The 57671-nt window shown below is 52.8% G+C and carries 57 protein-coding genes (2 of these 57 cut by a window edge); 30 read left to right on the top strand and 27 right to left on the bottom strand.

Features of this window, described 5'->3' with window-relative positions:
- The 11 genes from KTG12_RS08110 to KTG12_RS08060 all read left to right on the top strand — a co-directional run.
- Positions 1-501: the 3' portion of a DUF3575 domain-containing protein gene (locus KTG12_RS08110; protein ID WP_005823195.1), read on the top strand. The gene continues 111 nt to the left of window position 1, outside the view; the window shows 501 of its 612 coding nt (coding positions 112-612); its start codon lies beyond the left edge, outside the window; the stop codon is at positions 499-501.
- A gap of 55 nt (positions 502-556) precedes the next feature.
- The gene (locus KTG12_RS08105; RefSeq protein WP_138273015.1) at positions 557-2059 is read left to right on the top strand and encodes a hypothetical protein; all 1503 of its coding nucleotides are present in this window, start codon (positions 557-559) and stop codon (positions 2057-2059) included.
- A gap of 55 nt (positions 2060-2114) precedes the next feature.
- Positions 2115-3548: a hypothetical protein gene (locus KTG12_RS08100; protein ID WP_009040576.1), complete on the top strand. Its 1434-nt coding sequence runs from the start codon at positions 2115-2117 to the stop codon at positions 3546-3548.
- Between the two features lie 194 nt (positions 3549-3742).
- Complete coding sequence (locus KTG12_RS08095; RefSeq protein WP_009040575.1) at positions 3743-4657, top strand: FimB/Mfa2 family fimbrial subunit; 915 nt, start codon at positions 3743-3745, stop codon at positions 4655-4657.
- Positions 4657-6069: a DUF5042 domain-containing protein gene (locus tag KTG12_RS08090; protein WP_138273017.1), complete on the top strand. Its 1413-nt coding sequence runs from the start codon at positions 4657-4659 to the stop codon at positions 6067-6069. The genes KTG12_RS08095 and KTG12_RS08090 overlap by 1 nt, the downstream gene beginning before the upstream one ends.
- Positions 6070-6105: 36 nt before the next feature.
- Positions 6106-9354 carry a fimbrial protein gene (locus KTG12_RS08085; protein WP_155144352.1) on the top strand — a complete coding sequence of 1083 codons (3249 nt, stop codon included), beginning with the start codon at positions 6106-6108 and terminating at the stop codon, positions 9352-9354.
- Between the two features lie 211 nt (positions 9355-9565).
- On the top strand, positions 9566-10399 hold the full coding sequence (locus KTG12_RS08080) for an RteC domain-containing protein (RefSeq protein ID WP_008640868.1): 834 nt from the start codon (positions 9566-9568) through the stop codon (positions 10397-10399).
- 234 nt (positions 10400-10633) lie between these two features.
- Complete coding sequence (locus KTG12_RS08075) at positions 10634-11044, top strand: helix-turn-helix domain-containing protein (protein ID WP_008640869.1); 411 nt, start codon at positions 10634-10636, stop codon at positions 11042-11044.
- Positions 11007-13133 (top strand): bifunctional DNA primase/helicase, encoded by a 2127-nt coding sequence (locus tag KTG12_RS08070; RefSeq protein ID WP_032573024.1) that lies wholly within the window; start codon positions 11007-11009, stop codon positions 13131-13133. The genes KTG12_RS08075 and KTG12_RS08070 overlap by 38 nt, the downstream gene beginning before the upstream one ends.
- Positions 13108-13467: a helix-turn-helix domain-containing protein gene (locus KTG12_RS08065; protein WP_008640871.1), complete on the top strand. Its 360-nt coding sequence runs from the start codon at positions 13108-13110 to the stop codon at positions 13465-13467. The genes KTG12_RS08070 and KTG12_RS08065 overlap by 26 nt, the downstream gene beginning before the upstream one ends.
- A 414-nt stretch (positions 13468-13881) precedes the next feature.
- Entirely contained in the window at positions 13882-14367 is a 486-nt protein-coding gene (locus KTG12_RS08060; RefSeq protein ID WP_009040572.1) for a dihydrofolate reductase family protein, read from the top strand.
- A 136-nt stretch (positions 14368-14503) separates the two neighbouring features.
- Here the strand turns inward: KTG12_RS08060 and KTG12_RS08055 are convergent, their stop codons facing one another.
- From KTG12_RS08055 to mobA, 17 genes are all read right to left on the bottom strand, one after another.
- Positions 14504-15634, bottom strand: coding sequence for a YhcG family protein (locus tag KTG12_RS08055; protein WP_009040571.1), 1131 nt, complete (start codon positions 15632-15634; stop codon positions 14504-14506).
- A gap of 239 nt (positions 15635-15873) precedes the next feature.
- Positions 15874-17976 (bottom strand): type IA DNA topoisomerase, encoded by a 2103-nt coding sequence (locus KTG12_RS08050; protein ID WP_138273020.1) that lies wholly within the window; start codon positions 17974-17976, stop codon positions 15874-15876.
- An 89-nt stretch (positions 17977-18065) separates the two neighbouring features.
- Positions 18066-19586 (bottom strand): DUF4099 domain-containing protein, encoded by a 1521-nt coding sequence (locus KTG12_RS08045; protein WP_138273021.1) that lies wholly within the window; start codon positions 19584-19586, stop codon positions 18066-18068.
- Positions 19587-19931: 345 nt separating this feature from the next.
- Positions 19932-21119, bottom strand: coding sequence for a clostripain-related cysteine peptidase (locus KTG12_RS08040; RefSeq protein ID WP_009291509.1), 1188 nt, complete (start codon positions 21117-21119; stop codon positions 19932-19934).
- Positions 21120-21236: 117 nt separating this feature from the next.
- Positions 21237-21428 carry a hypothetical protein gene (locus KTG12_RS08035; protein WP_008760199.1) on the bottom strand — a complete coding sequence of 64 codons (192 nt, stop codon included), beginning with the start codon at positions 21426-21428 and terminating at the stop codon, positions 21237-21239.
- Positions 21425-21652 carry a hypothetical protein gene (locus tag KTG12_RS08030; protein WP_008766541.1) on the bottom strand — a complete coding sequence of 76 codons (228 nt, stop codon included), beginning with the start codon at positions 21650-21652 and terminating at the stop codon, positions 21425-21427. The genes KTG12_RS08035 and KTG12_RS08030 overlap by 4 nt, the downstream gene beginning before the upstream one ends.
- 125 nt (positions 21653-21777) lie before the next feature.
- Positions 21778-22470 (bottom strand): SIMPL domain-containing protein, encoded by a 693-nt coding sequence (locus KTG12_RS08025; RefSeq protein ID WP_008640895.1) that lies wholly within the window; start codon positions 22468-22470, stop codon positions 21778-21780.
- Positions 22471-22646: 176 nt separating this feature from the next.
- Positions 22647-22934: an HU family DNA-binding protein gene (locus KTG12_RS08020; RefSeq protein WP_008760198.1), complete on the bottom strand. Its 288-nt coding sequence runs from the start codon at positions 22932-22934 to the stop codon at positions 22647-22649.
- Between the two features lie 125 nt (positions 22935-23059).
- Positions 23060-23482, bottom strand: a complete 423-nt coding sequence (gene mscL / locus KTG12_RS08015; protein ID WP_008760197.1) for a large-conductance mechanosensitive channel protein MscL — start codon at positions 23480-23482, stop codon at positions 23060-23062.
- Positions 23483-23564: 82 nt separating this feature from the next.
- Entirely contained in the window at positions 23565-24257 is a 693-nt protein-coding gene (locus tag KTG12_RS08010) for an MIP family channel protein (protein ID WP_008766545.1), read from the bottom strand.
- A gap of 85 nt (positions 24258-24342) precedes the next feature.
- Positions 24343-25503 carry an OmpA family protein gene (locus tag KTG12_RS08005; RefSeq protein WP_009291508.1) on the bottom strand — a complete coding sequence of 387 codons (1161 nt, stop codon included), beginning with the start codon at positions 25501-25503 and terminating at the stop codon, positions 24343-24345.
- Between the two features lie 564 nt (positions 25504-26067).
- Positions 26068-27306 carry an OmpA family protein gene (locus KTG12_RS08000; RefSeq protein ID WP_025813753.1) on the bottom strand — a complete coding sequence of 413 codons (1239 nt, stop codon included), beginning with the start codon at positions 27304-27306 and terminating at the stop codon, positions 26068-26070.
- Between the two features lie 22 nt (positions 27307-27328).
- Positions 27329-29629: a collagen-like protein gene (locus KTG12_RS07995; RefSeq protein WP_138273022.1), complete on the bottom strand. Its 2301-nt coding sequence runs from the start codon at positions 29627-29629 to the stop codon at positions 27329-27331.
- Positions 29630-30088: 459 nt separating this feature from the next.
- Complete coding sequence (locus KTG12_RS21720; protein WP_014299618.1) at positions 30089-30448, bottom strand: hypothetical protein; 360 nt, start codon at positions 30446-30448, stop codon at positions 30089-30091.
- Between the two features lie 340 nt (positions 30449-30788).
- Positions 30789-32795, bottom strand: a complete 2007-nt coding sequence (gene mobC / locus KTG12_RS07985) for a conjugal transfer protein MobC (RefSeq protein ID WP_009040563.1) — start codon at positions 32793-32795, stop codon at positions 30789-30791.
- A 22-nt stretch (positions 32796-32817) separates the two neighbouring features.
- Entirely contained in the window at positions 32818-34113 is a 1296-nt protein-coding gene (gene mobB / locus KTG12_RS07980; protein WP_009291505.1) for a conjugal transfer protein MobB, read from the bottom strand.
- The gene (gene mobA / locus KTG12_RS07975; RefSeq protein WP_009291504.1) at positions 34110-34538 is read right to left on the bottom strand and encodes a conjugal transfer protein MobA; all 429 of its coding nucleotides are present in this window, start codon (positions 34536-34538) and stop codon (positions 34110-34112) included. Before mobA ends, mobB begins: the two co-directional genes overlap by 4 nt.
- A 775-nt stretch (positions 34539-35313) precedes the next feature.
- On the opposite strand from mobA, the gene KTG12_RS07970 reads away from it, so the two are divergent.
- The 18 genes from KTG12_RS07970 to KTG12_RS07885 all read left to right on the top strand — a co-directional run bounded on the left by KTG12_RS07970 (position 35314) and on the right by KTG12_RS07885 (position 48731).
- Entirely contained in the window at positions 35314-36093 is a 780-nt protein-coding gene (locus KTG12_RS07970; protein ID WP_173022571.1) for a ParA family protein, read from the top strand.
- Positions 36074-36478: a DUF3408 domain-containing protein gene (locus KTG12_RS07965; RefSeq protein WP_009291502.1), complete on the top strand. Its 405-nt coding sequence runs from the start codon at positions 36074-36076 to the stop codon at positions 36476-36478. The genes KTG12_RS07970 and KTG12_RS07965 overlap by 20 nt, the downstream gene beginning before the upstream one ends.
- A gap of 19 nt (positions 36479-36497) precedes the next feature.
- Positions 36498-37085 (top strand): DUF4122 family protein, encoded by a 588-nt coding sequence (locus KTG12_RS07960; RefSeq protein ID WP_009291501.1) that lies wholly within the window; start codon positions 36498-36500, stop codon positions 37083-37085.
- An 18-nt stretch (positions 37086-37103) separates the two neighbouring features.
- The gene (locus tag KTG12_RS07955) at positions 37104-37403 is read left to right on the top strand and encodes a DUF4134 domain-containing protein (RefSeq protein WP_005647510.1); all 300 of its coding nucleotides are present in this window, start codon (positions 37104-37106) and stop codon (positions 37401-37403) included.
- Positions 37404-37413: 10 nt separating this feature from the next.
- A complete protein-coding gene (locus tag KTG12_RS07950) occupies positions 37414-37737 on the top strand; it encodes a DUF4133 domain-containing protein (RefSeq protein WP_005647508.1) in 324 nt (107 codons plus the stop codon).
- Entirely contained in the window at positions 37734-40235 is a 2502-nt protein-coding gene (locus KTG12_RS07945) for a TraG family conjugative transposon ATPase (RefSeq protein ID WP_014299613.1), read from the top strand. The genes KTG12_RS07950 and KTG12_RS07945 overlap by 4 nt, the downstream gene beginning before the upstream one ends.
- 216 nt (positions 40236-40451) lie before the next feature.
- On the top strand, positions 40452-40814 hold the full coding sequence (locus tag KTG12_RS07940) for a DUF3876 domain-containing protein (RefSeq protein ID WP_009291498.1): 363 nt from the start codon (positions 40452-40454) through the stop codon (positions 40812-40814).
- A 4-nt stretch (positions 40815-40818) separates the two neighbouring features.
- Positions 40819-41448: a DUF4141 domain-containing protein gene (locus tag KTG12_RS07935; protein WP_009291497.1), complete on the top strand. Its 630-nt coding sequence runs from the start codon at positions 40819-40821 to the stop codon at positions 41446-41448.
- 49 nt (positions 41449-41497) lie between these two features.
- Positions 41498-42502: a conjugative transposon protein TraJ gene (gene traJ, locus KTG12_RS07930; RefSeq protein WP_009041280.1), complete on the top strand. Its 1005-nt coding sequence runs from the start codon at positions 41498-41500 to the stop codon at positions 42500-42502.
- 49 nt (positions 42503-42551) lie between these two features.
- On the top strand, positions 42552-43175 hold the full coding sequence (gene traK / locus KTG12_RS07925; RefSeq protein WP_005647497.1) for a conjugative transposon protein TraK: 624 nt from the start codon (positions 42552-42554) through the stop codon (positions 43173-43175).
- Between the two features lie 5 nt (positions 43176-43180).
- Positions 43181-43465, top strand: coding sequence for a TraL conjugative transposon family protein (locus tag KTG12_RS07920; protein ID WP_009041279.1), 285 nt, complete (start codon positions 43181-43183; stop codon positions 43463-43465).
- Positions 43466-43636 carry a hypothetical protein gene (locus KTG12_RS07915; RefSeq protein WP_162470352.1) on the top strand — a complete coding sequence of 57 codons (171 nt, stop codon included), beginning with the start codon at positions 43466-43468 and terminating at the stop codon, positions 43634-43636.
- Positions 43637-43645: 9 nt separating this feature from the next.
- Positions 43646-45007, top strand: coding sequence for a conjugative transposon protein TraM (gene traM, locus KTG12_RS07910; protein ID WP_155144528.1), 1362 nt, complete (start codon positions 43646-43648; stop codon positions 45005-45007).
- Between the two features lie 37 nt (positions 45008-45044).
- On the top strand, positions 45045-45983 hold the full coding sequence (gene traN, locus KTG12_RS07905) for a conjugative transposon protein TraN (RefSeq protein ID WP_009041277.1): 939 nt from the start codon (positions 45045-45047) through the stop codon (positions 45981-45983).
- A 3-nt stretch (positions 45984-45986) separates the two neighbouring features.
- Positions 45987-46568: a conjugal transfer protein TraO gene (locus KTG12_RS07900; protein WP_009041276.1), complete on the top strand. Its 582-nt coding sequence runs from the start codon at positions 45987-45989 to the stop codon at positions 46566-46568.
- 22 nt (positions 46569-46590) lie between these two features.
- Complete coding sequence (locus tag KTG12_RS07895) at positions 46591-47052, top strand: DUF3872 domain-containing protein (RefSeq protein WP_009291495.1); 462 nt, start codon at positions 46591-46593, stop codon at positions 47050-47052.
- Positions 47027-47848 (top strand): hypothetical protein, encoded by an 822-nt coding sequence (locus tag KTG12_RS07890; RefSeq protein WP_025813744.1) that lies wholly within the window; start codon positions 47027-47029, stop codon positions 47846-47848. The genes KTG12_RS07895 and KTG12_RS07890 overlap by 26 nt, the downstream gene beginning before the upstream one ends.
- Positions 47849-47882: 34 nt before the next feature.
- Entirely contained in the window at positions 47883-48731 is an 849-nt protein-coding gene (locus tag KTG12_RS07885) for a hypothetical protein (RefSeq protein WP_009041238.1), read from the top strand.
- Positions 48732-48880: 149 nt separating this feature from the next.
- On the opposite strand, the gene KTG12_RS07880 is transcribed toward KTG12_RS07885, so the two are convergent.
- The 10 genes from KTG12_RS07880 to KTG12_RS07835 form a co-directional block, all read right to left on the bottom strand.
- Positions 48881-49324 (bottom strand): JAB domain-containing protein, encoded by a 444-nt coding sequence (locus tag KTG12_RS07880; RefSeq protein ID WP_009041239.1) that lies wholly within the window; start codon positions 49322-49324, stop codon positions 48881-48883.
- Positions 49325-49701: 377 nt separating this feature from the next.
- Entirely contained in the window at positions 49702-49923 is a 222-nt protein-coding gene (locus KTG12_RS07875) for a hypothetical protein (RefSeq protein ID WP_009041240.1), read from the bottom strand.
- The gene (locus KTG12_RS07870; protein WP_009041241.1) at positions 49920-50522 is read right to left on the bottom strand and encodes a hypothetical protein; all 603 of its coding nucleotides are present in this window, start codon (positions 50520-50522) and stop codon (positions 49920-49922) included. The genes KTG12_RS07875 and KTG12_RS07870 overlap by 4 nt, the downstream gene beginning before the upstream one ends.
- Before the next feature lie 109 nt (positions 50523-50631).
- Positions 50632-52344 carry a ParB/RepB/Spo0J family partition protein gene (locus KTG12_RS07865; protein WP_138273024.1) on the bottom strand — a complete coding sequence of 571 codons (1713 nt, stop codon included), beginning with the start codon at positions 52342-52344 and terminating at the stop codon, positions 50632-50634.
- A 143-nt stretch (positions 52345-52487) separates the two neighbouring features.
- Positions 52488-53024, bottom strand: a complete 537-nt coding sequence (locus tag KTG12_RS07860) for an SLOG family protein (RefSeq protein WP_155144476.1) — start codon at positions 53022-53024, stop codon at positions 52488-52490.
- Positions 53025-53046: 22 nt separating this feature from the next.
- Positions 53047-53241 carry a hypothetical protein gene (locus KTG12_RS07855; protein WP_008640960.1) on the bottom strand — a complete coding sequence of 65 codons (195 nt, stop codon included), beginning with the start codon at positions 53239-53241 and terminating at the stop codon, positions 53047-53049.
- 3 nt (positions 53242-53244) lie between these two features.
- A complete protein-coding gene (locus KTG12_RS07850; protein WP_009041245.1) occupies positions 53245-53454 on the bottom strand; it encodes a hypothetical protein in 210 nt (69 codons plus the stop codon).
- Positions 53455-53496: 42 nt separating this feature from the next.
- On the bottom strand, positions 53497-54147 hold the full coding sequence (locus KTG12_RS07845) for a hypothetical protein (protein WP_014299605.1): 651 nt from the start codon (positions 54145-54147) through the stop codon (positions 53497-53499).
- Positions 54148-54218: 71 nt separating this feature from the next.
- Positions 54219-55193, bottom strand: a complete 975-nt coding sequence (locus tag KTG12_RS07840; RefSeq protein ID WP_009041247.1) for an ArdC family protein — start codon at positions 55191-55193, stop codon at positions 54219-54221.
- Between the two features lie 369 nt (positions 55194-55562).
- Entirely contained in the window at positions 55563-55778 is a 216-nt protein-coding gene (locus KTG12_RS07835) for a hypothetical protein (protein WP_153259243.1), read from the bottom strand.
- A gap of 184 nt (positions 55779-55962) precedes the next feature.
- On the opposite strand from KTG12_RS07835, the gene KTG12_RS07830 reads away from it, so the two are divergent.
- Positions 55963-57671, top strand: the 5' portion of a protein-coding gene (locus tag KTG12_RS07830; protein ID WP_009291489.1) for a P-loop NTPase fold protein. The gene runs 172 nt beyond the window's last position; 1709 of the gene's 1881 nt are visible here — the first part of the coding sequence; its start codon is at positions 55963-55965; its stop codon lies off the right edge, out of view.

The raw sequence follows: 57671 nt of genomic DNA, 5'->3' as shown, positions 1-57671 counted from the left end.
AAAACTCCCAACCTCTCCTTGGAGTTCTCCATGGGGCGTAAATGGACCCTTGACACACAGGTGGGTATGAATTTCTTTTTCTACACGCGGGACGCCACGTCTTCCCGGTACAAGGCAAAGAAGTTCAGTCACTGGCTTGTCCAGCCGGAGCTCCGTTATTGGACCTGTGACGTTTTCAACGGCTGGTTCTTCGGGTTGCATGCCCATGGCGGCCAGATGAATATCGGAGGTGTCGATGTCCCCTTCGTGCTTCAGAAAGGGGACGGAAACATGAAGGACCACCGTTACGAGGGTTATTTCTGGGGAGGCGGGTTGAGCGCCGGTTACCAGTGGGTGCTTTCCAACCGTTTCAATATCGAGGCCTCCTTGGGTATCGGTTACGTGCACGCCCGTTATGACAAGTACAAGTGTACCACCTGCGGGCAGAAGCTGGGCAAGGGGGATGCGGACTACATAGGTCCCACCAGGGCCGCCATTTCAATTATTTACATGTTGAAATAACTCCCTGAATCCGGGGACACAATTTTTTATTCTATCATGCTAAAAATGTATATCAATGAAACCTTACCATATTAACAAGAAGCAAATCCTTATCATGGGCTGCCTGGGAATGTTTCCCTTGTTTTCTTCCGCCCAGGACATTTTATCAACGTCAGGTACCTCGCGTTGGGATTATTCAAACAGCCGTGTGGAGCGTGAACCGGGTAGAGATGCGTTGGATATTACTTTCAGTGTCTTCCCTCTGGCAGGGCTTGGAAGCCAGGAAGTCGCTTACCTGTTCCCCGTCTATGTCTCGGCTGACGGGCGTGACAGCGTCCGCCTCGAACCGGTCTGCGTGGCCGGCAAGAGAAGATATAAGGTGATCAAGCGTCGAAAGGCGTTGGGCAACCTGAAACCCGGTAACCCCGGATCCGGCGAGGTCCGTTCCGCCAAGGTGTTGGAAAGTTCGGGCCTGACTGTGAAAAGGAGCGTCCCTTTTGAACGGTGGATGGCTGACGGGCGTCTCGTTGTCAGGGAGGTGTCGTACGGCTGTGCCGAGTGCGGCACGAACGAGAGCGAGGATATTGCCTTTCAGGCCGGTATCCCCCTCTTCGGGGAAAAGGATTATGCCTACAGTTTCATCGAACCGGAAAAGGTCATGATCAAATGCTACAAGGATTCCTTCGACTGTAAGGTGGTCTTTCCTGTTGCACGCCACGACCTGCAGGAAGATTTTACAGGCAATGCTCAGGAGCTTGACAGGCTGAAGAAGTTTCTCTCGGAGAACCTGAATATTCAAGGAACGTCACTCAAAGAGGTTGATATAAAAGGCTATGCCTCTCCCGAGGGGAGCTTCGATTACAACAGGTCCCTCGCGCAACGACGCACCCAAACCCTTTCAGATTATATTTCGCGTCAATACCCCGCCTTGAAAAATGCACCGGTTTATCGTACCGAGGGTATCGGGGAGGACTGGGAGGGTCTTAAATCGATGGTCAGCGGCTCCACCCTCGTCAACAGGGACGAAATTCTTTTTATCATCGGACATAACGAGCGTGACACGGAACGCGAGGAGGCCATCCGTGCCTTGGATGACGGCAGGAGCTATCGCCTCCTCCTCGAAGAGTTCTACCCGGGACTGCGGCGCACGACTTTCAGTCTCAGTTTTGACGTGAGACCTTACACGGTGGAGGAACTTCTCGAAATTTTTGAAACGAAACCCGAGTGTCTCAGTCAGCACGAGATGTACCAGCTGGCCGGACTGTACGCTTCCCGGGGGATGTCTCCCCTTCCGGTGTACGAGAGGGCCTACGGGCAGTTCCCGGATGACACCGTGGCAATCCTGAATTACGCCAACGCCCTGTTGAAATACGGGCAGGATGCGGACGGCGCGTTGCGGGTGTTGGAACCGGTAACGAATGACAGCCGTGCTTTCTTTCCCATGGCCGTTGCCTATAACATGAAAGGTGACTGGAGGAAGGCGGAAGAATTGATCAAGAAAGCCGGTATGGCCCAGGGCAAACAAAAACTCTCAGGGGAGCCCGGGGACGGTGGAAACAATCAGCAGATAGAGATGTAACTCAGACATAGTTATATATAGTATTAGTAATCTTAATTTAAAAACAATTCGAATTATGAAAGTAATGAAGTATTTTGCAGTGGCCTCGTTGGCGTTGTTCGCTGCATGTAACAACGAAGAGAATCCGGTAGCGCCGGAGAGTGGCAACCAACCGGTTGATGTGGTGATGTCAGTGGCATTACCCGGTCCGGGCACACGTGCCGCCATGGGCGAATTGCAGAACACCGCCAACGACCAGGATGCGGCATCGGTTGAAAAACTGCATGTGTACTTGGTGGCTGGGGAAGACATTGTCCTGTCGAAGGAATTTACAAAAGATACTGATGATTTTACCAAGCTGACTTCGGCTACTGCCGTGGGTGCAGAGGCAACGACGGGAGGTTATAAATTCCTTGACGTGGACAATGGCGTGACAAAGGCACTTGTTATCGCTAACCCTCAGGGAGCGTTGGTTGACGGTGAGGGAAAGACTGTTGCTGAAATCAGCAAACAACAGCTGAAAGCCCAAATTAATGAAGTGATTTATGCCGGTTCTGAAACACTTACCACTGTTGGCGCCGAGCCTTATGGCGTCAATCCTCAGGAAGACAAACGTACCGTGAAGAAGGCCGAGCTCACCTTGACCGCCAGCATGAACCGCTTCCAGGTGACCGGTACCAAGTTTGTCAAGGTTATCTGGAAAGACGGGAAAAAGACCGAGGCTGAACAATGGTGCACGACTTGGCTGGCCAAGGATGAAAATAAGGGAAAGAGCAGTGCCGAAGCGTGGGCCGCTTTCAAGGCTGATGCCGCAGGCTTCAACGGCCAGACATGGGACGGCAAGTCCGACATTGCCCAACAGGCCAGCCTGAGTCAATGGCTGCAGGTTGTCGAAGTGACCACTGCAAACCAAGGTATCCTGATGAACCGTTTCAGCAGAACGCTCTCTGTTCCTCAACTTACAGTGGAAGAAGAGGCAAACTGGTTCTGGGCCAAGACCTACGCCGGAGACCGCTATAAATTCGAAGACGGCACGTTCAAACCCGACGGTAACACGGACTTGTCGGAAGTGGCCTCCTATTTCAATGCAGCGGGTTTCGATTTCGCACAGGGGGCAAAGGCCGCAGCGTTTAACTTCTTCGTGAACGGCATTACGGGTTACGGTAAGGAAAACAACGCTCCAAAACTTGCTTTCGTTTTCAAGACAGGTGACGACGGCGTATCCGCCGACAGACGTTTTGTCGTTATATCCGGTTACGCGAAGGCAGAAGGTGAAACTGCAGGCACGACGGATCTGGAAGCCGGCAAGGGCGGTTACCTGATCAATCTGGATCTCGCTGCGCTGAACGGGGGCCAGGGTATCCTCGTGGATGTTGACCCGAGCATTCCTGAAGGTGTGACTCCCGAACCGGGCGGACAGGGGGATTTGGAGGACGAGAACGTGAACGTCATCGTCCGTGTCGAGGTGCAGCCTTGGACCGCTGTGAACGTATTCCCCATCCTTGACTGATACAGATAGAGAGTAATAGCCGCTTGCCGGAGCGCTTTTCCCGTATCGGCCCTGACAGGCCGGTACCGGAATCCGCCCCGCACTCTCGGGGAGGGGAAAGTTTGTCCCCTCCCTTTTTTATTACCCGCGGGAGGGAAACGTGTCCTCTCTTTCGGGAAAATTACAGTATTGATTTATAATAATTAGTGTAAAGTATGAACATAAGAAACATACCGACCTGGCTGGGCCTGTTGGCCGCTTTATACCTCGTGACCGCATGTGACCGGGTGTATGACGACCTGAGCGGCTGCCTTGGCAACACGATCGTCTTCTCCTACCTGGCCGATGACAACCAGGAACATCTGCAGGAATACGTGGATGACATTGACGTCTTCATCTTTGACGTCGGGAACGGGGCCTTGGTGGAGAAACACCACCTGGAGGGAGAACAGCTGCTTTCACCGCTGGAGGTCAGGCTCCCGGAAGGTGATTATAAAGTAGTGGCCGTGGGCAACGCGTTGAACGAGACGGTTATCGGGGATGGTGCTTACGGTGAAGCGTCGGTTTCCCGGCCCGAACTGGCGGAAAAGGACGGATCGGCGGCCGGCACGTTTGACAGGCTATACCTTGGGGAAACCACCATCACGTCGAAGGTCATGAACGACTCCCGTGACGTGGTAAGACTTTATTCCCAGCACGTGAAAATCCATGCGGTAGTCCTTCCCGACGACGATGAGAACGCCGGGACCTGGTACGAACAGAACAAGGGGACGGGCTTCCGCCTGACGATGGAAACGCTCTCAGCCCGTTTCTCCTTTTCCGGGCAGCGTTCCGGAGAAACATCCTTCGACCTTCCGTTTTACACGGGAGGAAAAAACGACCGTTTCGTGCTTGATTTCAATACCCTGCGCTTCAAGGACGGGGACCCGCTGACGATCCGTCTTATGCAGGGAGATAAGGTTCTCTGCATGGTAGATGTCGCGGAATATATCGCTCTGTATCCCGACCAGATACGGATAACGGGGCGGCAGGAAGCGGTGCTTCCACTGTTCTTCCGCCAGAATCCCCGTTCTCTGACAGTAAGTGTAAAACCCTGGGAAGCCGTTGACGTGGTTCCCATAACCGATTGATGAATATTATGCTGAAAGATACTAAATATACTCGCACGGTAAGGGCCTTGAGGAACTTTGTGATGACGGTGTTGCCGCTCTTTTTCCTTGCCCTGACAGGATGCCGGAACGAAGAAGATATCCCGGAACGGCTTTCCGGAGAGGATGACGTGACCGTCAGGCTGAACCTGTCAACCCGTGGCGTAACAGCCGGGGGAAGTGAGATGCTGGACCTTTATTCCTCCGATCCGGCCAACTGGTATAAAACCGGCACACTGTTTCCCCAAGCCCCCGCACAGCCCAGAATAGCACTTATGGTTTTCAACAAGGAGCAGAACCGGTATGTGTACAGTCGCCTGCTTCCTTTCAGTTCGGGCAACGCGGAGGGGGAATATCAAACCAAGATACGCATCCCCAAAGGCGAGAGTGAATTCTATGCTTTCTATGCCCCCAACCAGACAGGAAAGGACCTGCCCTATTATACGCCCGGAGGAATCCTGCAGAACGCAGTTCCATGGGACTTCCTCGGGGAAGGCATGGAGGAGGTGGACAGGGAGGATATTGTCGAAGCCGCATTCCCTGCCATCATCAGGGAGCAGGATGACGGCAGTCTCGGCATTCCGGTGGACAACCCGTACGATGGTGTGACTCCTTCCCCGTCGGATGAGAAGATTATAGATTGGACAACAACTTCCAATATCTCTTGGAATGACGCTCCCGGAATATCCAACAGGTTGCATATGGGCATGCTTTCGGGAAAGCTGTCCACGGCCGTCCAGCCCGCTTCCGGGGAGCAGGTGCAGGATATCACAATCCCGCTGTTCCGTGATTTCTCCCGTGTCAGAATATACATCGCAAGCATTGCCCCCTTTGAGCAGATCATTTATAATTATAAAAGGATTGCCTTTTTGAACTTTCCGGTACTGATGTCTCCTTCTTTCAGGGAGAATGACTCGGACGGCGGCCAGCTTGCAGGATCCACCCCGGGAACGGGAAAGAACACGGAGCATACGGGCACGTATTCCTATGGAATAAAAAATGAAGCGCAACTGACCATCTACGAGGCCCCCCTCAATGCCAGCGGAGGGATTGACTATACGGAAATGGACGCCCAAAAATACGAGCAGTTCTTCCTTCCCCAGTACCTGGCCCCGTATATTCCGGAAGCCAATTCCTGGCAGGAAGGACACCCTCACCCGAAGATACAGCTGACAGTGGAGTATTATACAGGAGGAAACATCTCACAGACCAGGACAAGGACCTTTTTGCTTGACATTGGCGAGGAAAGTTCTCCCGGGGTGTATTCCGGCCCCATTTACCCGAACCGGGATTATAAGGTATTCATGGTCTTGCCGGAAGCCGCGGACAGAGAGATTATCTACCGGGTCGAATCCTGGGAGCGGAAGGATGTGGAGTTCCCTCCTTTTCAGTGATGTTCACGATTTTGTCATTATAAATTTTTATTATATATGAAAGCATATAGGCTGAAAATAACTTGTTTCATTCTTTTGTTACTGCCCGTTCTTACCTGCTGTACGGACGAGGAGCTGCTTCGGGGCAGCGGTGTCCCGGAAGGCGTGCCCACGACGGTAGACATCAGCGTGGGTACGGCAGCCAACAGGGCCAAGACACGTTCGGGCCTGCCGGAAGGCGAGGAGAGAAAGATATACAACCTTTACCTGTGGGTTTTCGATTCCCGCGGCGGCGTGGAGTTTTCCCGGGAGTATCCCCGTGCGGAGCTTTATCAGGCCGCTGCTGCCTTGGAAACGGCAACCGGCGAGAAGGACACGGATGCACCCACGAGCATGGGATTGCTGAAAAACATCCCCATTACCTCGGGAGAGAAGACGCTGGTCCTGCTGGCGAACTATAAATCGGATGGTGACGGGCTGTTTCAGGTAGAGCCCGGGATCCTGGCTGGCGTGTCGTCCCTTTCGGACATTCAGAGGGTCAAGGCGGAGATGACCGCCCGTACCCTGTTCCGACCGAACGGGAACCTGCTGATGTCAGTTACCAAGACGGAGGAGATCAGTCCCGACACCAGGCGCCTCGAGGTCTCCCTGAAACGTGCGGAGGCGAAAATCACGGTCAACCTGAAAACCGGGGAGGGGCTCACGTTCGTGCCCGGGACATGGAGAGTCGGTAACGTGCCGGCTTCGACCTTTGTCACCGAGCATGTCAAGGGCAGTGACGCCGGGGCTCCCTGGGATGCCGGCGGGATGGAGATGGATTCGTACTGGTTGTCCGAATTATTCCAGTTCGAGGGCGACGCTACTACTACTACTACGTTTTACCTTCCGGAGAACCGGAAATTGGCAAAAAAAATGATAACTCCCGCCTCTCCCGGTTACAATGCGGAGAGGAAGGGGTATGACCTGCGGCAGAAACAAGTGAAGTCTCCCGTTCCCGATGCTACGGAGAAGCCGAACGTGCAGAACGGAGCTACAGAATACGCTCCGGATCTGGCTCCCTACATCGAGTTCACGGGTGAGTTACGCCAGGATATGACAACCGGTGAAGTCTCAACGGAGCGTTTCGGGAGGGTGACCTACCGCGTTTATCTGGGATACACGGCGGAGAATGATCCGGTCAACGATTATGATATAGAACGTAACGTGCACTATACCTATAACGTGACGATCAAGGGGATGAACGACCTGGTAGTGGAGGCGATGTCCGACAAGGACCGGGAAGAGGAGCCCGCTCCCGGGGTGGAAGGCCTTGTATATGACGCTCACCGCTCCTTCAGTTTTGACTGCCATTATGAACAGGGCCTGATGCGTTTCAACAAGGACGAGCTTGCCATCTTCAGTCCGGATGGCAGTTTGAAGGACGACGCGATGATCTCCTTTGCTATACGCACCCCGTTCTGTGACAAGATAGTCTCTTACACGAGGGCGGAGCTGGAACAGCTGGAGGATAACGGATACATTCCTTCAGGGGAGAAGAAGGCAGACACTGGTTGGCTCGCGTTCTTCATCCACCCGAGCACCCTGTCTGACAATGGAAACGAAACCATGGAATATTACTCCAACACGGGGGCGCATCTGCTTTCGCTGGAACAGTTTCTTTACCGACTTGTCAAAGAGCCCGATTATGTATTTAATGCCTCCACGGGGCTTTGCAAGGTGACGGTTTACGCCAACGAGTATTTCTACGAGCGGAACCCCATGCAGGATGGCGCCCCCGAGGACAAGAACTTGTGGAAAACCTTTGCCAACGCCCCGGATCGGACTTTCGACCTGCTGGTGAACACGTCGCATGAAATCTCCCCCGACGGGCAGTCACGTTATCACCAGGCTGTCGTTTCCATCCGTCAGATGTCCATCAAGACGGTGTTTACGGAGGGACCCGAAGGCATGCGTGTCTGGGGGGTGGAAAACGTGAACGAGACACCGGACCTGGACTTTATGGTGAAGGCTCCGGGAGAACCGGATGCTTTTTATAATAAATATACATCCAACGGCTGGTCGAATACCTGGAAGGTGATGGCAAGGTCGGGCGACTTCAGTCAAGAGGTCATGATTGACCCGATGAGAAGAAGTAAACAAGACCAGTTATGGCAGGTCATGACGAAGGTGGACAACGCGAAGCTGACTCTCAGCAGAGACCATTATAATTTGGCAGCCAAGAATTACCACGCCGAATATGCCTGTTTCACCCCGTTTTTACGGAACCGGGATGATAACCGTGATGGCCGGATGCAGGCCGCCGAGATGAAGTGGTATATTCCTTCGGTGAGCGAGAGCGGTATGCTTCTCGTGGGGGAACGGGCGTTGCCGTTACATTCCAGGCTGCACGGGCACGCCCCCTCGGACAACGCCACAGCATTTTATATGTCAAGAGCCTTTATGGCAAGTACAAACCTTTCTTTATACTCTTCCAACCCCTATATTTGTATCTTGGAGTCCCGCAGCGTGACTCCCATCGCAAACTTTGATTATTACAAGGGAGGGAACTCACCCGGGGACCGCACCCCCTACTCGGAAGTGAGGTTGATCAGGGATCTGGGGATGCTGGAGTCTGGGGAAGAAAGCTATCACATCGAGGAGTTGGGCAAGGAACTGAACAAGTCTCTTGTCAATAACAGGACGAAAGAGGAATATCTGGTCTTTAGGGCAGATAACCTGCCATACAGCATGACGCGTGGAGTAAGAGCCATTTACGAGTTGCCCGCGCATGATGAGGACTCCCAGAGCAACACCATTTACAAGAACGGGTTTGAGGTGGCCAAGTATATCGCCAATAAGATAGATAAGCCCAAGGATTTGAATAATCCTGACAGGAAGAGCGAGTATTACTTACAGGATTGGAGCACGCTGATGGCGGACATCGAACAGGGAAACAGCCCGTGCGCCTATTATTACCAGGAGGCGGACAAGAGCGACCTGGGAACCTGGCGGGTGCCCAACGAGGTGGAATTGATCATCATGTGCGGGAGCCTGTTCGACTGGCATAACCCTGAGAAAAAGGAGGTTTACGAATTCGGTAATGACCTTCCTTCTCTGGGAGTAGTAGAATCTGAAGTTCTCCATTCTCGGACGGGATTTTCCAAGCGTAGCATGAACGGGGCAAGATCGTTCAGTGCCGGCTACCAGATGTATCTCCATGGTTATCTCCGATGGGTCACGACCGTGGATACCCAGTGGGCGGGTGACAATGACAGGCTTGTGAATAACAGGAAGGGATACGTGCGTTGCGTGAGGGACCTTGAATAGTCTGGTCCCGGGGATTGGGGAAGGAATTTCCCAGTTTTGCAGGTGTGACCGGAGGAAGCCGTATCATGGCTTTTCTCCGGTCTTTTCGATATGAGGAAAAGTTTTTTCATCGTAAAGGGCCGAAAGGAAAACCTGCGATCGAATCAAGCGAGGCATAAAAATAAATCGGGTAGCGTGAAGGTACTCACGTGCCCCATAATTAAGGAATAACATGATAGAAACGTACTTTAACAACTTGATGCAGGAGGTCGAACGTAAGATGGGCATTGAATCTTCCCGTATGGAGGGAGAGCAAGTGATACGGACTTGTCAGGAGATGGTTTCTTTTTTGAGGGAGCGATCCCGTGAGTTGAAGGACTATGTCCTAAACCACCCATTCTCCAACGTGGAAGAGGAAATCTGCTTTTTCAAGTATTACAAGCCTGCCCTGACGGGACGCCTGCTGTATTATTACCGGGTATACCAGATCGAGAGCGGTTGTTCATGTTGCCCGGAGATTGCCCGGATGCATTACCGCAAGGCTATGAAAGAATACCAGCGGAAACTGGAACGATACCTTCCCTTTTACCAGTATTACCGGAGCGGGGCGACTTACCGGGACCATTACTATTTCCGCCGTGCCAAAAAGGAGCTGAGCCCGGAAAGCGGAAGTTTTATGCTGGAGGAGGATTCGGTGATGTCAACCGGTTATGACTTGTTGGCCGCAAGACTGATAGCGGCGGAAATGTTACTTGGTTATCTGAACCGGAAAGTGCTGCTGGCAATGGAGGGGGCGTATGCCGTGCAGGAAAAGGAGCACCATTGGACGGACCGGAAGGCGGCTGCCGTGGAACTGATATATGGCATTTGGGCGATGGGTAGCGTGGATAACGGGAGGGTGAGCATTGTCGAGCTCGTGATGCTGTTCGAACAAATGTTCCATATTGACCTGGGAGACGTGTACCACACGTTTATCTCCATGCGTAACCGGAAGAACAGCCGGACAGCTTACCTTGATCAAATGAAGGAACGTTTGTTGAAACGAATGGACGAAACGGACGGATAACCTTTTGTAAAACAAGGAAGAGACTGGCAGGTTCATAGCAAGTTGCCAAATCACCTTTCCCGATACGCCATTTGGTGAAAATACAGTATATAGCCACCGTAGAGAGCCCGAATAAGGCTCCGCGGCGGTTTTTTTGTACCAGAAAAAAAACTTTGGCAGCTTGCTACGAACGTGAAAAGAAAAACGGTCGAACAGACTGACCTTTGTAACCGGAAACCAAATTATTAAAAGATTATGGAAATAATAGCAATCGAAAGCAAAGCGTTTGCTACCCTCGTGGAGAAGATAGAGGGGATAGCGGCATACGTGGAGGCGTCCGGAACAAAGGAGCGGGAGCAATGGCCGGTAGCGGATAAGAAGGGTACGAGGAAGGCAGGGCTATGGATGACGGGAAAGGAAGTGTGTGAACAACTTGAAATCAGTCCCCGTACTTTGCAGCGTTACCGCACGAACCGTATCATCGCTTACTCTATCTGCGGGAGGAAGATACGTTACCGCCGTACGGACGTGGAACAGTTCCATGAGCGTTGGATACGGGAAACGCCTGACAAGCTGGTGGACCGAATGATTGAAGCGTACCCTTTACACCAATGCAAAAGCAGATCATATGGTAAGAAAAGAGGAAATACTGGCAAAAACAGGTAACGGGCTGGAGGTGTTCCGTCATTATCTGCCCGTAAAATGGCGGGTGGGTCGAAATTTCCTGAATCCGCTGTACGCTGATGGCAGGGCCTCGTGTAACGTTTATTATGATCGCCACAGCGGGATGTACAGGATGAAGGACTTTGGTAACGGTGAGTATTCGGGAGACTGTTTCTTCCTTGTGGCGAAACTGAAAGGACTGGACTGCCGGAGTGCCGCTGATTTCGTGGAAGTGCTGCACACCATTGACCGGGAGTTGTGCCTGGGGTTGGATGGGGCCATCCCTTCCGGTACCAACAATCGGGAGGGAAGCTGCCGGACGACACGGCCCGTAACGGGTGCACGAGAGAAAAGTGAGGGGGAAAATACCGGGGAGAGCATTCCCGGGGATACTGTCACGGGCACGGAAGGGAAAGATTTATCCCGCGAGCGTCCTGGACCAAGCCCCTACCAAGTAGCTGAAAAGTCTTTCACAGAGAGAGAGCTCGCCTACTGGGGCATATCGGGCATCACGGTAGAGGTGCTGCACCGTTACGGGGTGGTGTCGCTCGCCGAGTACCGGAGCGAGACAAGGGAAGGCAAGACGTTCGGCTTTACTTCAACCCCGGCGGAACCGATGTTCGGCTACAGGGGGAAATGGGGCGTGAAGGTGTACCGCCCGTTATCGGAAGTGCGTTTCGTCTATGGCGGTCATACGGGCGACAACTACTGTTTCGGTCTGGAACAACTGCCCTCGAAGGGCGACCTGCTCTTCCTCACGGGTGGCGAGAAGGACGTGATGACGCTTGCGGCTCACGGTTTCCAAGCCATCTGCTTCAACTCGGAAACCTCGGTAATCCCGGCGAAGACCGTCCGGAAGCTCGTCTATCGCTTCAAGCACATCGTACTGCTGTACGACACGGACAAGACGGGGCTGGAATGCTCGGAGAAGCACCGGGTACAACTGTCGGAGTACGGTGTTAAACGGCTGGTACTACCGCTGCCGGGGACGAAATCAGAGAAAGACGTGACGGACTATTTTAAAGCCGGACACACACGGGAGGATTTGATGGGGCTGTTCCTGAAACTGCTCGACACGCTGTACGGGGACACGATGGCGGTACTGAAATCGTGTGAGATCGATTACGACTGCCCGCCGGAGCAGGCAGTCGCTATCGTGACCGCCGGGGACGTGCCGTTAGGCTCGGAAGAGAACATACTCTGCATCACGGGCGGAGAAGGGACGGGCAAGAGTAACTATACCGCCGCGTTGGTCGCCGGGGCAATTATGGAACGGGAGGAGGACGCGGACCTTCTTGGGGTGAAGGTGGAACCGAACCGAAAGGGGCGTGCGGTGCTGCTGTACGACACGGAACAGAGCGAGCAACAGCTCTACAAGAACACGGGGCGGCTGCTGCGGCGTGCCGGTCGGGAGAAAATGCCGCCTTACCTGCACGTGTACTGCCTGACGGGGATGTCGAGGAACGAGCGGCTGACCGCCATCATCCAAAGCATGGACAAGTACCACTACCTGCACGGGGGCATCCATCTGGTCGTCATCGACGGAGTTGCCGACCTGATCCGTTGCGCCAACGACGAGGCAGAGAGCGTGGCGCTGGTTGACGAAATTTACCGCCTGGCGGGAATTTACCGCACGTGCATCACCGCCGTGGTACATTTCGTGCCGAACGGGTTGAAGTTGCGTGGACACTTGGGCAGCGAGTTGCAGCGGAAGTCGGCGGCTATCCTCTCCATCGAGAAGGACGAGAACCCGGAGGTGTCGGTGGTGAAGGCATTGAAGGTCAGGGATGGAAGCCCGCTGGATATCCCGCTGATGCAGTTCCGCTGGGACAAACAGGCCGGGATGCCTGTCTATATGGGAGAGAAACCGAGGGTGGAGAAAGAAAGGCGCAAGGAGAAGGAACTGTCTGAAATGGCACGGGCAGCGTTCGTCACGCAAAAAAAGTATGGCTATATCGAGCTATGCGAACTGATACAGGAAACCCTGGACGTGAAGGAACGGACGGCGAAGGGGTACATCCGTTACATGCGGGAAAAGGAAATTATTGAAAAGGAGGGCGACTGCTATGTATATGGACAGCGAAAAATTTGAGAATTGGATGGAGCGTATCATGGAACGTTTCGACCGGACGGAGAAGTTGTTGGAAAGAGTACTGAAGAAGAGCAACGCGCTGGATGGAGAGGAGGTACTGGATAACCAGGACCTGTGCCTGCTGCTGAAGGTCGGTATTCGCACATTGCAACGTTACCGTGCCATTGGGATACTGCCGTACTTCACTATCAGTGGCAAGGTCTTCTATCGGGTGAAAGATGTGCACGAGTTCCTCCGCAACCAGTTTGCCGCTGTGGAGGAACGGGCTGCAAAACGGAAGGAGAAGGAAGTCCGGAAAGAGGAAAGGCGCAGGAAAAAAGGCTTGTTTCCGTAAAAGTGATATTTCCTTTATGATTTCTGTTAGTGGACGGGGACTTGCCGGATCGTGAGATTAGGCAGGGCTATTGTTTTGTTATTCGGGAAGTTTCCCGTACCTTTGTGACAAAGTACGGCAGGTGGTACTCTACCGGGGTACGGTTGCTGTCATGACATGAAAGATTCATACCCGGCTTGGAAGCAAGCAGGGATTGATATACATATTGTACGTTCGCTGAACGTCTTGGAATAGAAAACTGGCACTTTTCAAAAAAGACAAGATGTATAGCGCAATGTTCATGCTGTATGCTTATACGGCGTGAGTTTGCCTATTCTGTCTTTTAGGTATGCCAGTACCTCTATTCCGGAATAGTGTGAGTTCACGCTGTTCTTTTTGGTGCGAGGCGGGCATAATCCTTAAAAACACATTGTTATGGAACAGATTACCTTGCACGTGTACCAATCCATCGACGGCTGTCCGGTCATAGCGGACAAGTGTTTCAATGCGGTAGTGGACGCCTGTGCCTACGTGCTGATTGACGAGGAAACTTACCTGCGTATTTACCTGAATGATCTTGACTGGCCGCTTGAGGCAAAGGAGACCTTGGTCGTGACGAACGGCTGTATAGACTTGACAGAGACAGAACGGGTACGTTTTGTCAGGGGGAATGTGGTAACGGAACTGCAACGGATAAAGGAGAATGGCGACGGTATGGTGGTGGCTTACGGAGGAGAAACCGGAGTTTTACTCTTGGACAACGGGCTGGCAGATGAAATCGTGATGACAACCGTGCCGGTGCTGGTCGGTAACAGTGAGAAGGGGCTGGAGTGCGGACCGAACGACGGCAGGATATGGGCTGTACGGTCGAGCGAAGTGCTGGAGGACGGGAAAATCCGAACGGTGTACGGGAGGATGTAATAAAAAAGCAACCCGCCGATTTGGGCATTATTAAAGAGGCTTGGCAGGTTCTATTGATTGCAAAGATAACGGAAATAGTTGGAACGACAAATATTAGAATACTACAAATGCGCAACTATGTGTTGCGCATTTGTTATTATTGCCGGATTGTCTTTAAAATCAACTCTTTTAATTGTTGTTCAGTCGGAAGTTGCAACTGGTATTTGGAAACGAATATCTGTTCATCCAATCCGGTTGTGGTGTACCGCACCAACGCATCGTTCTTGTCCGTTACCAGCAAAATGCCGATAGGCGGGTTATCGCCCGGCTCCATCACTTCGGCTTTATAATAATTCAGGTATGAATAAAGTTGTGACACATGAGCGTGGTTGAAAGTATCAACTTTCAATTCGCACAAAATATGACATTTCAAAATCCGGTGGTAGAAGACCATATCAATGAAATAAAATTCGTCACCGATAAGGATTCTTTTTTGTCTGGCTTCGAAACAGAAGCCGTTTCCGAGTTCGATAATGAAGTCTCGCAAATGGTCGAGCAGAAGTGTTTCGAGTTCCTTCTCCTTTAGCAAAGAAGCCCGTTGCTGCGGAATGTTCAGGAACTCGAAGAAATAGTCATCCTTGACGGCATCGGTTACAGTTTGTGGGTGAATCTTCTGCTGAATGGCAGCAAGTGCATTTTCCATGTTGCCGGATAAGCCGACACGTTCATAACTCAACGCTCCTATCTGCCGTTTGAGTTCACGGACAGAAAGCCCGGTTTGGATGGTGAGCATTTCGTAATACATCCGCTTGATAGGATTGTCGATTTTTACCAGTTCGATAAAGTGGGTAAAAGAAATAGAGCTGAGTAGTTTCTGAGGCTCTATCGTATTAACTATATCTTGTTTGTTTTCAGCATTTTGTAATAAGTGCATCAGTGATGCACTTTTTCCAAGACCCTGCATTTCCAATAAGTGCATCGTTGATGCACCTGTTGGAGGCAATATCGTTTTTATTACAGTTGCCAACTGGGGATATACCATATAGAAGACTCGTGAACGCTTGAATAATGTAATATTCAATCCTTTTAAATTAACTTTTTGTTCCAAGTTTTTCAATAAGAATTCCCCATATTTGGCACGGTCTTCTCCGTTCTGCTCGAACTCCACGATATAAAAACCGATAAGCCAGTTACGCATGGTCTGGCACTGGTTTACGGCTTTGACCGCACTCTGTTGTAATCGTTGGTGCGTGTCGGCTATGATGGTTGCTAATTGTTCAAAATTCATGTTATGCTATTGTTGAATGTTGATTAAAGCCGTTCGGGTATTGTGCCCGGAACGGTTGCCATCCGGCCACAGAAAAGAGCAATCCCGCCTTTTCTATGTGACCGATTGGCAAATATAGGGATTATTGCCGGGATTACGGATATAAAAACTTGAATTCCTGTGGGCTACCATTGTCTATCAAGAGCCGTTCGTGCTGCAGAGCCGGGCGGCTTCCGCTACGGAGATCCAACCGATGCCGTTCATCGCCTGTGCTCCTTTCCTTTGGACTTGTCCGTGTGAGGCGGGAACCCGTATACGATGCGGAAGTCCTTGTCGAAAGTGAGGTATGCATCGAAGGGCTTATCCTCCCTACTCCTGAATCCTTTGATCAGGGCAGTCCTGCCTTTGGTCACGAGGTCGGTAATCTGGCTGTCGGTGAGCTGCTTCTCCCCCTTGTTGCGGAAGACGGTAAGGGAACAATCGACGTTGCTGCACTTGGCGACCTTCGGGTAAAGGAGGATGCGACCGGAACGGCACTTGGGGCACGGGATATGTCCGCCGTCCGCCACCGATACCTGCACTTGCAGGAGTTCTTCGGTAATCTGGGCGGCATAGACCTCGATGGCCTTGCGGAAGCTGTCGGGATTCATCTCCCCGCTCTCGATCTTGGCGAGGGCGGTCTCCCACTGCCCGGTCATCTCGACATCGGCGATGCGCTTGTCCTTCACTATCTGATACACGGCAAGCCCCTTGTCCGTCGGCACGAGGCTCTTCTTCTCCCGGCGCACGTAGTCACGGGCAAAGAGGGTCTCGATGATGGAGGCACGGGTGGCGGGCGTGCCGATACCGTTCCCTTTCAAACTGTCTCGAAGCTCGTCGTCCTGCAACTCCCTGCCGCAATGCTCCATCGCCGAAAGGAGGCTGCTCTCGGTGTGCAGGGGACGGGGCTTGGTCTGTTTCTCCACACACTCCGCCGATTGCAGGGGGAAAGCCTCGTCGGTCTGCAAAGTCGGCAAAGCGGCTGTTCCCTCGTCGTCCTCCTCCCGCTCGTTCCGCACGGCACGCCATCCGGCGGATCTGACGACCGTCCCCTTGGCGGTGAACACGCTGTTCCCTGCCGTGAAAGAGACGGTGGTAGCGTCCTTGAGGCAACGGGCGGAGAAGGCTTCGAGCAGGCGGGCGGCTACCATGTCATATACCGTGCGTTCGTCGGCGGACAGCTCGCCGGGCAGACACTCGGTGATGATGAGCGCATGGTGGTCGGTGACTTTCCCTGCGTCCACGCTGCGGCGGTTGAGCGAAGCTCCTTTCAGGGCGGCGGCATGGGCGGCGAAAGCCGGGTACCGCTCCAGCAGGGCGATACGATCGGGTATCTCGTCGAACACATCGTCCGATAGGTAGCGGGAGCCGGTACGGGGGTAGCTCAACACCTTCTTCTCGTAAAGCGACTGGGCGATGGAGAAGGTCTTGTCTGCCGAGAAGCCGTACCTGCCGTTCGCCTCTTTCTGCAAGGCGGTCAGGTCATAGAGCAAGGGAGGTTCTTGGCTCACCTCCCTGCGCTGCAAGTCGGCAACCTCCACCGTCCCCGTTGCGGTTACAGCGCCGAGAGCGGCATTTGCCGCCGGAAGGGTTTCGTAACGCAATTCAGAGATGGCGGCGAAGGGCGTGCCGTCCTTTTCAGCCGTGACCTTCAGCCGGTAATAGGTCTGCGGGGTGAAATCCCTGTTCTCCAGATAACGGGAGCAGATCATCATCAAGGTGGGTGTCTGTACCCGTCCGAGGGAGTAGATGCCCTGCCCGGCGGCGATACTGAGAGCTTGGGTGGCGTTTAATCCAATCTCCCAGTCGGCGATAGCACGGGCTTCGGCGGCACGGTAGAGGTTGTCGTAGTCGCTTCCGATTTTGAGGTTGTCCAGCCCTTCCCGGATGGCACGGTCGGTCAGCGAGGAGATCCAGAGGCGCAGGCAGGGTTTGCGGCAGCCAAGGTAATTGTAGATGTACCGATGAATGGCTTCACCCTCACGCCCGGCATCGGTCGCCACGACGATACGATCGGAACGGTCGAAAACCTCCCTGATGACCTTCAACTGTTTGAGTACGCCGGGGTCGGGCTTGTACTCCTTGCCCTCCCGTATCTGGCGGGGGATGTACTTGAACTCCTGCGGCAGAATGGGCAGGTTCTCACGCCGGAAGCCCGCATAGCCGTATGCTTCGGGCATGGCAAGCTGGACGAGATGGCCGAACGCCCAGGTAACGAGGTAGCCGTTACCTGAGAGGTAGCCATCGTGCCGCTCTCGGACATTCAACACGTTTGCTATATCCTTCGCTACGGAAGGCTTTTCAGCGATAACTGCTGTAATCATATTTCTTTAAAATTTAACGGTTTGACAAAAGTTATCCCGTCGTCCGGACGGGATAACCGTGTAATTCATTTACAGAGTGGCGGGGGAAATCAGCGGCGGACACCCCGGCTGCGCTTGGGCTTGTCGGGCTGTTCCTGCTTCTGTGACTGTTTCCGTTCCTCTTTCTGCTCCTGCTTGCGCTCCTGCTGCTGTTTCTGCTCCCCGGTGGGGCGCTGCTGTGCGGATTGCAGGGCTTCTTTCAGGTTGCGGGTCGCCTCTACGGTCTTGCCCTCGGAATTGACCGCCACCTGCACCTCGTTCTCCACAGCGGGCTTGACACGCCCCTCTTCGAGTGCCGCCTTGTAGTCCTTGGGGAACATGAAGGCGGGCTTCTCGCCGGGCTTCCATGTGATGTAGCCTTGGTAGGCTTTTCCTTTCTTGTCCACCAGACCGGAGACCTTGACCGTTCCCTCGGCTTCGAGTTCGAGGCGGGACTTCTCGGTAAGCTCCTGCTTGCGGAAGGTCTTCGGCACCTCCTGATTGGCGGTCTGTTTCAGGTTCGCCTTGTACGCATCCATCGCCAGCCTGCCCCGGTCGCCGAAGAGAAATTCGAGCTGCATCTTGGCTGCGCTGAACTGCACGGGAGCCGGGTAAACCTTGGGCTGCTCCCCCTCCTTGGCTCTGGAAAGGAACCGGCAGACCACCGCCTCGCCCTGTTTGAGCCGGGCTATCTCGTCCGGGGTGAAGGTATGCCCGTTCTTCTCCGCCGGGATATTGACCTTGGAGAGCGGGAAGGCGACCAGCTCGTTGGTCTTGAGGTTGCGGCTGACAAGGGCTTCGACCTGTTCGCCCGCCCGGTTGGTGACGGTCGCCGGATGTCCCATGTTGCCCGTCTGCCGGAGCACCTGCTTGTCGGAGTCGGTGATGTCGTAACCGAAGAACTGCTTCTGCATCTTCTCCGGGTCGAGGATGCCGTGGCTGCAAACGGTCAGCCTGCCGTCCGTGCCGGGTTTGAGCGAGAGCTGGCTATCGTTGCTGTGCGAGATGCCCTCGAAGTGGAAATGCACCCGGACGGTCTTGTCGGTCTGGAAGCCCCGGAGCATCTGGTCGAGCATCCCGTTGCCCTCAATCTGTTCCCGCTGCACGCCGAGGGCAGCGAGGCTGTTCCAGTCGATGTCCTCCGGGCGGTACTTGTACTGCGGGTTCTGTTCGGTCTGCCCGGCGGACTGCTGCGGCGCATCCTCCGGCTGTTGCTGCTGCCCGGCTTGGGTCTGCTGCTGTGCCTGCACGGGCGGCTGCACCTCGTACTGTGCGAGGAGCGGCTCACCTGTCTTGACCGACCGACTCTCCCGCTGCCGGAAATCGGCGGCTACCCGCTGCACCTCCTCTTCCGGCACACGGAAGAAATGGAAGCGGGTCGGATCTTTCAACTGGCTCCAGAGGTTGGAAAAGAAATTTGAAAACATATCGCCGTGGCGATCCACCCGCAGGAGGTCGTTGTTGTCCTCCAGTGGGTTCTTGGTCTGTAACTCGCCGTCCTTTACTCCGCTGACGGCTTGGAGCGTGCCTTTCTCGTCCATGACGAGCAGGATGTCCATTAACTGCTGGCTGCTGTCCGGTTGTTCGTCCATAATCTGAAAAAATTAAATGGTGAATATTTTTAAGGTTCCGATTGAAACCGGACGTAAAGATATGGGATGAATGCTGGAAACGTGCAATTTACGGCTTAGGTATCCTCGTTTGTCCTCCTGTTCGTAGATTTGTCACATTCCGGTTCGAGAGTAATTGAAGTTTTGATTTTCTCGTGACCTTTTTACCCCGAATAAACTGTAAATAAAAATATCACTGCAAAATTATATATGGTACATACGTGTAGAATTATTTTCGATGCTGTCCGAACTTATCGGAAATTTTATGAAGAAAGGGGAATATTTGCGTCATACGCGGGTATTTTCATCTGTCCGTTTTCCACGGGGTTATTCGTGTGTGGCCTTGTACCAAGAGGTCGTACCTTTCAGTAAGGCCATGGGATTGGTGCTCGGGTCCGAGATCGTTATACCCGAGAAAGTATGTATGGGAAGGGGCCCTTTGGTCCTGGAATAAAATTTACCCGTATGGGTTTTATAGGGAACAAGCCGCTCCAGCTGTTCCCTGAAGCGGGCTGTCAGGACAGGGTCAGAGCAGAGGGTGAGGACATAATCGGCAAAGTCATAAAAGATGACGGGGGTGTATCCGTCCAGTCCCTGGAGTTCTCCTTGTAGGGAATCATCGAAAACATACCTGTCATTGATACTTTTCATGATAGCAGCCATATTATCTAATTCAGAGCAATCTGTCACAGCCAGTGTCCCGCAGGGCATCATTTCATAGGTTGAATAAAAGTCGTGGAATCCTTCGCAAAGGGATCCGTAATCAGGATTTCCCAGCAGGAACTCCCCCACAGTGGCGTAAGGCATTCCGTATGCCATCATTTCACTGGTAGAGGCTATAAGAAATCTTGTGGCTTCTTTCAGTTCATAGGCAACCTCTACGGATGACATATAGCAATCGTCAAACAGGATATACTCCATTTTGACGCCCGCGCCTACAATCCCCCGGGCCAGGGTACCCACGTCCGTTTGGAACTCCCGGGTCAGTCCCCCGAAATAGCGTGTCAGCGGCTGCTCCTGATACTCCCAATGCTTTTTCATCCGGAAAAGGGAATCCGCCTGTGTACCGTCCACGGGAAGCCATCCCATGCCATGGGAACCTATGATCATAGCGTAAACCGGAGCAGGAGCAAATTCCTGCACGTCGTTCAATATCCCCGTTATGCCCTCCACCGTAGTAAACCCCGAAGTGCCATACCTTTTCAGCGTTTTACGATCGCACTTTCCTTTGGAATGTATGATCTCAAACATCGTGGCTTCCGTAGAGCTCGTGGACATAAACACGAGAATTCTTTCATGCTCCAGCCCCCTTCTGCTTACACACGCCTCCATATCCGCGATATTGGTGTAAAAATAGCCTGTCAGGTCAGTGGACCACGGCAGAAACATGAATAACGTTTTCCGATTTTCCATGGCTTCCCCGAGCTCTTCCTTTTCACATGAAAGAAAAATAAGGGAACAGCACACGAAAAGCAGGATACTGGTCCATGTATAAATTTTCCGTGGAGCTTTCATCTTGCGTATGCGATTAATCGGTGAAAAAATGGTTGACACTGCCCGATTTTACAACCAGATAAGGTCCCTTTACCGCCAGGCTACGGCAAAAAAGGACCCCGGATCCATGTCATATGTTCAAGAGAAATCTCCGGGGCATATTTCCCGGAATTCCTCCGGAGCGGAAATATCTTCCTCGGATATTTCCACGTGTTCCACGCCGTCCTGTCCTCTTATCATGCAGGAAAACATCTCCGCCCCGTCCAGACAGGAAAATACCTCGTGCCTCGGTTCTCCGTTTTCAAACCAATAAACGCAATATTCCTTCATCGTAGTAAAAAATCAGTATTTACCGGCACGATCTCAAGTTCGATACCGAATTCTTCCATCTGCTGACGGATATTCCCGCAAGCCAGTTTCTCCCTGGCCGCTTCAATCCCCGTGAAGGCATCGTATCCTTTCGGTGCGGATACAATTTTCCCTTCTAATACCGCATGGGTGATCTCCCCTCCGGCTTTTACCCCGGCATTCATAATAAAGTAATAATCTTTCATCTTATCGTGAGTTGAATCTATTAATCTATTTACCGGTCAGAGAAAAGGCCGGATATTTCACCGCAAACCCGAATGCCCGTTATCTTCTCTTGCAAGTCCATTCCGGGATTTGTTATAATAACGGTTCATCGATCCACGATCCCGAACCGGACCAGCATCGAATATCTCTTTTTTATCGTGCGGCTTCTCTCAAATGGGGGCGGGGCAACCGATAAGATATGACCTTGTGCAAACATCTCTTTTCCAGCATCCCCTCCTTCCACGATGCGGATGATCTCACCCGGCCTCTTACCTATTGCCTCCAGCAGGTAAACCGCCTTTTCCCGTGCCGCTTTCAGTGCTTCTATCTTGCCCTTCCTGTGATAGGACAGGATATCCCTATGTTCCAGTTTATCTATATACATCGTATGAATTCCTTTTGTGTCCACCCGTTTTAAAATTTCATCAATCAGTGTGAAGTCACGTAACGTGACATCAAATGATTTGGAAACCAGAAAATCCTGTCCCGGCTTACGCCAATTATCGCCCACATCCTTTGTGCGGATTGCCTCCCGTGGCACTCCGACTATTTTCAAAACCTGCTTCAATTCCTCCTCTATCCTGGTAAGAGGAACCTTCGTCCGATATTCTTCCGGTTTGGATACGCCATCAAACTCTTCTTCGAAGTACTCCCTTATTTCGATAACGTAATGAATCCTGTCAGGAACTACCTCTATCTCGGAAGTACCGGTTACCTCTATATAACGTTCGCCCACCTGAGCGGGCAGCGGAAAGGGAATGAACATGGAGATCAACAATAAAAGATTGAAAACACGCATAACAGTCTATTTACAGGTTTACCGGGAATCTACATGATCGTCCGGTCATCTATGATCCTGTAGTCCATATCTGAACGGGGCTGGAAAACAGGAGTAAAACATGATTGATAAATTTCCATAAAACACATTAAAATCCACCCCTCCCTGACAATGGAAGGGGTAGATTCACTCCCGGTCTATTTTCGATTATCTTCTTTCCGGAGAACCAAGAAAGACTCCGAGGGTTTAAAATGAGGGACCTTGCGAGCCGGGATGCATATGGTTGTGTGCTGTTGGATATTCTGTGCCTTCTTTGCCGCCCTTTTCTTCAAAGAAAAGGTCCCGAATCCGCGCAGGAATACAATTCTCTCTCTGCCGAGTGCATCCTTCACGCATTTCATGAAACTCTCGATTACCAGGCCAACGGTCCTGCGATCGATTCCAAGCTCCTCAGAGACCCGGTTTATAATATCTGCTTTAGTCATATCTGAATTTTAATGTTCACACTATTTTTATCATTCAGGGACAAAGGAAAATTTCCACCGCCAAGGAGTAGCCTGTTCCTCAGATATGTTCCTGCCCGATACCGTCCATACCGTTTGAATAAACGTCATTGTTTCTTCAGCAAGTCACGTATTTCTGAAAGTAACTTTTCCTCGTTGCTCGGGACAGGTGGGGGCAAGGGTGTCTCTTCTTTTTTGCGCCTGAGATTGGAGAGCAGGCGGATGAACAAGAAAATGGCAAAAGCGATGATCACAAAATCCAGCATGGTCTGTATGAAGTTTCCATAGTTTATCGTGACGGCCGCCTGTTCGACTCCATCAACTACCCTGGCGGGTTCCAATTCCCATCTCAGTTCCGAGAAGTTGGTTCCGCCTACCAGCAACCCTATCGGTGGCATGATGATGTCTGCCACCACTGAAGATATTATTTTCCCGAAGGCACCGCCAATAATCACACCCACGGCCATGTCTACTACGTTTCCACGCATGACAAACGCCTTAAAATCCAGTAAAAAACTACTTTTTGACATCTTTTTTTATTTTAGTTGATAATAATGTATCAAACAAAGGTGGATAACAGAGAAACGTGTCTCGGGGTCATCCACCTTCCCTTCATCGTTGTCTGTCGCTATGCTGAGAAATGGCTTTCCACACTATGGCACTGGCCAGACCTCCTGTCAGTGGAGCGACGATAAATAGCCAAAGCTGTGAGATCGCGCCTCCTCCCTCGAAAAGTGCGGGTCCTATGCTGCGCGCGGGATTTACTGATGTTCCGGTGATGGGAATACATACGATATGCACCAGGACAAGCGTCAGCCCGATGACCAGGCCCGCCAGTTTACCGGCCCCTTTCTTTTTATCCGTGGCTCCCAGCGCCACAAGAACGAAAATAAACGTAAAGACGGCCTCAGCGATAAAGGCCTGCAACATTTCCCCCTCAACAAAGCCGTTGCTCCCTGTCATGGTAGGGCCGGCATGTGGCCCCGTAGATACCAGTATGAAAAGTACGGCTGATCCGAGAATCCCCCCGATTATCTGGAAAATAATGTATAACAGGGCATCCTTGCCCCCCATTCCTCCCGAGCAGTACATGCCCAGTGTGATCGCCGGATTTATATGGCATCCGGATATTCCGCCAATAGCGTATGCCATGGCGACCACCGACAGCCCGAAGGCTATGGCAACTCCCAGGGTACCCACCCCGGTGGTGACCGCACCGGGCATATCCCCGGCAAAAACAGCACTTCCGCATCCCATCAAAACAAGGACCATTGTCCCGATCATTTCAGATACATACCTGTTCATAGCATTTCAAATTACGTGTAGAATAAATATAGTTAATACATTCTGTTCAAGTGAATGCATCTTTCCGGTATTTTCCGGATCGCATTTAACGGCTACTGGATTCCGTTCCCGCGTTGATCGTACAGATGCTTACCCGGTTCCAGTCGGGCTCCTCGAACATGTTCCCTACTCCCTGGCCCTCGGCTACAATCCGTTCTTCTGCAATTCCATACTTGCCCACCAGCATTTTTTTCACGGCCTCCGCTCTTTGTCGGGCGATCCGCTCGTTAACTTCCACGCTTCCCTCAGGAGAGGCATAACCCTTGATGAGCACACTTGCTCCCTTATGGTTCTTTAAATAAGTAGCGATACGTTCGACATTCGGGAGTTGGGAGTTGTCAACTGTCGTCCTGCCCTGGCGGAAAGTTATGACGGATTCCAGCGTCTTTTTAGTGTTGTCAATGGTGTCTTTCACAATTTTTGGTTCCTGGTTGCGGCATTTGTCCAGTGCGGCCTCCAGTTCCGTTACCTTTCGCACTGCCTCCTGCAATGCCTTGGCATCTTTACCGGCCTGTGTATGAAGTTCATTAATTTTTGCGTTCAAGACATCCACCTCCTGCTGGTCGTAAGCTCTCACTTTTGTAAAGTGGTGTTTCCCGTTACTGCATCCGAAATGATACTTCAGACCAACGGATATTTCCCATACGGCCCGTCCGGAATGGAAACGTACGGCTTCGGAACCCATAGCATTCATGTCATAGACCAGGGCAGGTTTCAGTGCCAATGTCCATGCCTTGCTCTCTCCCAGGTTGAAATTAAAGTTCAGGCCCAGTTTTGTTGACATGCTGTTCTGATCGGAACCCGTTTCCCGGTTCATATAATAATGCAACCACCCGATTCCGGCCACCGCTTCGATTTCAAAAGGTCTGGGAACCCCGGTATAGGTCCCAAGGAGATTGTTCAGGTTCACCAACCCCAACAGACTGACATTGGAGCGGTCGAAAATGGTCCTGCTTTGTGAGGTGTTAAAGCTTCCGACCGCCTCCAGACCGAAACCGAAAACCGGTGTCAATTGTTTATTCAGTTCTATCCCCGTGATCGGGCGCATGTTTCCAAAGAAAGAATGATGTGTTAACGGGGTTGTTCCTCCCGCACTGATCCCGATGGACCAGTTGTCCAGAAACTTGTTACCCTCTACTGCAGTCTGGGCATTTGTGTGATACATAAAAACACCAGACAAAAACAAACTGATAAAAATTTTCTTCATCATAAGGTTTAATTTTTAATTATTTTGCAAAAATCGAAATTTATTCAAAAACACATGTTTTCATTCCAGCTCTTTTTTTTGTCATTTTAGCTCTTTAATGCAAAGAAACTGGCTGTATGGATGACCTTCAGAAGTGATTCTTTTTCTTTTGGAAGAAGTGGCATTCAAAAGAAGAGTATTCATAAGTTTTAATATTTTGATTGTTAAACTACAAAGACACAAGTTTTTTCCATTCATGTGAATCACAAGTATTATCATGAGCGATCATTCTGCCTGCTTCCCCATGAAAAACAGTGTCGATCTGTTTATTAGCAATGCAAAAACATGGACAATTATATTTATAATTTTGCAGCAATACAATCATAGCATAAGCGGTTTTATGCTTATTAATCATTCTCGATAATCATCTAAACCTGTTGCACGTCCATCCAGTCATGTAAAGTAAAATTCCCAGGCCTGGCGGAGAAATGCCCCGTATTACTCCTCCTGACCTGGGAATAGAATGATGCGGATGAGATTCCCGCACTGTTTCAATCCATTTTCATCACTATCTGAACATTCGGGTTATTTGCTATCCAGGGCATTCCAATAATCCATGTTGGTAACCCGTTCCAGCAGGACTTTTCTGTCCCCTTCACGGATATTGTCCGCAGCAGTGGCGGAGATAATGGCCGCACGCTTACCCACGCCACGCCATTTAATCATCCGGGCGGGAACTCCACGCCCGATCAGGGCGGCATGCACCTTTTCAGCACGCCGTGCGGAAAGGGTCAAGTTATAGGAGTCGCTTCCTTTGGCGTCCGTGTAGCCCGTGATAAGGAAACGGCTGTCCGGATAGCTTTTCAGTAGCTCTGCCAGCCTGTCAAGCGTTCTTTCCGAAGTGGCTGTTATGACATCCCTGTCAAATTCAAAATGGATATTCTCCAAGAGATCACACGCCATAGTGTCAATAATGGCCGGAACCTCCACCTTTTTCTCAACCACCCGCTCGACGATTCTTTCCACGGGTTTCTCTATCTCCACATATCGTACCACCGGAGCCGCATGTTTGCTCTTTCCGCCAATACGCCAGATGACACTGGCAGAAACCTGAACGAAGTGGGGAAGCCCCTTCTGCACGGGCAGAAGGTATTCACCTTGTAACCCCAGCCCGAACGAGTTGCTTAACCAGGCTTTCACACCCGCCCCGAAAGACAGGGGAACAAACGAGTTTTTGTCGGATGAACGCCCGTCAGGATTCCAGATGTCGGAAGACTCCCAATATGCCTGTCCGGTTGGATCATCCTCAAAGTTGCCGCCATATACGGAAGCAAAGTCTTTATGCAGATAGTTCACACCTACCCTGAGATAAGGTTCAACCCATTGGGATCTGAGCAGGGGAGTAAAGCGGAATTGTAGCCCCAGTCCCCCCATGTACAGTAAATCACGTTTCCTGTCATCACCTGCGGTACGGTTGTTGTTTTTCGTCAAACCGACGCTTCCCTGCAAATCCAGGTAAAACCACCGGTTCAATTCCCGTGCGATGTACAAGTTTGCCCCTCCCATCAGATGATTCGCTTTCAGGTTATAAAAGTAGTTGTCCGGCGTACTCCGGAAACCAGTGACTGACACCCGACTCCAGTTTATCAGCGAACCGCCGAGACCGATCTCCCAGGCTTTTGATTCCTTTTCTGACAGTCCGTCATGCGTCACCTCTGCCTGGAGAGGCACACGACGGGTCGTTTTCGTGTCCTGTCCTCTCACCGCCAGAGAGACCAACAGCAAGGAGAGACACACAAAGCATATCGTTATTTTTTTCTTCATATTCAATTATCCAATAAATAAATCAATTCATCCAGTCGACAGGACAATCCTTGATTGGCAAGGGCATCCGCTTGGACCAGTCCGCAAAATCAACTAAATAGTACTTATCTTCCTCTTTTAACAGATAGTAAGCGTAACGCCCACGGTACTCGTTAGATATATTATATGTTATTTTATCAGTGCTTTCTGTCCGTCGTCTGATATCCAGACCAATCCAGTTATTGGGATAAGTGCTTGTCAGTTTAAAGCGCTTGCCTCCCGTTGACAACGGCTTGGATCCGGTATGTACAGTTCCTCCCGTTCCATTGATGAAAGTACGCATTTCTATAAATACAGCCCGATTTTCTTCCAGCTCTGATGCCGGCAACTTGCCTTCCGGATGTTTCCAAACATTGGTTCCTTCCTCTTTTGTAAATTTATCTTGCCCTGTCGGGTAAGCGTATGTTTTATAAAAATCCTGTAAATTATCCGTGTCAATCTCTCCCCACATGGTGGTAATACCCTGCTTGATTTCAATAAACACACTGTTTTCTTTAAAAGATGGGGCCGGATACACTTCCGGGACATGTATCTTGTCCTGCAAATATACAGTCTGTCCATAGTCATTATAACTTCCCGTACCATCACCAAAATACAGTGCCGCATAATTGTCTGTTTGGTCCCATTCATATTTCGCCAACTTGCCGACAGTATCATTCTTCGCCACATTTGCCTTCTCCGTCTCTGTCAAAACCAACGGACGAATGATGTAGAGATATGAGTTTCCATTGCTATAGCGGACTAACTGATCTTTGTCCACATTTCCTTCGTTGACAGGCCGGTTTATATCTTTAACCCTGGCCGATTTCATACTATTATAAGGAGTAGTAATGGACGTCGGATACTTATCCCATTCTCCATCCACTTGACGCTCGAAGCTGTAATATACATTTAGTGTCCTATAAATATCTATCGACGTATTAGAATAATTAGACAGATATGCGCTTGTAATGATAGCTCTAACATTGATCCTATTCGGCACCAACGTGTTGCCCGCACTCGTTTCCTGCGTTCCATCAACCGTTACAGTCACACTTCCTTTCCTTTCTGATAAACCCTTATTGTCTGGCAATTTATCCCATGTGACCTTGAACTGCCCTTCCTCGTTTGTGATAAATGCATCCGTAGAAGATACACCGGGTAAGTCGCTCACCTTTACTCCGGCTGTGACCTTTTTGCCGGTCTTGTCATACACGGTAAATAGAACCGAACCGTCCGAAGGTACAACATACTCTTTCAGGGAAGAGTTCCAGTATTCAGGAATAACATTGTATTTTCCAACTTCTATCTCGATAACAGAGGATTTTCCGGTCAGGAAATCCCAGAAATCAGTCTGCTTGTTCCGGTCCGCCGGCCATTTTTGGTCAGGATTATGCGGGTTGTCCACATCACCGGACGAGATATACTCTTTCCAAAGCTCGTAGGCACTTTTACCGTTGGCTCCGTTAGCTCCATCCTTTCCGTCCTTTCCGTCCTTTCCATCTTTGCCATCCTTACCGAAAGCGGGCTTGCCTGTATCCGTTCCATTTATATACCAGTTGCCGTTATCGCCAATGGCAACCTCGGGAGATTTCCCGTCCTGCCCAACGGCCTTTTTCCCGGTATCCGTTCCGTCCACAAACCAGTTGCCGTTATCGCCGATGGTGACCGTAGGAGGCACGGCATCCTTTCCGTCCTTTCCATCTTTGCCATCCTTACCGAAAGCAGGCTTGCCTGTATCCGTTCCGTTAATATACCAGTTGCCGTTATCGCCAATGGTGACTGTCGGCGGTATAGCATCACGACCATTCGTTCCGTCTTTACCGTCTTTACCATCCTGACCGTCACGCCCACGTGCGCCGATACCGGTATCCTCTTTCCCAATGAACCAGTTGCCGTTATCACCTATATGCGGTGTCTGTCCGTCCTCTCCGCTGGCTCCGGTCAGGAAACGCCAGAAATCCTGTACCGTGTTGTTTTCGGAGGGCCATTTCTCGCCGGGATTATGCGGGTCGTCCACGCTACCGCTGGCAATCATGTCTTTCCACTGCTCGAAAGCACTCTGACCATCCTTCCCGTCTTTGCCATCTTTTCCCTTGAGAAACTTGAAGAAGTCAGCGACTTCTGTCTGATCCTTCGGCCAGTTGACGGTTCCATCCGCAACTTTTTCCTTCCAAAACTCGTAGGCTGAAAGCCCCGTATCACCTTTGGGCCCCTTGGGCATGGTGATATCCACGTCTGTACAGGATGTCATGAATGACACTATGACCATGCCGCACAGAACTGATGATTTGAATAAATTCATGTAATTGTTTAATTTTAAATATATAAAATGAGGAATAAATCAATATAATCAATACCTAAAATAATTCCTTGATTTACGGAAAAACGAGCAGTAAAAATTAACCATACTTGTTATAGTTATTAATATTAATAATATATTTTTTGCAAAATAAGATGAATGTTTTGATTTTTAACTTATCAATTTAGCTCTATTTTTTAACAATTTGTTCAGTAATCATGATTTTATTAATAAATAAACCGTATTTTTGGCCTATATCAATATTTATATTTGAATATGTACATTAAAATTCCTGCATAATCAGATGCAACCGACTATAACAAGAAATACCATACGGTTGTTATGGTCACTTTGATCATCTAACAATTTCGTCTTCAGACAATCCGTTCTTGTAATCAATAACTTGAAGCGTTTAAAAATCAGGAAGTACGGTATATTTTGGACCTTTTTCTTTCTTGTATGTTATTTCCCCACTCCCGGCTGTTGTCTTTTAGCACGCAGCATTTCTGCCACTTTCTTTTCCGTCCAACGCTCGAAGTCCTCCACCTCTTTCCTGATCTTCCATATTAGCTTCCTGTCCCTGTTCCACTCGAAGCAGTTCTCCAGCCTGTCAAGTGTCTTGGCGTCCGCATTTCCCGACATCAGAACGTAGCGGTATTTGAGCCGCCAGCCCCTTTTAAGCTGCCATGCGTTATGCACCAGCGAAAAAAGAAACAATTCCACGATGGTGACTTGAACAAGATACGACCTGGAATATGTCACGTTGAAACTATGGCTGTGGTTTACTTTCAACCCTTCCAACCGGTCTATCTGTCGGCTCAACTGTTGCAGGTACTCGTCCGTTGCTGCACCCTTGTTCTTTCATCCGTCATCCTGAACAGGACTTTGTTCGCCTGGAGTGTTTTATGCATTTCCAGCACGTCCTGACCGCCTGCGGTGTCTTTCCTAGACAGATGCAGACAGCCTGCCACATTATATCAAGTTGCTCCTTGGTCAGTTATCCTTTTCCCTGCTATTTTCCATGGCTGCGTAATTTTCGGTTTGCGCTCTTGGCGAAAAATTGCTTAAATTCGCTATTATTCAACAATTTGCGCTGTTCAACCAACTTGGTAAAACTATATAAAAACAACTGTTTTACTACTAAGGTAGAAATTTACGCTTATTATCCGTTTTTGATCAGGTGTGAGAGTTTCGGATCCGCCTTGATGCGCTCGATCTCGTCAGCGACAATCTGCTTAACCTCGCTCTTGATGCGGTAGTAGTTGGCATCAATCTGCTGCTGCATGGTGTCGTTGCCATCCTTGTCGGTGAAGTCGATGATCTGCGGTATCTTCACGTAGCGGGCGGTCTCCCGCCTGACCTTCTCGTTATCCACTACAATCTCGGCATGGAAAATCTTCTGCTCGATGCGCTCGTCGAAGTTGTCGGCTACCGCCCCCACGAACATGCCCTGCGTGAGGTTGGAAATCTTGCTTGCCGGAATAAGGCTGTCCATCTGGGTGTTGATGGAGACGGAAGTCTCGTTCCGGTTGATGGTCATGTTCTGCCGTTTCTGCAGGACCTTTCCGAAGCGTTCGGAGAGCGTCTTGGCGGTTTCCGCAACTACCTGACCTGCAAATACATTGCCGACCGTGTTACAGATTACGGCGCTTTCCTTGTCACCGTAGTCACGCTTCAACTGAGAGAAATCCTGAAAGCCGAGCATGACGGCTACCTTGTTGCTTCGAGCGGTGGCAATGAGGTTATCCAGCCCACGTATGTAAATGGTGGGCAGCTCGTCGATAATCACGGAGGATTTGAGACGTTTCTTCTTATTGATGAGCTTGACAATGCGGGAGTTGTACAATCCCAAAGCCGCCCCGTAGATGCCCTGACGGTCGGGATTGTTGCCGACTACCAGCACTTTCGGCTCTTCGGGATTGTTGATGTCGAGGGTGAAATCGTCCGCCGTCATCACCCAGTAGAGAGCTGGGGAGATCATGCGGGAAAGCGGTATCTTGGCACTGGCAATCTGCCCCTGCAACTGCTCCACCGCCGAGCTTTCCCATGCGTCCATGAAGGGAGAAAGGTAGTTCTCAAGCTCCGGGTACGAGGTCAGGATGGGGAAAATGTCGGCATACTTGCGGTTCAGGAACTCGATGGCATGGGGGAAGGTGCAATACTTGCCGTTCTTGTAGATTTTGAGATACCATATAATACTGGCTAACAGAATGATAGGCGATTCCACGAAGAAATCGCCCTGCTTGGAAATCCATGTGCGGTTCAAATTTAACATTATCGTGTAGGCACTCTCGTAGGCATCGCTGATGTCGGTCATGAAGTCGGGATGGATGGGGTTGCAGCGGTGGCTTTCCCTCGGATTGTCGAAGTTTATCACGTAGAACTTGGGCTTGACCTTGTAGCCGTCCAAGTGGGCGAGTAGGTGGTTGTAGGCTATCTCGGCGAGGTCGGGGTACTTGAAATCATACAGGAAGAGCGAATAGCCCTTCTCGATGATCTGTTTGATGTACTGGTTGATTATCGCATAGGACTTGCCCGAACCGGGCGTACCCAAGACCATCGTCGCACGGAAGGGATTGACAAGGTTAATCCATCCGTCATACGCCCTTCCCCTGAACCGGAAGCGGGTGCGGAGATTGACAGAATACTCGTTCTCCTTCAGTTTGGTTTCCTGCATGAAGGATTCGTTCTCGACGTTGAACACGTCTTCGAGCAGGTCGGTCTTCAGCAGGCGTGACATCCACAGCCCTGCCATGAGCAGGCAGATATACCCGACGGTAAGGGTGGCGATATACAGCACGGTGTCTGCCGGAAGCGACAGAGGAAGGGCGAGCAGCCACCAGTTGCCGAAAAAGAGCAGCAAGCCGGACACGCCGCAAAGGATGATCCTGCGCCACGTGATTTTCTGCTCCTTCACGCCCTTTGTGCCGAGGCAGCTAAGGGCGAGGAACAGCACGGCGAAGAGCTTCGTCCAGAGGATATTGGAGAACAGCCCGGCGGTACGCTGGAAGCCGAGCAATATCCTATCGACCACGCCGATGTCGATGCCCCATTCCCGGACGGACTGGTAACAGAACCAATAAATATTGATGACTACAAATAAAATGCTTATCGCACGCATGAACTCCATGACTTTGGCGAGTCCACGCAAATCGTCTTCGTTTTGCATAATTCGTTGAATTTTAAGTTGATTATTGTTGCCTGCCGTACTTGCGCCTCTTTTTCTTTTTGCGCTGCGGCGGTACGGGCTGGTCACCGGACGCTCCGCCGGGTACGAGGGCAAAGAGGTTGAAGGAGGCCGCCACGTTTTGGGTAGTGCCGTCCTTGTGGTCAGGACGATAGCCGGTATGTCCGTCCCATTGGGATGCGCCCGTATGCTCCTGCTGCCGGGTGGGATGTTCCACTCCGGCGGAGGGTTGCGGCAGGTGAATGCCTTCCTGCCCGGCGAAAAGGTCGTTGAACACGCCTGCGGAAAACTCCTTGCCCAGACGGGAGCCGTTGAAGACGGCTTTGGCGGCATGGTCGATGAAGGTCGCCCCATAGATGCGCCCGGCTTCATTCTGACGGAATACCACGCCGATTCCCTGCCGCATGAGTTCCCGCTCGAACTGCGCCCGGTCATGCCCTGCGGTCTGCATGGCGGCTGCAACCTTTCCGGCGGTGGCGGCGGCGACCTCCTTGTGGGTCTTTTCCCATGCGGCAGCGTTGTGCATCCGCCTTTCGAGGGCAGCGATGCCCGCCTCCTTGCCGAACACGGAGGACTTGAAGGGCTTGCCGACCTTGTTGCCCTCCCTGTCAGTTGCCGAATAGGTCAAGCCGTGATACTCCCGCCCGCCGTATTCCCCCTTTACCTCGTCCACCGTGATGCCGTAAAGGGAAAGCACGGCACGGTATTCGCCCAATGTACGGAAACGCCACTCCCGGGCGAGCGGGCGGATGACTCCTGCCAACTGTCCCTTGAGATTGCCGTCCCCGTAACCGACGGGCGACAAGGGTAGTCCCTCCTTCCACTGCTTGGGCGTAGCCGGGACAAGACCGAACTGCCGTTCCAGCTCCCGGCAGACCTTCATCGAACTCCCGTGTTCGTAGCTGTCGGAAATCGCCCGCCCGGTTTCGTCCACCCGGACGGAAACGATGTGCAGGTGCTCCCGCCCGATGTCGTTGTGGCGATAGACGATATAGGGCTGGTCGCCGAAGCCCATGCGCCGCATATACTCCTCCGCCAAGCTGACAAACCGCTCTTCACTCAAGCAATCCTTCGGGTCGGGATTGAGGGAGATGTGCAGGACGGGCTTCTCGGTCTTGCGGTTGGCTGTGAGGTAGTCACCGAACGAGCGGGAAAGATGCCCTATCGTGTAGGGGTTATCGCCCTGCGGCTCGATAATCCGGCTGGTGAAAAGCACGTCGGCGTGCCGTTCGTCCACCTTCAACTGGTTGTAGGCAAGCACCCCGTACAGGCTGCTGCCGTGCGAGATCTTGGCTATCATCGGACGGGGTATTTGCTCTGGAACTCCTCCACCAGTGCGGAAATCCGCTTGCTTAACTCGACCAGTTCGAGGGTGTGCCGCTCCAGCTTGTAGAGGAAAGCGAGGGCTTTCTTCTCCGAGAAATTGGATTTGAGCGCACGCACGCATTGGTTGTAGTTCGTGCCTATGGCACGGAACTGCGAGTGGAAAGTGGTCAGGCGCATGTAGAAATCCTGCGTCCCCTTATCCAGTTTAATAACCTTAATCTCCTTGCCGAAAAGTGCGGAAACGATAAACTCCGCCTTGGTCGCCTTGCCCGACTCGTCGAAAAGCGCGAGGAAACGGGCGTTGTCCCCGTCATCCAGACGGAATACGTAGCGGTGGCGCATCTTGTCGGGCTTGGGTTTTCGCCCGTGGTTGCCCGCATACTTCTTCTGATTGTCCATCATCCTGTAAAATTTTAAGTGAAACATGGTCTGAAAACGCCGTATGCCTACGGCTCTCCCCCGTGAGCATCCCCCGACTCCGGAGGGGAATGCCACATCGAGGGGGCAAGGTGGTGGTGAGGCACGAAATTCATTTCGAGTGCCGCAGCACACAACTTGCCATTTTCGTTTGAAAATAAAATCCGTCCTGCCGGACAGATTGAGGATGCCCTTGCCTGCTGCGGAGTGCCGGGGCACTCCCTCGGGCGGTTGCCGCTCTTTTTCATTCTTACTCTATTTTGGTTTCCGCCTGCAAAGTAACAGCCCTTTTCCCGTCCGGACACCATGCCCGGATGCGACAAACCTACGGGTGGAAAGACAATGCACGACACACTGATAATCAAACGGATAAACTACCGGTATTTTGATATTCCTTTGCGCCGTGGAAGCGGTGAAACGACTGTCCGGATAGACAAGGAAACAACCGGATAGCCGACCGGACGGACAGCCGAACGGCTGACGGTCTTGCTGGACAAAAGGACGGACAACCGGATAACCAGCCGGACGATTGGCTAAACAACCAAACGGCTAAATAACTAAACGGCTAAACGGTCAAACGGTTGGACAGCCGGATGATTGAATGGACAGCCGGATGCCGGGCTGAATGTATGACCGGATGCCTGAACGAATGAACGGACGAATGAATGAACGGCAGAGTGGCTGAAAAGCTGACTGATTGAGTGAACAGAGAAGCGGCTGCACGGGCGGCCGGATGAATAACCAACAGAATGACGATATGGACAGACAGACATTGAACGTGGCTTTCGCCACACAGAAAGGCGGCAGCAGCAAGACGGCTATCACGGTGTTGGTGGCGGGCTACCTGCACTACCGCTTGGGGTGTCCGCTGGCGGTGATCGACTGCGACTTCCCGCAGTACAGCCTGTACGAGATGCGGGAACGGGACAGCCGGGCGGTACTGGAGAACGAATACCTGAAACGGGCGGCTTACGAACAGATGCGGCAGCCGGGGCGTGCCGCCTATCCGGTGCGCAAGTGCCGGGTGGAGCAAGCCCCCGACACGGCAAGGGAGCTGGCGGCGGAAGGCTGCTACGACCTGCTCTTCTTCGACCTGCCGGGCACGGTGAACTCGGCGGGCATCCTGCGCACGATCGCACAGATGGACTACATCTTCGCCCCGGTGAGTGCGGACAAGGCGGTATTGGAGAGCACGCTCTCCTTCCTCGACGTGCTGCAACGGATGATGCTGGGCAAAGAGACGAGCCGCCTGAAGGGGCTTTACCTTTTCTGGAACCAAGTCGATAAGCGGGAAACGAGCGGGCTGTACGAGAAGTACGGGCAGGTAGTCGCCGACATGAGGCTGCCGATGCTGCAAACCCGCATCCCCGACACGAAACGCTTCCGCAAGGAGGCGGACAGTACGGGACGGACGGTGTTCCGCTCCACGCTGCTGGCTCCCGACAGGCGGATGCTGGCAGGCAGCGGCATCCCCGAACTGACCCGTGAGATAGCAACCATCCTCAAACTGGAAGGCTATGAAGAAGCAGCGGAATGAGAAGCCCATCGACGAGGAGCTGCTGATGCGGATGATGGCGGGCGAGGCGGCGGGAACGGGAGAACCGGGAACCGGAAAGGGGGAAACTGCCGTGCCGGTGGAAAAGGCGCAGGAAGGGAAGGCGGCGGACACAAGACGGCGCAAGGGAAGGCAGGCGGACTACGAGACGACCTTCTTTAAAGGCATGGACATCCCCGCCCGTTACGGCAAGCCGGTCTATGTGCGCCGTGAGTACCACGAGCGCATCGCCAAAATTTCGGTGATGCTGACGGGCGGCAAGGTGTCGCTCTCGGCATACATCGACAACGTGCTGGCACAGCACTTCGAGCAATACCGGGAGGAGATCGAGGCGGCATACGCCGGGAAACTGGAGAACCTCTTTTAAAAAGGAAGGAGGAAACGGCATGATACTGAAATTATCGCTCACCGTCCTGCTGCTCTATTACCTCGCCGTGCTGTGGAAATACTACCGGCAGGACATCGCCGGGATATTCGGGACAGCGGAGACGGACGAAGACACGGACGGAACGGGAAAGGAACCGGGGCAACCGGGTGAGCCGTACACGGTCATGGGAGAAAGCACCTACCTGCCCTTCGGAGCGGAGGACGGGGAGGAAGCGGTAGCCGGAGCCGTGGACGAACTCGCAGCGGAGGACGACGGGGCGGACTACTCCGACATCGAGCCGGAGGAGGACGAGGAGGAAACGGACTATGAACCCACGCCGGAGGAGATCCGGGAACTGGAGGAGGAAGAGGAATTAGGGGCTTATTACCCGGACGGCAACCCTGACTTCGCCACGGGGTACTCCTTCGATGACCTGAAAAAGGTGCGCCGGGTACTGGTGTCGGACAATGCGGACGAAAAGGCGGAGCGGGAAGCCCGTGAGGTGCTGCCGTCCGTGATGGGATCGGACATCTGGGAGGCGATGCTGGACGAGTTCGAGGGCGCACGTAAGCGTGTCGCCCGGCTGATGGACAACCATAATGTTTAATTAAAATTTTAAAGACAAATGAGACAAAAGAGAATCTTATTCACGGCGGCCTGCATACTCGCTGCCGTGGGCGCAATGGCGCAGGGAAACGGGCAGGCGGGTATCACCGAAGCCACGCAGATGGTCACCTCGTATTTTGAACCGGGGACGAAACTGATTTACGCCATCGGTGCGGTGGTCGGCTTGATCGGAGGGGTGAAAGTATATGGGAAGTTCAGCTCCGGCGACCCCGACACGTCGAAGACGGCGGCGAGCTGGTTCGGAGCCTGCATCTTCTTGATAGTAGCTGCCACTATCCTGCGTTCGTTCTTCCTGTAAAACAGCGACTATGGACATGGAAATCAACAAGGGGATCGGCAGGAACGTGGAGTTCAAGGGGCTGGAAAGCCAGTACCTCTTCATCTTCTGCGGCGGTCTGCTCGCCGTTTTCGTGGTGTTCGTCATCCTGTACATGGCGGGCGTGAACCAGTGGGTATGCATCGGCTTCGGCGTGGCTGCGGCTACGCTGCTGGTATGGCTGACCTTCCGGCTGAACGCCCGGTACGGCACGCACGGGCTGATGAAGGCAGCCGCCCGCAGGAGGCATCCGAGATACGTGGTGAACCGGCTGAAAATCCCCCGATTATTTATTTTTAAACACTGGCAAGAATGAAAAACGTAATGAAAGCGGCGACGCTCGAAAGCAAGTTCCCGCTGCTGGCGGTGGAGAACGGCTGCGTCGTGAGCAAGGAGGCGGACGTGACGGTCGCCTTCAGGGTGGAACTTCCGGAACTGTTCTCCGTTACAGGGAGCGAGTACGAGGCGATCCACTCGGCTTGGCACAAGGCGGTGAAGGTGCTGCCGGAGTATTCCATCGTACACAAGCAGGACTTCTTCATCGAGGAGAAGTACCGGCCGGAAACGGACAGGGACGACCTGAGCTTCCTGAGCCGGAGCTTTGAGAGGCACTTCAACGAACGCCCGTTCCTCTCGCACACCTGCTACCTGTTCCTGACAAAGACCACGAAGGTGCGGAGCCGTCAGGAAAGCACGTTCTCCACCCTCTGCAAGGGCAGGCTTGTCCCCAAGGAGATAGAGGACCGGGAGACGGTTACGAGGTTCCTCGAAGCCGTCGGGCAGTTCGAGAAGATCATGAACGACAGCGGTTTTGTTACGCTGCGCCGCCTCACGACGGACGAGATCACTGGGACGGAAGCGGCGGCGGGCATCGTGGAGAAGTACCTCTCGCTCTCGCAGCACGACACGACGGTGCTGAAGGACATCCAGTTGAACCCGGAGGAGATGCGCATCGGCGACGACATCCTCTGCCTGCACACCCTCTCGGACACGGAAGACCTGCCGGGCAAGGTGGCGACGGACAGCCGTTACGAGCGGCTCTCGACCGACCGCTCGGACTGCCGGCTGTCGTTCGCCGCCCCGGTGGGCTTGCTGCTGGACTGCAACCACTGCTACAACCAGTACATCTTCATCGACGACCACGGGGAGAACCTGAAACGCTTCGAGCAGACCGCCCGGAACATGCACTCGCTCTCCCGCTACTCCCGCTCCAACCAGATCAACAAGGCTTGGATCGAGGAATACCTGAACGAGGCGCACTCGAAAGGGCTGACCTCGGTGCGCTGCCACTGCAACGTGATGGCATGGAGCGACGACAGGGAGGAACTCAGGCGCATCAAGAACGAGGTGGGCAGCCAGCTCGCCCTGATGGAGTGCAAGCCGAGGCACAACACGGTGGACGTGCCCACGCTCTTTTGGGCGGCGATACCGGGCAACGAGGGGGACTTCCCCTTCGAGGAGAGCTTCTACACGTTCATCCCGCAAGCCCTGTGCTTCTTCACCGAAGAGACGAACTACAAGGACTCGCTCTCACCCTTCGGCATCAAGATGGCGGACAGGATGACGGGCAGACCGCTGCATCTGGACATCAGCGACCTGCCGATGAAGAAAGGGGTGATCTCGAACCGCAACAAGTTTGTCCTCGGTCCGAGCGGAAGCGGCAAGTCGTTCTTCATGAACCACCTCGTGCGCCAGTATTACGAGCAGAACAGCCACATCGTGCTGATCGACACGGGCAACTCGTACCAAGGGCTGTGCGAGCTGATACACCGCAAGACCAAGGGCGAGGACGGGATTTACTACACGTACACGGAGGAGAAGCCCATCAGCTTCAACCCCTTCTTCACGGACGACTACAAGTTCAGCGTGGAGAAGAAGGACAGCATCAAGACGTTGCTGCTGGCGCTGTGGAAGGGCGAGGACGAGAAAATCACGAAGACGGAGAGCGGCGAGCTGGGCAGTGCGGTGTCGGCGTACATCCGCCGGATACAGCAGAACCGGGACATCGTCCCCTCGTTCGACACCTTCTACGAGTACATGCTGAACGATTACCGGAAGGAGCTGGCTGCAAGGGACATCAAGGTGAGCCGGAAGGACTTCAACATCGACAACTTCCTGACCACACTCAGGCAGTATTACAAGGGCGGACGCTATGACTTCCTGCTGAACTCGAACGAGAACATCGACCTGCTGCACAAGCGGTTTATCGTATTTGAAATTGACAGTATAAAAGATAATGCCGAGCTGTTCCCCGTGGTTACGATCATCATCATGGAAGCCTTCATCAACAAGCTGCGCCGCCTGAAAGGGGTGCGGAAGATGCTGATCTGCGAGGAGGCTTGGAAAGCCCTTTCCTCGCCGAGTATGAGTGAGTATTTGAAATACATGTACAAGACCGTCAGGAAATATTTCGGCGAGGCGATTGTCGTCACGCAGGAGGTGGACGACATCATCTCGTCCCCCATCGTGAAGGAGGCTATCATCACCAACTCGGACTGCAAAATCCTGCTCGACCAGAAGAAGTACATGAACAAGTTCGACGGCATCCAGTCGATGCTCGGTCTGACGGACAAGGAGAAGTCGCAGATACTCTCCATCAACCTCGCCAACCATCCCGGACGGAAGTACAAGGAGGTGTGGATCGGTCTGAACGGGGTGCAGTCGGCGGTGTATGCCACGGAGGTATCGGCTGCCGAGTACCTGACCTATACCACCGAAGAGAGCGAGAAGACGGAGGTGTTCGCACTGGCGGAAGAGCTGGGCGGGGATTTGGAGCTTGCCATCAAGCGACTGGCGGAGACGAAGTATAAATAATGTACCGATGTGCTAACTGGGAGCGGCGGACAGGCTGCCGGACGGGTGGTTGATTGACCGGACGAACGGCTAAAGGGTCGGACGATTAACCAAACGGCTAAACGGTCAAACGGTTAAACAGTTAAACGGCTGGCTGGCTGAACGGCTGGATGTACAAACGGCTAAACGGAATGGAGAGAATAAAATTTTGTAAAACTTAAAAAAAACGGAATCAAGATGAGACGATTGAATTTAATCCTGCTGCTGTCGGCGGTGACGGTGGCGCTGGCGTTTGTCATTTCCTGCAAGGAGACAAATGCGGAACGGTTGGAAAAGATGTGCGGCGAGTGGGTCAGCACGGGCGGCAAGCCGCCCTTCACCCTCTGGGAAGAGGACGGCAAGTACCGTGTAACGGTCATGCACAGAAACCACAAGGGCGACAGTGAAGCGGAGACCTACCTCGTCCGGGAAACGGAAGGGGTGCTGTTCATCGAGACGGGCTTCGCCGTGATGATGGACTATGACCGGGAGAAAGACCACATCCGGCTGTCGCCGGGCGGAGAGTACAGGAGAAAGAGTGACGGAACCCTAAAACAGTAAGGACATGAGAACAATAAAGGCAATCATTCTGGGCGTGGCGTGCCTGACGGCAGGTGCGGCCAACGCCCAATGGGTCGTACACGACCCCGGCAATCTGGCGCAGGGCATCATCAACACAGCTAAGGAGATCGTGGAGACCTCCGCCACCGCACAGCACACGCTGGACGGCTTCAGGGAAACGGCGAAGATATTCGAGCAGGGGCGGAAGTATTACAATGCGCTAAAGGCGGTGCATGACGTGGTGAAAGGCGGAGTGAAGGTGAAGAAGTCCATCGGGCTGGTGGCGGACATCTCGGAAATCTACGTGCGCAACTACCAGAAGATGCTGGGCGACCCGAACTACACGCCGGACGAGCTGGAAACCATCTCGTTCGGGTACGCCAAGCTGTTGAGCGAGAGTGCGGACATCCTGCAAGATCTGAAGAACGTGGTGAACGTGACGGGGATGTCGCTCTCGGATGCCGAACGGCTGGCTATCATCGACCAGAGCTACAAGCGGCTGCTGGAGTACCGCAACCTCGTGCAGTATTATACGGACAAGAACATCTCGGTGAGCTACCTGCGGGCGAAGAAGAAAAAGGACGCCGACCGGGTGGTGGCTCTCTACGGGGATGCGGAAGACCGTTACTGGTGAGAGTGGCAATATATAATAATGTTCACGTACATAAATATAATATAGGACTATGTTGTTAGCGATAGACTTCACGAACCTGCATGAGATATTGCAGGTATTGTATCAGGACATGATGCCGCTCTGCGAGAAGCTGACGGGGGTAGCCAAGGGAATTGCCGGGCTGGGTGCGCTGTTCTACGTAGCCGCCAAGGTGTGGCAGGCGCTCGCCCGTGCCGAACCCATCGACGTGTACCCGCTGCTCCGCCCGTTCGCCATCGGGCTGTGCATCCTCTTCTTCCCCACCTTCGTCATCGGCACGATCAACACGGTGCTCTCGCCCGTGGTGAAGGGCTGCCACGGGATGCTCGAATCACAGACCTTCGACATGAACCGATACCGGGAGCAGAAGGAGACGCTGGAGAGGGAGGCGTTCCGCCGTGACCCGGAGAAGGCATATCTGGCGAGCAAGGAGGACTTCGACAAGAAGCTCGACGAGCTGGGCTGGTCGCCCAAGGACTTGAAGACGATGGCGGTGATGTACATCGACCGGACGGAATACAACATGAAGCGGAACATCCGGCTGTGGTTCCAAGAACTGCTCGAACTGCTGTTCCAGTCGGCTGCGCTGGTGATCGACACGATACGGACGTTCTTCCTGATCGCCCTTTCCATCCTCGGTCCGATAGCGTTCGCCCTCTCGGTCTATGACGGGTTCCAGAGCACGCTCACGCAGTGGATAACGAGGTACATCTCCATCTACATGTGGCTGCCCGTGAGCGACCTGTTCAGCTCGGTGCTGGCACGCATCCAAGTGCTGATGCTCACCCGTGACATCGAGGCGATGAGCGACCCGACCTTCATCCCGGACAGCTCGAACACGGTGTACATCATCTTTTTAATCATCGGGATATTCGGGTACTTCACCATCCCGACGGTCGCCAACTGGATCATCATGGCGGGCGGGGTGAGCCAAGCCAACCGTGCGATGAACCAAACCGCAAACAAGGTCGGCAACGTCGCCGCAGCGGGTGCGGGTGCCGCCGTGGGGAACATCGCCGGAAAAATCATCAAGTAGCGGCGGATGCCCCAAGAAAATGAGTCATAACGAATAAAAAACCGGAAACATGGAATTTAAGAGTTTGAAAAATATCGAAACGAGCTTCAGGCAGATACGGCTCTTCACGCTGGTATTCGCCTGCCTGTGCGCCGTGGTGACGGGCTTCGCCCTGTGGAAGTCGTACAGCTTCGCCGAGGCGCAGCGGCAGAAGATCTACGTGCTGGACAACGGCAAGAGCCTGATGCTGGCGCTCTCGCAGGATGTGCGGCAGAACCGCCCGGTGGAGGCACGGGAGCACGTGCGCCGCTTCCACGAGCTGTTCTTCACGCTCTCGCCCGACAAGTCGGCTATCGAGGGCAATATCAAACGCTCGCTGCTGCTGGCGGACAAGAGCGCCTTCAACTACTACAAGGACCTCTCGGAAAAGGGGTATTACAACCGGATAATCTCGGGGAACATCAACCAGATGATAGAGATAGACAGCCTGCGGTGCGACTTCGACAAGTACCCGTACAGCGTGCGGACGTTCGCCCGGCAGATCATCCTGCGGGAAAGCTCTGTTACGGAGCGCAGCCTTGTGACCCGCTGCCGCCTGCTGGATGCGGTCAGGAGCGACAACAACCCGCAGGGCTTCATCATCGAGGGGTTCGAGATCACGGAGAACAAGGATTTGCAGACCCTCAAACGCTGACGGCTATGATAAGGAAATTCATCACAAAGGCGCAGGATTGGGCGGACGGGAAGCTCCGCCGCCTCGCCGGGCGTATCTCGCCCGACATGCGTGTGGCAATCATCCTCGTGACGCTGGTGGCGTTCGGCTCACTGTCGGTCTATATGACCGTCTCCTCCATCTACCGCATCGGCAGGAACGACGGGAAGGAACTGGGGATAGAGCATATTAGGCGCCTGCAATTACCCAATGACAGTATTATCAACCCTTTTGAAAGCGGACGGTATGGGACTGGTGGAGAAGTTGAGTGAGTGGCTGCTCCGCCGGGAACGGAAGGCTGCGCACCTGCGGGCGGACAACCGGGCAAGTCCCACGGCATCGCTCAAACGGGAACGGAAGGAACCGCCTGGCAAGCGGCAAACCGGGGAGACAGGCAGAAGGAAGCCTCCGGGGAGGAGAATCAGAATGTAGGACAACCATAAATTTTTGACATGATGGAAGAACAGAACCAAGAAAAAGCAACGGCAACGCAGCACGTGACGGTGGCGGATGCCGCAGCCCCGGAGACGGGGAACGGAAAGAAGGAGGACAAGGGCGGCGGGAAAAAGGAGAAGAAGACAGCCAAGCCGCTCACGCCGAAACAGTTGCAGCAACGGAAGAAGCTGATGGTATATCCGCTGATGGGCTTGCTGTTCCTCGGCTCGATGTGGCTGATATTCGCACCTTCGGAGGAGCGGGACGTGAACCGGGACACCGTGGGGGCGTTCAACGCCGACATCCCCCTGCCGGAGAATGACGGGATCATCGGCGACAAGCGGAAAGCCTACGAGCAGGCGCAGGCGGAGAAGGTGCGCTCGCTGGAGGACTTCGCCTTCTCCGAAGAGAGCGATATGGACGGGGTGGAAATGGAACTGCCGGACAGCGAGCCGGAACGGGAACCGTTCAGGGACTATTCGGACAATGGCGGCGGCAGCCGTTCTTCCGTTACCGCCTACCGGGACATCAACCGTCAGCTCGGCTCGTTCTACGAGGAACCGAAGGTGGACGGGGAAAAGGAGGAGCTGAAAAGGCAGGTGGAGGAGTTGACCGCCAAGCTGGAAGAAAGGGAACGGCAGGCGGGCGGAATCGATGATCAGGTGGCGCTGATGGAGAAGAGCTACGAGCTTGCCGCCAAGTACATGGGACAGAACGGGAAGGACGGCGCAGCCGTGCAGAACGACAACAGTCCAAGACAGCCCGCCGTGGCGGTGCAGGTGGCACGGGAGCGGACGGTATCGGGGCTGCAACAGCCCCTGAGCGATGCGGAGTTCATGCGGCGGTACAGCCAGCCGAGGAACTACGGCTTCAACACGGCGGTAGGCAGCGGGTACACTATGGGGAAGAACACGATACGGGCGTGCATCCACGGAGATCAGACGATTATGGACGGACAGACGGTGAAGCTCAGGCTGCTCGAACCGCTGCAAGCGGGAAACCTTGTGATTCCGCAGAACACGCTCGTTGCGGGTACGGGAAAGGTACAGGGAGAACGGCTGGATATTGTGGTGTCGTCCATCGAATACCGGGGGAACTTGCTGCCCGTGGAGCTGGCGGTGTATGACAGTGACGGGCAGAAAGGCTTGTCTGTCCCTTCATCACTGGAACAGGAAGCGGCAAAGGAGGCGATGGCGAACATCGGCGGCGGGTTGGGAACGAGCATCTCGTTCGCACGGAGCGCCGGACAGCAGGTGGCGATGGACATCACCCGTGGGCTGATGCAGGGCGGCAGCCAGTACCTTGCCAAGAAGTTCCGCACGGTAAAGGTGCACCTGAAAGCGGGGTATGAGCTGATGCTTTACGCCAAACAACAATAGATCGACAGATTATAAAACCATTAAAAAGAAAGGACAAATGAAAAAGATTTTTGGATGGGTCGCCCTGCTTATGGGCATGGTGACGGGTGCGAACGCACAAGTGAATGATACGATACAGCGGGTTACGGGCAACGACCTGTATCAGGGGATTACACGGAAGCTACCCTACCGGCAGATGGTTACGCCCCACGGGGTGCAGGTGACGTTCGCCAAGACGGTGCATATCATCTTCCCCTCGGCGGTGCGGTACGTGGACTTGGGAAGCAATTGGATTATCGCCGGGAAAGCGGACGGTGCGGAGAACGTGATCCGGGTGAAGGCGACCACCGAGGGGTTTCCGGGGGAAACGAACTTTTCCGTTATCTGCGAGGACGGAAGTTTCTATTCGTTCAATGCCCGGTATGCGCATGAGCCGGAGATGCTGAACATCGAGATGAAGGATTTTTTGGAGAACGGGAACACGACGGACTTTTCGCATACCCGCATGAACCTCCATTTCCGGGAACTGGCAGGCGAAAGCCCGCTCTTGGTGAAGCTGATCATGCAGAGCATCTACAAGGAGGACAGGCGGGAGATCCGGCACTTGGGCTGCAAACGCTTCGGGGTGCAGTTCCTCCTGAAATCCGTCCACTCGCACAACGGGCTGTTCTATTTCCACACGGAAACGAGGAACAGGTCGAACGTGGCTTTCCGGACGGACTTTATCCGGTTCAAGGTCGTGGACAAGAAAGTGCCGAAGCGCACCGCCATTCAGGAACGGGTGATCGACCCGGTGCGCAGCTACAACGAGGTGCTGGTGACGGAGGGGAAAAGCGACGTGCGCACGGTGTATGCCGTCCCGCAGTTCACCATACCGGACGACAAGCTGCTGGTCATCGAACTGTTCGAGAAGGACGGCGGTAGGCACCAGACCATCCGGGTGGAGAACGCCGACCTCGTGGCGGCAAAACAGATTAACGAACTGAAAATCAAGTAAGCGATGAAAAGGTTACTGTTCATTATCCTGCTTTTCGGGGTGTGCCTGCATGTGAACCGGGCACACGCCCAACGGTGCCTGCCCGGAATGAGGGGCATACAGCTCACGGGCGGGCTGTCGGACAACATGCGCTGGAAAAACGGCGACGGCTTCGGCTACCACGCCGGGATAGCGGTGAGCACCTACACGAAGAACGCCCACCATTGGGTGGTCGGTGTGGAATACTTGGAGAAGCGGTACGGCTACCGGGACTGCCTCTATCCGGCGAGCCAGTTCACGGGCGAGGGCGGCTATTACCTGAACTTCCTTTCCGACCGGAAGAAGACGTTCTTCGCCGCACTGGGACTGTCCGCCCTTGCCGGGTACGAGACGGTGAACTGGGGCGAGAGCCTGCTGCCGGACGGCTCCCGGCTCACGGATGAGGACAATTTCATCTACGGGGGTGCGCTCACGCTGGAGCTGTCCGCCTACGTGACGGACAAGATTGTCTTGCTGGTAAACGGTCGCCAACGGGTGCTGTTCGGCGGCGACTGCGGGAAATTCCACACGCAGGTCGGCGTGGGAATCCGCTTCATGATTCGATAACTGCTATATAATATAATTGTATATGAGGACAATGATTTATAGAATATTCACGGGCTGCTACATCGTGGCCGCCCTCGTGCTGGTCGCAGCCTGTAATGACGGGCTGGATATTCAGACGAAATACCTGTTCACGGTGGAGACGATGCCCGTCCCGAAGGAGCTGAAAGTGAACGAGACGGCGGAGATACGGTGCGAGCTGAAACGGGAAGGACGCTGGGAGGACGCCCGGTACACGATCCGCTGGTTCCTCTTCGACGGGGAAGGCACGCTCAAACTGGATGACGGCACGGTGCTGCTGCCCAATGACCGCTACCCGCTGGAGAAAGAGACGTTCCGGCTCTATTACACCCGGCTGTCGGACGAGCAGAGCAGCTTCACCGTCTGGGTGGAGGACTCGGACGGTCAGGCGGTCGAGCTGGAATACGACTTCAATGCGGACAACGACAAGGAGGACGGGGATGGAAGTGGAACTGGGAAAGAGTGAGGTGCCGGCTTTGGCGGAATTGAAAGACCTGTGCCGGCACGAGTGCACCGCAGAGCGGTACGCCGATACCGTCAGGGAGTTCGGATGGTCGCTGGAACATGTGCTGGAGGACATGAAAACCCCGGAGATGTGCCGCCGTGCGCTGGAAGCGAGTGCGGAACTCGGTTACGGGCATCTGGCATTGCTGCACCATATCCCGTTCGCAGAGGTCTGCATGGAAGCCATACGGGACTGGTACGGCGAGGGCAGAGCCGATCTTTACGAGGTGGCTTCGGCAATCCGACCGGAGGTGTTCGACGGGAAGATGGCGGATTTTCTGGTGGCGGAGGACGGCAGGTGCCTGTCCCTGCTGCTCGTCCACCTGCAAACGCCGGAGCTGTGGCGGAAATGCGCCGAACATAACTGGATGTCATTCGTGATGATTCCGTGGAGGGAACGGTCGCTGGAAGCGTGCCTGACGGCGTACCTGAACTATCCCGGGATGATCCATGCCCATCCCCATGTCGTGCCGCAACCGGTGGACAGCTATTACAACGTGTACTCGCTGTGCCGCCTGATGGAGCAGATGACGGGCGAGAAATTCACCTGCGGGCAGATGGCGGACTTCTACGGGGGAAAGCGGATGGCGGTCAAGTGCATCGAGGTGCCCGATGGTTTCCTGAAAGACCGTGAGGTACTTTCGACCGGCAGAAAGAGACGTTCCGCATCGCCCCTCTCAGCCAGCGGCAGGAGCAGAGGCAGCAGGAACAGCAAGAGCCGGAACGGAACGACGCACCCAAGAGGCGCAACGGAATGAAAATATGAGACAACCTATCTAAAAAAACAGAAACATGGAACAAGAAGAAAGAATGTATCAGGTACCTCTGGAGATGATATGCAGGCACGACCGCACGGCGGAGGTGTGCCGTGCCGCCGTTGAAGAGGACGGCTGGCAGCTGGAGAACGTGCCCGAAGAGATGAAGACACCGGAACTGTGCCGGAAGGCGCTGGAAACGGAAGCGGGATTCGGGAACGACTTCCACCGGGGGCTGGTTCAGCATATCCCTTTTGCGGAGGTGTGCATGGAGGTGCTGAAGGAGTGCCGGGAGAATAACCCGGAAGAACTCTACGGGGTGGCGGTGGCTATCCGCCCGGAGGTGATGAATGGCGAAATGGCGGACTTCCTGCTGCCGCTGGACGGCAGGTGTATCAGCATCCTGCCCGTGCACCTGCAAACACCGGAGCGGGTGCGGGTGGCGGTGGAAACGTCGGGGATGTCCGCCGTCGGGCGTGGCGGAGTGCCGAAAAGCCTGCTCACGCCCGATGTGTATGTCAGGTGCGCCGCCCACAGTCGGGAGTCGCTGATGATGATCCCGTGGGCGGAACGCTCGCCGGAGGTCTGCCTAATGGCGAAGACGCTGTACCCGGACATAGTGAAGAATCACCCGGAGTTCGTGCCGGAGAGCGTGCATAACCAAGACAGCATCTACACGCTGAACAGCCTGATGGAAAGCCTGACGGGGGAAAAGTTCAGCTACCGGCAAATGACGGACTTCTACAACGGGAAGCCGCTGAATGTGAAACGGATGGAAACGCCGGGCGGCGTGCAGAAGGACAAGTCGGTGAAGTTCGACAAGGAGACGGGAGGCTTCTCCTTCTCCGACATCCGGCAGGAGCGAAAACGGGGATTGAAGATGTAGCGTGAGCCGGACGAAATGGAAAGCATCATTCAGGATGCTTTCCATATCCGCCCTGCCGCCTTCCGGTTTCTTTTGCTTCTTGTTCTTTTCCCGCCCCGCTCACGAAAGAAAAGAAGTGCGAAACGGATAGCGAACAAAAAAAGGGACGCTTAAAGCATCCCCTCGTCCATGTAGCTAAGGTAGGCGTCCTCGGTCAGTATGATGTGGTCTAAAAGCTGTATGCCGATTGCCTCGCAGCCTTTCTTCAACTGGCTGGTCAGGTTGTTGTCCGGCGTGCTCGCCACGGTCGAGCCGGAAGGGTGGTTGTGCGAGAGGATGATTCCCGAGGCATGAGAGACGAGAGCCGTCTGGAGGACGATGCGTATGTCCACCACCGTACTGTTCATGCCGCTGCGTGAGACGCACGAAACGCCCAGCAGTCTGCCTGCGCCGTTCAGGTACATCGCCCAGCACTCCTCGTGGTGCTGCATACAGTCCTCGTAGAAAGTCTTGAGGATGTCGTAAGACTCCTTGGAAGAGTGGATTCTAACTCTCTTGGATGCGTCAGCGTCCTTGTAACTTACGGTGATTTGAGGGAAAGACAGTGTATTCATAATGCAAAAAATTAAAAGTGAAACATTTATTTTTTGCTTTGGGGCACGGGGAAAGAACGGACTTCATGCAAGGCTTTTGCGTGGAATACGACCCGAAGGTGTGGAGATTGTGCGCAAAACCAGCAGGTTCAGCCTTGCTACTTGTCCGTTTTTCCCTGTAGGTTTGCTAAAAAATGAGTGTGGAGCTTGGCTAAAAAATCCGGTGAGTCGAGGGGGTTCTTTTTGCTTCTTTGTCTTTTCCCGCCCACGGCTCACCGAAAGAAAAAGAAGTGCGTCCGAAAATGGGTCAATCCTTTCCCACGGGCGGGTAAAAAAAGAAGTCCGGGCGGATCGCTACCCGTCCCGGACTTCCGGCGATGAAACATAGAGGGGGAATGTTATGGCTTGATTTCCCCCGTTGCGATTAAATTCCCGTCCGAATAATACGCTATCTTCCCGTAGGTAAATCCCATGTCGGGAATGGCTACGAAAGCGATATAGTCCGAATACTCCCTGCCTTTGAGGTTCTTCCCGACAAGGTTGTTGAATATCATGGGGATGCTGCAACCGTCCTCGCTGTAAAGGACGGTTTTCCCGTTCTGTCTGATTTCCTGCTTCATGCCGTTTCTATGAAAAGTGTCCCGTCGATAAGGTACTCCCAATTATTCTTGTGGCTCTCGTCCGTGAAATATTCCTCGCTCTCGCAATACTCGCAATCGTCACGGCACGAGCGGAAGAAGTTTTCCAGACAGTCACGCATGAGTTCCTTGAAATTCCGTGTGTCGGGCGAGCGCATGAAGTCCATGAGGGGCTGCAAGATGATTTCGTCCGACACAACCCCCGTGAAGGGGCATTCGCAAGTGACGGAGATACGGCTCCTGCGTCTTTTCTTGCGGTCTTTCGTCCAATAGACCTTGGGCTTGTACAGCTCCGCATGGAAGTTGTTATAGAGGTAAGCCAGCAAGCGGACGCTCGAAAGCCTTTCGGTCTCCTCCTCGTGTCCGGTATGGAAACGGTAAGCGTATGTGCAACTGTCGTAACAGTAGTTGGTGCAGGCAATGCGGAAAAGGTTGCAGAAGGCTTCGAGCGTGTCGCAGTTCTCGGAAGCATACGGGTAATCGTTTCCCTTGGCAAGCCAGTCGGTATAGGCTTTTTGACGGGCTTCGTCCTCCAGTTCCGCAATGCCGAATAGTGTATAGGTTCTCTGTACGGTTCGCATAAGTTTGAAAATTTGAAAGTTTAAAAATCGGTTTCTTTGCGATCTTTCTTTTCCGCTACGGCTCACGAAAGAAAGTAGCGGGCGGATTTCTCCGCCCTGCCCTTTGTCTTTAGGCTGCAATCTCTTCGGGTTGCGGTTGTTCCTCGGGTTGCGTTACCTTGCGCTCCCTTGCCCGTTCCTGCACTAATAGGACGGCTTTCTTTTCCTCGATGCGCTGGTGACGTTTCTCGTACACCCCGTTGTACTCCCTTTCGATGTTGGCGAGTTCCTCCGGCATGTGCCTGCGTGCGAAGTCAAGCAAGAGGGTCGCCACGGTGTTGTTCCCGTACGCTCCCTTGAAGTTGGCTACAAGGAAGTCCCTGCGGATGATGGTCTTCATCTTTACCGTGAGGTTTCCGATAATCCCCATCTTGTCCTCGTCCGTGATATACGGCTTGTCTTCCGCAATCCCCACGGCTGCGAAGTGTTCCTCCCGGAGCGAGGACAGAAGGAAGAAGTACAGCATCGTGTCTTCATCGGCACTGAACTTGCCGCCCGTGATGTCGGCTTCGAGAATCTGTTTCTTGGTGTCCTCCACCGTGCGTTCGAGTGCGATTTCCTTATTGCGCTTGTCCTGCTTCTCCAATTTCTCCACGGGAGAGAGCGGTGCGGGTGCGGGCGTTCCGTCCGCTGTCTCGGTCTCTGTCACGTTCTCCACGTAACAGAATGTAATCTCCTTCTGCCCGATTTTGGCATAGACGGTGATTTCCCCCGCTCCGCTCCTGCGGGTGATTTCCTCCTCCTGCTCCATGTAGTCCGCCCATTGCTGCTCGTAGCGGGTGCGGGCTTCCCCGTAGCGTTCGGGGTCGTTGAAATTTTCGGCTTTGGGTTCTTTGGGGCAGCTTGGAAAGGCGGTGTACCTGTCAAGGGTCTCCACCTCGTAGCCCGAAGCGGTTAGCCGTTCTACTACCGTCTCGTTGGCGGTGTAGCAGTCACGGCAGAGCGACACCTCCGGCTGGTTCCGCATGATTTGCACAGCTCGCTCCATAAGGAAAGAGGCGTTCATCTCGGCAAGACACGTGCGGTTGGCGCAATGCCCGCACCCGCCGTCATGGAACAACAGCAAGTTATTGGTGTTGTGTGCGCACGTGGCGCACTCGGCCTTGTCGAAGTGGTAGTATTGCAGGTCGGTGGTGAAGTTCTGTTCAATGCGCCTTGCAACATCGGCGGCTTTCAGTCCCCGCCAACTGTTATACGTTCCCTCGTCCTGCAAATGTTTCTCGTACACCTCACGCTGAATGTCCTCCCCGTATCGGCAGATTTCAGCCGCCACGCTGATGGTGATTTCATCCGCATCCAAGAGGGCGGCGATTTCGGGGATAAGGGCGGTGAATTTCAGCCGTGTGCGGATGTAGTTCTCGTTCTTTCCGAAGAGTACCGCCAAGGTCTGCACGGTGTGGCGTCCGCTCTCGATAAGCCGCTGATAGGCTGCGGCTTCCTCCACGGGTGTCACGTCCTTGCGCTGCAAGTTCTCAGTAATCGCCATTTCCTCGGCTTCCTCGTCCGACAACTCGGAAACGATTGCGGGAATTTCGTCCCTGCCCGCAATGACGGACGCACGGTAACGGCGTTCCCCGAAAACAATCCCGTAACGGTCTGTCCCGTCAACGGGGCGCACGGTGATGGGCTGCAACACACCCTGCCGCTTGATGCTCTCGGCAAGCTCGTAAAGGCTCGTTTCATCGAAACGCTTGCGTGGGTTGAAACCGCTCGGCTGAATGTTTGCCAATGCTACCATCGTGATGTTTCTCTCTGCTGCTGATTGATTTGCTTTTGTCTTCATAATCCGTTTGTTTTTAAGTTGATTGTTTATTCTTGTTCTTTTTGATAATTTTTTCCGGTCGGGAAATCGGTTTCTTTGCTATCTTTCTTTCCCCGCTCCGGCTCACGAAAGAAAGTAGCGGGCGGAAAGTCCGCCCTTGCGGCTTACCTGCGGTTATAGCACACGTTCGCGAACTTCTTTTTCTGCTCTACCGCCCGTTTGAGGATGTAGAACGTGCCGCCCACGGCTACCGAATCGTAATAGACCATCAGAAAAGCGGAGTTTTCCAAAAGGTAGTCGTTACGGCGTAGGAAACAGCCCTCGGTATATCCGTCCTGCAAGGTTACCACTTCATCGGCTTGCGCCAAAATGGTGTCATAACGCCGCTTGTCGGCCTGGGTGTACCGCTCGGCTTGTCCCTTGAAGGGGAGAACGCATTTCAAATGGATATGCGGGTATTCCTTTTTGAGGTTCAAGACTTCCTCTGCTGCGATAAGGTCGAAGCCCTCGCACATTCCCGACAAAAAGGTATGGTAGCCTTTTTTGATACAATAACTCTCGATGGCTACAAATGTATCGAACGCCACCTCTCTAAAGAGTTCCGTGAACTTGGCTATACGGTTGGTGCGGTGTCCCGAAAAGGCTACCGTCTTTTCTTTCGTAACGGGTGTTCCGTTTTCTGCCAATGTCCTTGTTTCCATATTGATATTTTTTTATCGGTTATTACTTGCCTTCTTCCTGCCACAAACCACGCTCTTTATCAAAATCAATGTCGTAGTAGTAGGCTGTCTTTGTTTTGGGCTTCCTGCGCCCGCCCAAAACTTGGGTTTCCAAAACCTTGTACCCTTTTCGGGTGGCTGCCACGACCACGCAAGTGAGGTACGGCAGATACTTGTGTTTAAACTTCTTTCCTTCCATGATTCAGATGATTAAAAGAATGATTATCAAGATGAACATGAAGCCGACAAACAACCGCCACGCAAGGGCGAAAACAAGCCGTGCCACGAAGCCTAACAGAAGCAAAGTAGCGGATAGGGCAAAAAACTGCCCTGCGGTGGTGGTGAGGAAGTACACCGCCGAAGCCCAAAGGATTAGGCGGTAAACCAGTCTGTAAATGAATGTCGTTTTCATGTTCTCGGGTATTGTCGGGCGGAGGAATCCGCCCGTGGTTGTTTAATAGTTTCCTTTCGGGATATAGCGGTTATCGGCTATCAGCCGGAACGTGTCGTAATCAGCCGTTCCCCGATAACTTAGGGACAGTTCAAAATAGAGGTGTCCTTCCTCTATGTAGAAAGTGAAGCGCAAGCCGTTGCGGATTATCGTCCCTTTTGAATGGTTGTTCCCTTCCCATCTTACGGGTTCATTCTCGATACTTTTCAAGAAATCGGCGACCTTTTTCGAGTTCTCCACATTTTCTTGCTCCACCTGCCTGTATATCTGCGTGTAGTAGTTTATCCAATCGTTTATTTTCTTGGCGGTGAACACGCCGATATTGCACGGCTTTTCGTATTGGTTGCCCGCCCTTTCGATGTCGTAGCGGTTGACATATTCAAAATGCTCCATGTCGGCGGCTATCCTGTATTTGTTCTCTTTGTATATCTTGCACACATGGAAACGGATGCCGTTATACGTGAACTCTATGCGCACGCCGTAAAATGCGGGATATTCACCGCTCTCCACGTGGTAGCCGTATTCCGCTTGGGGTATGTACTTCCTTATCTCCTGCATGAGTGGAGACAGCTCTTTTTTCGCCCGTTCCGCTCTTTCGGTAAACATCGCATTAACGTTAAAGCCGTTAAATTCCTTTTCTGATAATGTTTTCATCGTCTTATGTCTTTAAGTGGGGCGGATTGCTCCGCCCGTTGGTTTATACTCTTGTTCCTTTGTTGTCCCGCTTAGGCTGCTGCGGGTTCGTTTACCGGTTCGGTTACCTTGTCGGCAATCATCTTCGCCGCCTTGTTCACGTCCCCCAATATCTCCACCAAAAAGGCGGGTTCCTCCCTTAGCTTGGTGAGCCAGTGTTTCAGATAGGCGGCGTTGTTCTCCTGCGGTGCGGTTGCGTAGCCGAAGAACGCACCGCAAAGGGCTGCGGTAAGTTCGGCGACAAGTTCCTCACGGGCATAGAGCGCATCCCCGAAGAAGCAGCCGAACGTGCGGTTCAGTCGCTGGGGGCTTCCCGTGCTGTGCGCCATCTCGTGCAGGAGCGTGCCGTAAAACTCCGCTCCCTGCGGGAACTGCTCACGCTGCGGGCAAACGATATGGTCGGAAGAGGGCGAATAGTAGGCACTGTCCGAATACTGCACCTTGATAGGGCAATACCAATTTTGCAGATAGACAAGCTCGTCCAACGCCTCGTAAATCATTCTGTCCGAATAGTCTTCGGGCTGCTCTCCCTTTTTCATGCGCTCGTAGCGTTCGGGGTATTTCCCTGCAAAATCGGTCTGGTCGATGTTGAAGACGTTGTAATACTTCATCTGCGGGATGACCTTGTAATTTTCCTGCTCGGTTGCGGGCAGCTTGCGGTATTCCTCGTACTTGATTGTCTTTTTCGTCTCCTTGTGTACCACGAACTTGAACCAATAATAGACGGGAAACGATCGTGCGCCCTTGCTGACGCTCAAGTCCTCTTCCTTCGCTTGGTTGAACGTGAGGAACACGGGCAAAGTGAATTTCATGAACTCGGTGTAGAACAATAACATCAAGACATTGCCGCCATTATAGAGCGTCCCTCTGATGTTGCGGGGCAAACCTTGTTCAAGGCTCGTTATCCACGGTTTTTGCCAATCCGTTTTCAGGCACTCGATTTTCTTTATCAATAACTCGGTGAACATCGGTGCAATTTTTTCGATGGTGCTGTTCGTTGTTGCCATAACTCACAAATTTTAATCGTTATTACTCTGTTTTCATCGCTTGTCGCCCCAACCAATTTTTTTCCCTTGGCTGATTGGGAAGAACATTGACAATCATTGATAGCGGAAAAGGTGAATTGCAATCATCTGAAAAAATGGTAAATACTACCCGCAGGGTGGAGATTTGGCATTTTTTGCGGATTTGCTTTCACCTCCGCCTACCTTCGTCAATGTTTTCCCTATCAGCTTAGGGAAAAAATGCCCTGTCAGTCATTCCAGTCAATGGTCAGTTACTTGCCGGGTGCGGGAAAAAGAAGCCTTCCGGAGAGCCGGGAACGCCCGTTTCCCGAGGCAAGGACATACGTGCGGGAGAAGTATATGGGAAGACGGTCAGCTTCCGGCTGCCGGACAAACACCGGGGAACTCTTTTGGGCGGGACGGGGCACAGGAAGTTTCGGCGATAGCCGAAGCCCCGTGTTCCGTTTGTCCTTCCGCCCCGATGTCCGGTTTCGGCCATGCAGCCTCACTGAGTGGTCGGCAGCGGACGCCGGGACGGGACAGCCCGTGCGCCAAGGTGTAAGCGCAAGACAGTGAAAACCCTTTCACCCACGTTAGGGATTGCAGGGGAAAGCCCACAGCATAGCGAGGACTTGCAGCGGAAAGCCCGACCCGAAGGGGAACGCTCCGACAATCATCTGGAAACACGAATTGACCGTAATAACTTATTTCTTAAAAGTTATCAGAATTATGCCTCTTTTCCGTAATTTTGAAACCTCTAATGAACATGGCTATGAATAGAAACATACTCACCTTTTTAAATGAATATGCGGAAATATCCGATCCGCAATATGCCATCATGCTGCGAGGTGCCTGGGGATGCGGCAAAACGTTTTTTATCCGCCAATGGATAAAGCAACTGAAAAACGATAAAGATGCGGACAAGTTAAAATGGCGGCCCATATATGTGTCTTTATATGGTTTGACCACTACCCAGCAAATCACAGAACAAGTCAACAAGGAAATATCCCCGTGGCTGTACAGCAAGGGAATGAAACTTGCCAAGAATATATTAAAAGCCGCCTCGAAAATCGCTTTGAAATATGACATCGACGGTGACGGAAAGGATGAAGGGAGTGTAACCTGTGACTTGGACTCCATTTTGTTGTTGAAAGAAGAAAATTCCGAAATAAAAGGAAACAAGATTCTGATTTTTGACGACCTTGAAAGATGTGATGTAAAACTGGAAACCTTGTTGGGATACATCAATTACTTTTCGGAACATTGTAAATGCAAGGTCATCATCATTGGCGATGAGAACAAGATTTCCGAAAAAGAGGACGATAAGTGCAAGTTGAAATTCAAGGATTTCAAGGAAAAGACTATCGGGCGCACTTTTGAGATCAAATTAAATATAGGGGAGACACTCGATTTCTTCATTGGCGAGATATCCACCAACAACAGGAACCTCTTGTCTGAGAACAAAGAGCTTATCATCAAGATATTCCATGCCTCTAAATTCGATAATTTAAGAGTCCTGCGGCAATGTCTAAACGATTATCACAGGATAGCCATGGCTTTGCCGGAGCATTATCATAAATCTCCCAAGTACAAACTTGTCATAACATCGTTGTTGGCAAATTTTGTCGCCGTTTACTGCGAGTATAAGGGTGGGAATACTCGGATCGGAAGCCTATTCAACAGCCTGTATGACATGTTCCCGGATAAAGAGAAAGATGAGGAGCGTGAAAAAATCCTCTCCAAATACCGTTTTATAGAGATAGGTAAACAGTTGGATATTTTTGATAGATTCATCGTTAATGAAATTGTCTGCTATCTGGAAAGCGGGTATTTTGACACGACCTACCTGCAACAATATTTTGCAGCCGAAGACGCAAGTTTGAACAGTTGGGATTACCTGTACGACTATTGGAGACTGGATAACGGGGAATACGAGAAACACTACGGGGAAACGGTACGATATTACTTTGCGGATGAAAGCGTTGATCTAAAAGAATTGTTTGTCATTATATCTGTACTATCGGTTTTATATAGCGACAACCTTGTTCACGTATCCGAGGAAGACATCATAGCCCAAGGCAAGCACTCCATAGACAGGCTGATGGAAGGTATCAGCGACATGGAGGGTTTGTTGAATTGTAACTCAAAGGTACATGCGGGTACAAGAAGGAATCATTCTAATATTGGTTCAGATCGAATTTTGAATGGACTGGTTGCGTATTTTCAAAAACTATTCGGGCAAAGATTGAAGAAATGCCCTAATAAAGTGTCTGTCATGCTGGAAAATCTGACGGATGAAACTTGCGAACGCCTGAATCCGGCATTGAATGATGTAGTCCCGGTCAAACAGCGTCTTTATAGGGATACTTCAATATTCCAAGAGGCTGATGCGGATAAGGTTTCAAAAAGTATTTTGGGATTGTCCAACGAATCACGTAACACCTTTCTGCATTTTTTACAGTTCCGTTATAAATATACCTC

The sequence above is a fragment of the Parabacteroides sp. MSK.9.14 genome (assembly GCF_019041495.1).
GTDB lineage: Bacteria > Bacteroidota > Bacteroidia > Bacteroidales > Tannerellaceae > Parabacteroides > Parabacteroides merdae.
This window is presented reverse-complemented; position numbering and strand designations above follow the sequence as displayed.

Bases quoted from the DNA above. Each gene is read 5' to 3' on its own strand.
- KTG12_RS08105 (WP_138273015.1), top strand. From the start codon at position 557: ATGAAACCTTACCATATTAACAAGAAGCAAATCCTTATCATGGGCTGC.
- KTG12_RS08100 (WP_009040576.1), top strand. From the start codon at position 2,115: ATGAAAGTAATGAAGTATTTTGCAGTGGCCTCGTTGGCGTTGTTCGCT.
- KTG12_RS08095 (WP_009040575.1), top strand. From the start codon at position 3,743: ATGAACATAAGAAACATACCGACCTGGCTGGGCCTGTTGGCCGCTTTA.
- KTG12_RS08090 (WP_138273017.1), top strand. From the start codon at position 4,657: ATGAATATTATGCTGAAAGATACTAAATATACTCGCACGGTAAGGGCC.
- KTG12_RS08085 (WP_155144352.1), top strand. From the start codon at position 6,106: ATGAAAGCATATAGGCTGAAAATAACTTGTTTCATTCTTTTGTTACTG.
- KTG12_RS08080 (WP_008640868.1), top strand. From the start codon at position 9,566: ATGATAGAAACGTACTTTAACAACTTGATGCAGGAGGTCGAACGTAAG.
- KTG12_RS08075 (WP_008640869.1), top strand. From the start codon at position 10,634: ATGGAAATAATAGCAATCGAAAGCAAAGCGTTTGCTACCCTCGTGGAG.
- KTG12_RS08070 (WP_032573024.1), top strand. From the start codon at position 11,007: ATGGTAAGAAAAGAGGAAATACTGGCAAAAACAGGTAACGGGCTGGAG.
- KTG12_RS08065 (WP_008640871.1), top strand. From the start codon at position 13,108: ATGTATATGGACAGCGAAAAATTTGAGAATTGGATGGAGCGTATCATG.
- KTG12_RS08060 (WP_009040572.1), top strand. From the start codon at position 13,882: ATGGAACAGATTACCTTGCACGTGTACCAATCCATCGACGGCTGTCCG.
- KTG12_RS08055 (WP_009040571.1), bottom strand. From the start codon at position 15,634: ATGAATTTTGAACAATTAGCAACCATCATAGCCGACACGCACCAACGA.
- KTG12_RS08050 (WP_138273020.1), bottom strand. From the start codon at position 17,976: ATGATTACAGCAGTTATCGCTGAAAAGCCTTCCGTAGCGAAGGATATA.
- KTG12_RS08045 (WP_138273021.1), bottom strand. From the start codon at position 19,586: ATGGACGAACAACCGGACAGCAGCCAGCAGTTAATGGACATCCTGCTC.
- KTG12_RS08040 (WP_009291509.1), bottom strand. From the start codon at position 21,119: ATGAAAGCTCCACGGAAAATTTATACATGGACCAGTATCCTGCTTTTC.
- KTG12_RS08035 (WP_008760199.1), bottom strand. From the start codon at position 21,428: ATGAAGGAATATTGCGTTTATTGGTTTGAAAACGGAGAACCGAGGCAC.
- KTG12_RS08030 (WP_008766541.1), bottom strand. From the start codon at position 21,652: ATGAAAGATTATTACTTTATTATGAATGCCGGGGTAAAAGCCGGAGGG.
- KTG12_RS08025 (WP_008640895.1), bottom strand. From the start codon at position 22,470: ATGCGTGTTTTCAATCTTTTATTGTTGATCTCCATGTTCATTCCCTTT.
- KTG12_RS08020 (WP_008760198.1), bottom strand. From the start codon at position 22,934: ATGACTAAAGCAGATATTATAAACCGGGTCTCTGAGGAGCTTGGAATC.
- mscL (WP_008760197.1), bottom strand. From the start codon at position 23,482: ATGTCAAAAAGTAGTTTTTTACTGGATTTTAAGGCGTTTGTCATGCGT.
- KTG12_RS08010 (WP_008766545.1), bottom strand. From the start codon at position 24,257: ATGAACAGGTATGTATCTGAAATGATCGGGACAATGGTCCTTGTTTTG.
- KTG12_RS08005 (WP_009291508.1), bottom strand. From the start codon at position 25,503: ATGAAGAAAATTTTTATCAGTTTGTTTTTGTCTGGTGTTTTTATGTAT.
- KTG12_RS08000 (WP_025813753.1), bottom strand. From the start codon at position 27,306: ATGAAGAAAAAAATAACGATATGCTTTGTGTGTCTCTCCTTGCTGTTG.
- KTG12_RS07995 (WP_138273022.1), bottom strand. From the start codon at position 29,629: ATGAATTTATTCAAATCATCAGTTCTGTGCGGCATGGTCATAGTGTCA.
- mobC (WP_009040563.1), bottom strand. From the start codon at position 32,795: ATGCAAAACGAAGACGATTTGCGTGGACTCGCCAAAGTCATGGAGTTC.
- mobB (WP_009291505.1), bottom strand. From the start codon at position 34,113: ATGATAGCCAAGATCTCGCACGGCAGCAGCCTGTACGGGGTGCTTGCC.
- mobA (WP_009291504.1), bottom strand. From the start codon at position 34,538: ATGGACAATCAGAAGAAGTATGCGGGCAACCACGGGCGAAAACCCAAG.
- KTG12_RS07970 (WP_173022571.1), top strand. From the start codon at position 35,314: ATGGACAGACAGACATTGAACGTGGCTTTCGCCACACAGAAAGGCGGC.
- KTG12_RS07965 (WP_009291502.1), top strand. From the start codon at position 36,074: ATGAAGAAGCAGCGGAATGAGAAGCCCATCGACGAGGAGCTGCTGATG.
- KTG12_RS07960 (WP_009291501.1), top strand. From the start codon at position 36,498: ATGATACTGAAATTATCGCTCACCGTCCTGCTGCTCTATTACCTCGCC.
- KTG12_RS07955 (WP_005647510.1), top strand. From the start codon at position 37,104: ATGAGACAAAAGAGAATCTTATTCACGGCGGCCTGCATACTCGCTGCC.
- KTG12_RS07950 (WP_005647508.1), top strand. From the start codon at position 37,414: ATGGACATGGAAATCAACAAGGGGATCGGCAGGAACGTGGAGTTCAAG.
- KTG12_RS07945 (WP_014299613.1), top strand. From the start codon at position 37,734: ATGAAAAACGTAATGAAAGCGGCGACGCTCGAAAGCAAGTTCCCGCTG.
- KTG12_RS07940 (WP_009291498.1), top strand. From the start codon at position 40,452: ATGAGACGATTGAATTTAATCCTGCTGCTGTCGGCGGTGACGGTGGCG.
- KTG12_RS07935 (WP_009291497.1), top strand. From the start codon at position 40,819: ATGAGAACAATAAAGGCAATCATTCTGGGCGTGGCGTGCCTGACGGCA.
- traJ (WP_009041280.1), top strand. From the start codon at position 41,498: ATGTTGTTAGCGATAGACTTCACGAACCTGCATGAGATATTGCAGGTA.
- traK (WP_005647497.1), top strand. From the start codon at position 42,552: ATGGAATTTAAGAGTTTGAAAAATATCGAAACGAGCTTCAGGCAGATA.
- KTG12_RS07920 (WP_009041279.1), top strand. From the start codon at position 43,181: ATGATAAGGAAATTCATCACAAAGGCGCAGGATTGGGCGGACGGGAAG.
- traM (WP_155144528.1), top strand. From the start codon at position 43,646: ATGATGGAAGAACAGAACCAAGAAAAAGCAACGGCAACGCAGCACGTG.
- traN (WP_009041277.1), top strand. From the start codon at position 45,045: ATGAAAAAGATTTTTGGATGGGTCGCCCTGCTTATGGGCATGGTGACG.
- KTG12_RS07900 (WP_009041276.1), top strand. From the start codon at position 45,987: ATGAAAAGGTTACTGTTCATTATCCTGCTTTTCGGGGTGTGCCTGCAT.
- KTG12_RS07895 (WP_009291495.1), top strand. From the start codon at position 46,591: ATGAGGACAATGATTTATAGAATATTCACGGGCTGCTACATCGTGGCC.
- KTG12_RS07890 (WP_025813744.1), top strand. From the start codon at position 47,027: ATGGAAGTGGAACTGGGAAAGAGTGAGGTGCCGGCTTTGGCGGAATTG.
- KTG12_RS07885 (WP_009041238.1), top strand. From the start codon at position 47,883: ATGGAACAAGAAGAAAGAATGTATCAGGTACCTCTGGAGATGATATGC.
- KTG12_RS07880 (WP_009041239.1), bottom strand. From the start codon at position 49,324: ATGAATACACTGTCTTTCCCTCAAATCACCGTAAGTTACAAGGACGCT.
- KTG12_RS07875 (WP_009041240.1), bottom strand. From the start codon at position 49,923: ATGAAGCAGGAAATCAGACAGAACGGGAAAACCGTCCTTTACAGCGAG.
- KTG12_RS07870 (WP_009041241.1), bottom strand. From the start codon at position 50,522: ATGCGAACCGTACAGAGAACCTATACACTATTCGGCATTGCGGAACTG.
- KTG12_RS07865 (WP_138273024.1), bottom strand. From the start codon at position 52,344: ATGAAGACAAAAGCAAATCAATCAGCAGCAGAGAGAAACATCACGATG.
- KTG12_RS07860 (WP_155144476.1), bottom strand. From the start codon at position 53,024: ATGGAAACAAGGACATTGGCAGAAAACGGAACACCCGTTACGAAAGAA.
- KTG12_RS07855 (WP_008640960.1), bottom strand. From the start codon at position 53,241: ATGGAAGGAAAGAAGTTTAAACACAAGTATCTGCCGTACCTCACTTGC.
- KTG12_RS07850 (WP_009041245.1), bottom strand. From the start codon at position 53,454: ATGAAAACGACATTCATTTACAGACTGGTTTACCGCCTAATCCTTTGG.
- KTG12_RS07845 (WP_014299605.1), bottom strand. From the start codon at position 54,147: ATGAAAACATTATCAGAAAAGGAATTTAACGGCTTTAACGTTAATGCG.
- KTG12_RS07840 (WP_009041247.1), bottom strand. From the start codon at position 55,193: ATGGCAACAACGAACAGCACCATCGAAAAAATTGCACCGATGTTCACC.